Annotated in this window: 44 protein-coding genes; 21 read left to right on the forward strand and 23 right to left on the reverse strand. The window is 69.3% G+C overall.

Annotated elements, in window-relative coordinates; all coding sequences use genetic code 11:
- Nucleotides 1-1,041: 1,041 nt before the first annotated feature.
- Together EIZ45_RS43115 and EIZ45_RS43125 are read right to left on the reverse strand one after the other, a co-directional pair.
- Nucleotides 1,042-2,121, reverse strand: a complete 1,080-nt coding sequence (locus EIZ45_RS43115; RefSeq protein WP_134669824.1) for a glycoside hydrolase family 3 N-terminal domain-containing protein — start codon at nucleotides 2,119-2,121, stop codon at nucleotides 1,042-1,044.
- 657 nt (nucleotides 2,122-2,778) lie between these two features.
- Nucleotides 2,779-3,687: an ABC transporter permease gene (locus tag EIZ45_RS43125; protein WP_037817049.1), complete on the reverse strand. Its 909-nt coding sequence runs from the start codon at nucleotides 3,685-3,687 to the stop codon at nucleotides 2,779-2,781.
- Between the two features lie 58 nt (nucleotides 3,688-3,745).
- Here EIZ45_RS43125 and EIZ45_RS43130 point away from each other — a divergent pair, with 58 nt between their 5' ends.
- Nucleotides 3,746-5,074 carry a class I adenylate-forming enzyme family protein gene (locus EIZ45_RS43130; protein WP_134669836.1) on the forward strand — a complete coding sequence of 443 codons (1,329 nt, stop codon included), beginning with the start codon at nucleotides 3,746-3,748 and terminating at the stop codon, nucleotides 5,072-5,074.
- Here EIZ45_RS43130 and EIZ45_RS43135 read toward each other — a convergent pair.
- Complete coding sequence (locus tag EIZ45_RS43135) at nucleotides 5,064-6,608, reverse strand: chloride channel protein (protein ID WP_134669820.1); 1,545 nt, start codon at nucleotides 6,606-6,608, stop codon at nucleotides 5,064-5,066. The two genes, EIZ45_RS43130 and EIZ45_RS43135, sit on opposite strands and share 11 nt — an antisense overlap.
- A gap of 50 nt (nucleotides 6,609-6,658) precedes the next feature.
- Nucleotides 6,659-7,102 carry a MarR family winged helix-turn-helix transcriptional regulator gene (locus EIZ45_RS43140; RefSeq protein WP_235146747.1) on the reverse strand — a complete coding sequence of 148 codons (444 nt, stop codon included), beginning with the start codon at nucleotides 7,100-7,102 and terminating at the stop codon, nucleotides 6,659-6,661.
- A gap of 250 nt (nucleotides 7,103-7,352) precedes the next feature.
- Between EIZ45_RS43140 and EIZ45_RS43145 the strand changes: the two genes are divergently transcribed.
- On the forward strand, nucleotides 7,353-8,405 hold the full coding sequence (locus EIZ45_RS43145) for a reverse transcriptase family protein (protein ID WP_134669818.1): 1,053 nt from the start codon (nucleotides 7,353-7,355) through the stop codon (nucleotides 8,403-8,405).
- A gap of 10 nt (nucleotides 8,406-8,415) precedes the next feature.
- Here the strand turns inward: EIZ45_RS43145 and EIZ45_RS43150 are convergent, their stop codons facing one another.
- Entirely contained in the window at nucleotides 8,416-8,871 is a 456-nt protein-coding gene (locus EIZ45_RS43150) for a hypothetical protein (RefSeq protein ID WP_205670308.1), read from the reverse strand.
- A 1,101-nt stretch (nucleotides 8,872-9,972) separates the two neighbouring features.
- Nucleotides 9,973-10,167, reverse strand: a complete 195-nt coding sequence (locus EIZ45_RS43155; RefSeq protein WP_134669812.1) for a hypothetical protein — start codon at nucleotides 10,165-10,167, stop codon at nucleotides 9,973-9,975.
- A gap of 270 nt (nucleotides 10,168-10,437) precedes the next feature.
- On the opposite strand from EIZ45_RS43155, the gene EIZ45_RS43160 reads away from it, so the two are divergent.
- The gene (locus tag EIZ45_RS43160) at nucleotides 10,438-11,418 is read left to right on the forward strand and encodes an MCE family protein (RefSeq protein WP_167756715.1); all 981 of its coding nucleotides are present in this window, start codon (nucleotides 10,438-10,440) and stop codon (nucleotides 11,416-11,418) included.
- Here EIZ45_RS43160 and EIZ45_RS43165 read toward each other — a convergent pair.
- Together EIZ45_RS43165 and EIZ45_RS43170 are read right to left on the reverse strand one after the other, a co-directional pair.
- Entirely contained in the window at nucleotides 11,408-12,289 is an 882-nt protein-coding gene (locus tag EIZ45_RS43165) for a class I SAM-dependent methyltransferase (protein WP_240690942.1), read from the reverse strand. The two genes, EIZ45_RS43160 and EIZ45_RS43165, sit on opposite strands and share 11 nt — an antisense overlap.
- 46 nt (nucleotides 12,290-12,335) lie before the next feature.
- Nucleotides 12,336-12,755 carry a PaaI family thioesterase gene (locus EIZ45_RS43170; RefSeq protein ID WP_134669808.1) on the reverse strand — a complete coding sequence of 140 codons (420 nt, stop codon included), beginning with the start codon at nucleotides 12,753-12,755 and terminating at the stop codon, nucleotides 12,336-12,338.
- 83 nt (nucleotides 12,756-12,838) lie between these two features.
- On the opposite strand from EIZ45_RS43170, the gene EIZ45_RS43175 reads away from it, so the two are divergent.
- Nucleotides 12,839-13,258, forward strand: a complete 420-nt coding sequence (locus tag EIZ45_RS43175) for a MarR family winged helix-turn-helix transcriptional regulator (RefSeq protein WP_037817063.1) — start codon at nucleotides 12,839-12,841, stop codon at nucleotides 13,256-13,258.
- Nucleotides 13,259-13,603: 345 nt separating this feature from the next.
- Here EIZ45_RS43175 and EIZ45_RS43180 read toward each other — a convergent pair whose 3' ends face one another.
- Nucleotides 13,604-14,518, reverse strand: coding sequence for a proteasome assembly chaperone family protein (locus tag EIZ45_RS43180; protein ID WP_037817066.1), 915 nt, complete (start codon nucleotides 14,516-14,518; stop codon nucleotides 13,604-13,606).
- Between the two features lie 276 nt (nucleotides 14,519-14,794).
- Here EIZ45_RS43180 and EIZ45_RS43185 point away from each other — a divergent pair, with 276 nt between their 5' ends.
- The 6 genes from EIZ45_RS43185 (at nucleotide 14,795) to EIZ45_RS43210 (ending at nucleotide 19,801) form a co-directional block, all read left to right on the forward strand.
- Nucleotides 14,795-15,307: a PH domain-containing protein gene (locus EIZ45_RS43185; protein ID WP_205670307.1), complete on the forward strand. Its 513-nt coding sequence runs from the start codon at nucleotides 14,795-14,797 to the stop codon at nucleotides 15,305-15,307.
- Between the two features lie 74 nt (nucleotides 15,308-15,381).
- Entirely contained in the window at nucleotides 15,382-16,833 is a 1,452-nt protein-coding gene (locus tag EIZ45_RS43190) for a PH domain-containing protein (protein WP_205670310.1), read from the forward strand.
- Nucleotides 16,834-16,895: 62 nt separating this feature from the next.
- Nucleotides 16,896-17,651, forward strand: coding sequence for an IclR family transcriptional regulator (locus EIZ45_RS43195; protein ID WP_051172265.1), 756 nt, complete (start codon nucleotides 16,896-16,898; stop codon nucleotides 17,649-17,651).
- Nucleotides 17,652-17,667: 16 nt separating this feature from the next.
- Nucleotides 17,668-18,186: a GNAT family N-acetyltransferase gene (locus EIZ45_RS43200; protein ID WP_134669803.1), complete on the forward strand. Its 519-nt coding sequence runs from the start codon at nucleotides 17,668-17,670 to the stop codon at nucleotides 18,184-18,186.
- Between the two features lie 147 nt (nucleotides 18,187-18,333).
- The gene (locus EIZ45_RS43205) at nucleotides 18,334-18,531 is read left to right on the forward strand and encodes a hypothetical protein (RefSeq protein WP_037715481.1); all 198 of its coding nucleotides are present in this window, start codon (nucleotides 18,334-18,336) and stop codon (nucleotides 18,529-18,531) included.
- Between the two features lie 277 nt (nucleotides 18,532-18,808).
- On the forward strand, nucleotides 18,809-19,801 hold the full coding sequence (locus EIZ45_RS43210; RefSeq protein ID WP_370318246.1) for an esterase-like activity of phytase family protein: 993 nt from the start codon (nucleotides 18,809-18,811) through the stop codon (nucleotides 19,799-19,801).
- Between the two features lie 65 nt (nucleotides 19,802-19,866).
- On the opposite strand, the gene EIZ45_RS43215 is transcribed toward EIZ45_RS43210, so the two are convergent.
- The 3 genes from EIZ45_RS43215 to EIZ45_RS43225 all read right to left on the reverse strand — a co-directional run bounded on the left by EIZ45_RS43215 (nucleotide 19,867) and on the right by EIZ45_RS43225 (nucleotide 22,834).
- A complete protein-coding gene (locus EIZ45_RS43215; RefSeq protein ID WP_043832765.1) occupies nucleotides 19,867-21,138 on the reverse strand; it encodes an aspartate aminotransferase family protein in 1,272 nt (423 codons plus the stop codon).
- Nucleotides 21,139-21,207: 69 nt separating this feature from the next.
- On the reverse strand, nucleotides 21,208-21,492 hold the full coding sequence (locus EIZ45_RS43220; protein ID WP_134669798.1) for a hypothetical protein: 285 nt from the start codon (nucleotides 21,490-21,492) through the stop codon (nucleotides 21,208-21,210).
- Between the two features lie 13 nt (nucleotides 21,493-21,505).
- Complete coding sequence (locus EIZ45_RS43225) at nucleotides 21,506-22,834, reverse strand: MFS transporter (protein ID WP_043832769.1); 1,329 nt, start codon at nucleotides 22,832-22,834, stop codon at nucleotides 21,506-21,508.
- Nucleotides 22,835-23,081: 247 nt separating this feature from the next.
- On the opposite strand from EIZ45_RS43225, the gene EIZ45_RS43230 reads away from it, so the two are divergent.
- Nucleotides 23,082-23,759: a GntR family transcriptional regulator gene (locus EIZ45_RS43230; protein ID WP_037817079.1), complete on the forward strand. Its 678-nt coding sequence runs from the start codon at nucleotides 23,082-23,084 to the stop codon at nucleotides 23,757-23,759.
- 2 nt (nucleotides 23,760-23,761) lie between these two features.
- On the opposite strand, the gene EIZ45_RS43235 is transcribed toward EIZ45_RS43230, so the two are convergent.
- From EIZ45_RS43235 to EIZ45_RS43245, 3 genes are read right to left on the reverse strand one after another with little or no spacing between them, the layout of a single operon-like run.
- Entirely contained in the window at nucleotides 23,762-24,190 is a 429-nt protein-coding gene (locus EIZ45_RS43235; protein ID WP_134669795.1) for an EVE domain-containing protein, read from the reverse strand.
- The gene (locus tag EIZ45_RS43240; protein WP_134669793.1) at nucleotides 24,187-25,038 is read right to left on the reverse strand and encodes an NAD(P)H-binding protein; all 852 of its coding nucleotides are present in this window, start codon (nucleotides 25,036-25,038) and stop codon (nucleotides 24,187-24,189) included. The genes EIZ45_RS43235 and EIZ45_RS43240 overlap by 4 nt, the downstream gene beginning before the upstream one ends.
- Entirely contained in the window at nucleotides 25,031-25,399 is a 369-nt protein-coding gene (locus EIZ45_RS43245) for a VOC family protein (RefSeq protein ID WP_134669791.1), read from the reverse strand. The genes EIZ45_RS43240 and EIZ45_RS43245 overlap by 8 nt, the downstream gene beginning before the upstream one ends.
- A gap of 63 nt (nucleotides 25,400-25,462) precedes the next feature.
- Between EIZ45_RS43245 and EIZ45_RS43250 the strand changes: the two genes are divergently transcribed.
- Entirely contained in the window at nucleotides 25,463-25,912 is a 450-nt protein-coding gene (locus EIZ45_RS43250; RefSeq protein ID WP_043832776.1) for a MarR family winged helix-turn-helix transcriptional regulator, read from the forward strand.
- 147 nt (nucleotides 25,913-26,059) lie between these two features.
- On the opposite strand, the gene EIZ45_RS43255 is transcribed toward EIZ45_RS43250, so the two are convergent.
- Complete coding sequence (locus EIZ45_RS43255) at nucleotides 26,060-27,703, reverse strand: thiamine pyrophosphate-binding protein (RefSeq protein WP_167756717.1); 1,644 nt, start codon at nucleotides 27,701-27,703, stop codon at nucleotides 26,060-26,062.
- Between the two features lie 184 nt (nucleotides 27,704-27,887).
- On the opposite strand from EIZ45_RS43255, the gene EIZ45_RS43260 reads away from it, so the two are divergent.
- Together EIZ45_RS43260 and EIZ45_RS43265 are read left to right on the forward strand one after the other, a co-directional pair.
- Nucleotides 27,888-29,255 (forward strand): wax ester/triacylglycerol synthase family O-acyltransferase, encoded by a 1,368-nt coding sequence (locus EIZ45_RS43260; RefSeq protein WP_134669789.1) that lies wholly within the window; start codon nucleotides 27,888-27,890, stop codon nucleotides 29,253-29,255.
- A gap of 120 nt (nucleotides 29,256-29,375) precedes the next feature.
- Nucleotides 29,376-30,605 (forward strand): MFS transporter, encoded by a 1,230-nt coding sequence (locus EIZ45_RS43265; protein WP_134669787.1) that lies wholly within the window; start codon nucleotides 29,376-29,378, stop codon nucleotides 30,603-30,605.
- On the opposite strand, the gene EIZ45_RS43270 is transcribed toward EIZ45_RS43265, so the two are convergent.
- The 3 genes from EIZ45_RS43270 to EIZ45_RS43280 form a co-directional block, all read right to left on the reverse strand.
- On the reverse strand, nucleotides 30,562-31,047 hold the full coding sequence (locus tag EIZ45_RS43270; RefSeq protein ID WP_043832780.1) for a MaoC family dehydratase: 486 nt from the start codon (nucleotides 31,045-31,047) through the stop codon (nucleotides 30,562-30,564). The genes EIZ45_RS43265 and EIZ45_RS43270 overlap by 44 nt on opposite strands.
- Before the next feature lie 61 nt (nucleotides 31,048-31,108).
- Nucleotides 31,109-32,491, reverse strand: a complete 1,383-nt coding sequence (locus EIZ45_RS43275) for an amidase (RefSeq protein WP_043832781.1) — start codon at nucleotides 32,489-32,491, stop codon at nucleotides 31,109-31,111.
- A complete protein-coding gene (locus EIZ45_RS43280) occupies nucleotides 32,473-33,420 on the reverse strand; it encodes a D-2-hydroxyacid dehydrogenase (RefSeq protein WP_370318247.1) in 948 nt (315 codons plus the stop codon). Before EIZ45_RS43280 ends, EIZ45_RS43275 begins: the two co-directional genes overlap by 19 nt.
- Before the next feature lie 162 nt (nucleotides 33,421-33,582).
- Here EIZ45_RS43280 and EIZ45_RS43285 point away from each other — a divergent pair, with 162 nt between their 5' ends.
- The 3 genes from EIZ45_RS43285 to EIZ45_RS43295 are packed head-to-tail and all read left to right on the forward strand — an operon-like array spanning nucleotide 33,583 to nucleotide 35,785.
- The gene (locus EIZ45_RS43285) at nucleotides 33,583-34,323 is read left to right on the forward strand and encodes an Asp/Glu/hydantoin racemase (RefSeq protein ID WP_037817095.1); all 741 of its coding nucleotides are present in this window, start codon (nucleotides 33,583-33,585) and stop codon (nucleotides 34,321-34,323) included.
- A 46-nt stretch (nucleotides 34,324-34,369) separates the two neighbouring features.
- Nucleotides 34,370-35,095 carry an aspartate/glutamate racemase family protein gene (locus EIZ45_RS43290; protein WP_134669783.1) on the forward strand — a complete coding sequence of 242 codons (726 nt, stop codon included), beginning with the start codon at nucleotides 34,370-34,372 and terminating at the stop codon, nucleotides 35,093-35,095.
- Between the two features lie 3 nt (nucleotides 35,096-35,098).
- Complete coding sequence (locus EIZ45_RS43295; RefSeq protein ID WP_043832787.1) at nucleotides 35,099-35,785, forward strand: GntR family transcriptional regulator; 687 nt, start codon at nucleotides 35,099-35,101, stop codon at nucleotides 35,783-35,785.
- A gap of 302 nt (nucleotides 35,786-36,087) precedes the next feature.
- On the opposite strand, the gene EIZ45_RS43300 is transcribed toward EIZ45_RS43295, so the two are convergent.
- From EIZ45_RS43300 to EIZ45_RS43315, 4 genes are all read right to left on the reverse strand, one after another.
- Entirely contained in the window at nucleotides 36,088-36,264 is a 177-nt protein-coding gene (locus tag EIZ45_RS43300) for a GNAT family N-acetyltransferase (RefSeq protein WP_205670306.1), read from the reverse strand.
- A gap of 56 nt (nucleotides 36,265-36,320) precedes the next feature.
- The gene (locus EIZ45_RS43305; protein ID WP_134669781.1) at nucleotides 36,321-36,788 is read right to left on the reverse strand and encodes a DUF4262 domain-containing protein; all 468 of its coding nucleotides are present in this window, start codon (nucleotides 36,786-36,788) and stop codon (nucleotides 36,321-36,323) included.
- 70 nt (nucleotides 36,789-36,858) lie between these two features.
- The gene (locus EIZ45_RS43310) at nucleotides 36,859-37,914 is read right to left on the reverse strand and encodes a tartrate dehydrogenase (RefSeq protein ID WP_134669779.1); all 1,056 of its coding nucleotides are present in this window, start codon (nucleotides 37,912-37,914) and stop codon (nucleotides 36,859-36,861) included.
- Nucleotides 37,911-39,374 carry an NAD-dependent succinate-semialdehyde dehydrogenase gene (locus EIZ45_RS43315; RefSeq protein ID WP_134669777.1) on the reverse strand — a complete coding sequence of 488 codons (1,464 nt, stop codon included), beginning with the start codon at nucleotides 39,372-39,374 and terminating at the stop codon, nucleotides 37,911-37,913. The genes EIZ45_RS43310 and EIZ45_RS43315 overlap by 4 nt, the downstream gene beginning before the upstream one ends.
- A 93-nt stretch (nucleotides 39,375-39,467) precedes the next feature.
- Between EIZ45_RS43315 and EIZ45_RS43320 the strand changes: the two genes are divergently transcribed.
- The 4 genes from EIZ45_RS43320 (at nucleotide 39,468) to EIZ45_RS43335 (ending at nucleotide 44,961) form a co-directional block, all read left to right on the forward strand.
- Nucleotides 39,468-40,724, forward strand: a complete 1,257-nt coding sequence (locus EIZ45_RS43320; protein WP_037817109.1) for an aspartate aminotransferase family protein — start codon at nucleotides 39,468-39,470, stop codon at nucleotides 40,722-40,724.
- A 3-nt stretch (nucleotides 40,725-40,727) separates the two neighbouring features.
- Nucleotides 40,728-41,228 carry a DUF3830 family protein gene (locus EIZ45_RS43325; protein ID WP_037817111.1) on the forward strand — a complete coding sequence of 167 codons (501 nt, stop codon included), beginning with the start codon at nucleotides 40,728-40,730 and terminating at the stop codon, nucleotides 41,226-41,228.
- Between the two features lie 779 nt (nucleotides 41,229-42,007).
- Nucleotides 42,008-43,393: an FAD-binding oxidoreductase gene (locus EIZ45_RS43330; protein ID WP_134669775.1), complete on the forward strand. Its 1,386-nt coding sequence runs from the start codon at nucleotides 42,008-42,010 to the stop codon at nucleotides 43,391-43,393.
- 5 nt (nucleotides 43,394-43,398) lie between these two features.
- Nucleotides 43,399-44,961: an acetolactate synthase large subunit gene (locus tag EIZ45_RS43335; protein WP_134669773.1), complete on the forward strand. Its 1,563-nt coding sequence runs from the start codon at nucleotides 43,399-43,401 to the stop codon at nucleotides 44,959-44,961.
- The last annotated feature ends 55 nt before the right edge of the window (nucleotides 44,962-45,016 follow it).

Consider the following 45,016-nt stretch of genomic DNA (forward strand, 5'->3'; position numbering starts at 1 on the left):
CCCCTGATCTCGGATGTCCGTCAAAACGGGTCAGGCCCATCTCAGCGGGCACCGACAAAAACGGAGCCTCGGCGTTCGCCCACAAGGATGAACACAGGACGAGGCTTTCGCAGTGGTCTGACGGCACAGGTATCTGGAGGGCGGCTCTTCGGCATCGTCAAGCTGGCCCCGGATTCGTGCGCGCTACGAGTCTCGCCGTTCCCGGGCGGATTCCTGCTGGGGCGACGGTCGTGGATGCCGCATCGGGCGTTGCCGGGCGACTGGGTAGCGCGCCAGGGGGTGCGCCTCGTCCAATCGGTGGCGGGCGCGGCGGGGGACGTCATCCGACGGGGAGACCCAGCGGCGCGTCGAGTCGTCCGGCGGGGAGGTTCGCGGAGCATTCGGCGGCGGAACGGCGGAGCGACGCCGGGCGGCGCGGCGCAGGAAAACTACGGCCAGCACCACGAACACCGCGGCGACGGCCACCAGGAGCCACCAAGCTTGCATTCGTCCTCCCGTCGTGGGTGGGTCGCACGCAAGGGTGCCCGTTCAGCCTGAGGACAGCGCGATGTCCACACCGCCGGGTGTCACCGGAACGGGGGGTTGTTTGCTGGATAATCGCGGAGTGCCGGACGGGTCCTGCGTTATCGACGCTAACAGCGCCGCATAACAACGAGGCTTCCGCTAACAGCGGCCGCATAACGGCGGGCTTCGCAGCGAAGCACACGGACGGGCCGTGACGAGGCAACGCTCCGGGTGCGAGAACCTCGTCGGGCAGCAATTCTCGCGGATTTTGGTATCGAGAGTGACCCGTCACGCAACAAGGATGTCGGCTGGAATGGCTGGGGCGGAAAACACGCGACTCGTGACGCTGAGCGCCTGAACTCGCAGCGACGCCGAGGCCTCCACCCAAAATCTCATCGGAGGGTGTGTTCAGCAACGGCGCGCCCGGGTTCTACGTCCTCGGCACGGTCGTGCAGACCACAGCGATCGGCTACTGGGTAGTGCCGAAGATCTGGCGCACGGTTTCACCACGCCCCGCGACATCCACCCGCGGGCGACTCACTTCACTCCATCCCGAAGCGCCGAAACCCGATCCACCGCCGCGGTGAAATCCGCGCTCGGCAGGGATCCGTCCGACAACCCGGCGGCCAGCGCGGAAGCGGCATCGTCCCCCTGGCTCACGTCTCGGGCCGAGGCCAGGATCAGGTCCATCCCCGCCTTCGCGGCCAGCACGGCGCGGTTTCCCGGTCCGCCGTAGGACTTCAGCGCGCCAGCTTCCAAGGCATCCGTCACGGTCACCCCGGCGAAGTTTGTCTTGGTTCGGAGTTCCTGCACGGCCGTGGGCGAGAGTCCGGCGGGGCGGGAGGCGTCCAGGGCTGGGTACACAGCCCACGAGAGCATCACGAGCTTCACGCCAGCGTCGACGACTGGGCGGTAGGGAGCCTCGTCCTTGGCACGCAGTTCGGACAGGGGCACGTTCAGCGTCACCGGGCCGACGTCCGTGTTGCTTCCGGCGGGGACTGCGCCCAGGCCGGGGAAGTGCTTGGCTGTCGCGGCGACGCCCGCTGACTGCTGAGCCGTGACGAAATCCTGGCCCAGTGCGCCGGCCACCTGGGGGTCCTGACTGTAAGAGCGGCCGTATTTGTCGATGAAATTCCCCGGTTGGCGGTAGACATCCAGAACCGGCGCGAGGTTGACGTTCATGCCTACCCCGGCGAGGTTCTGGCCCGCACCAGTACCCGCGGCTTTGGCTGCGGCAGACGGATCCGCGGACTGGGCTACCTGCTTCTCCGACAGCACGGGTTCGCCGGGCAGCCGACGGACCTTGCCGCCTTCCTGATCGGTCATCAGCAGCAACGGACGGTGCACCGGGCTTTGCGCGTTCGCGTCCCGGAATTGTCGTACCACGTTGGTAATCTGCTGGGAGCTTGAGATGTTTTCGCCGAAGAAGATCACGCCCGCTGCCTCGCCGGCGCGGATTCGTTGCAGCAACGAGGCTGGCGGCGTCAGACCAGGATAGGAGTAGATCACCCGCTGTCCGGCCAGTTGCCGCGGCGTGAGTCCAGCAGGAGTGGCGGCGACCGTGCTCATCGCGAGCACTGTCACGGCCATAGCCAGCAATGCCTTCCGACGCTTCATGCGACCTCCGTTCGCGAGCCCTAGGACAACGCTAACCCCCGGCGGGCGGGCGTGCTCAGCTGCCGAGGGGGGTTAGCGCGGCGTGCGAGATCGCGGTGAGGCGGAAGGATGGCGGGCAATACGATAGGAGGCGGGCTCGGGCAACGCGATGGCTGGCGAGCTTGGACAGAGCGACAGCTGGCGGGCTCCGGCAGAGCGACAGTCGGCGAACTCAGACAAAGCGATAGCTGGTGAGCTCGGGCAGAGCGATAGTTGGCGGGCTCCGGCAAAGCGATAGATGACGGGCTCGGGCAAAGCGGCAGTCGGCGGGCTCCGACAAAGCGACAGATGACGGGCTCGCGCAAACGACAGTCGGCGAGCTCCGACAAAGCGGCAGATGGCGAGCCTGGACAAAGCGACAGTCGGCGGGCTTGGGTGCGCGGCGGGTCGTTCGCATGCCCGCGCCTGGCCAGGACCGAGCAGAGCTGGGCGTCCCGGCTCCCGGCTCCCGGCTCCCGGCTCCCGGCTCCCGGCTCCCGGCTCCCGGCTCCCGGCTCCCGGCTCCCGGCTCCCGGCGACAGTGCAACCGCTCGCTGCTGCACGCACCCGCGGACGCCAGCAGTACCGGCATCTGGCCGTTCCTCGCAACGAACCACACCGACAGTCCTCAATGGACAATCAAACCCAGTAAGCCACCCGAGCCCGGTAATTGCGCAGCACCAGCATCGCCAGCGACCAACCGACCACGGTCACCACACCGGCGACCAGCCAGTGCGTCCAGCTTTGCTGCTGCCCGACCAGCGGCGCGCGCACGATCTCGACGAAGTGATAAACCGGATTAAGCTGCAGCAAATTCACCGCGAGCGACCCAAATCCCTCGTGCGAGGTCTGGTTCATCGCCCGGACCTGGTCCATCGACCACATGATCGGCGTCGCGTAGAAGAGCATCGTGATGAAGCTCTGGATCACCGGCGGGATGTCGCGGAACCTCGTGGACACCACGCCGAACAGCAGCACCACCCACGCACCGTTCAGCACGACCAGGGCCAGTGCGGGCACGGCGAGCAGCATTCCCCAGCCGAGTCCGGGGTGCAGCAGCGCGTATCCCTTGTCCACCAAACGATACGGGTGCGAAAGCTTGCCGAAGAAGATCGCCAGCACCATTACGTACACGACGAGGTTGTGCGCCAGATACAACGCCTGCCGCCACACCGTGCGCAGCGCGTACACCGACACCGGAGCCGGCAGCTGCTTGATCATCCCTTCGTTCGCGATGAACGTTTCCGAGCCTTCAACGATGCAGCCGTTCATGAAGTTCCACAGGATGAGCCCGGTGGTGATGCTCGGCAGCAGGGTCGAGATGGAAGTGCCGAACAACGCGGAGTTCACCACGCCCAGCGCGAGCGCGGTGACTGCCATCCCGACAGTGATCCACAACGGCCCCAGCGACGAACGCCGGTAGCGCTGCTTGATGTCCTGCCACGCGAGCAACGCCCACAGTTCCCGGGCACGCAACCCGGCCTGCAGATCAGCGAAGGCTCGACGCCAGCTTCTCGGGTCCGCGTCGATCGCGGGCGGAGCGGTCATGACGACGAACCTAGCCGCGATCGCCGTTCTCGGCCAACACGCGACTACGGTGTGCCGGGTGAGCTTTTTCCTGTCCCGCGTCCTTTCCGCACTTCGTGACGGCGGCGACACTGTGCTGTTCCACCACGACGACACCACCATGACGTACCAGGCGGCGGCAGACCTGCTGTCGCGGCTGTACAGCGGACTTGCCGAGGTACGCGGCATGGTGGCGATCGACGCCGCCAATCGGCCGGAAGTGGTGCTCACTCAGCTTGCCGCGCAGCTGCGGGGGCTGGAAGTCGTGCTGATCGCGGCGTCCGCGAGCCGTCCGGCGCGAGCGGCGGCGCTCGCGGCGACCGGGGCGACCTTGCTCACCGATGTCGAACTCGACACACTCGCCGCGGCACAACCGTCTATTCCGGACACTTTGCCCAATAGCGTCACGGCGATTTTCCCCAGCGGCGGCACCACCGGCACACCGAAACTGATCCGGCACAGCGGGATCTACGATGGCGTGGCCCACATCTTCCAACCGGACGGCACCAAAACCGCGCTCGTCACCGCGCCGCTCACACACATGACCGGCAACGTGGCCGTTCTGGGCGCGCTCTGCTGCGGCAACACCGTGGTACTGCACCGGGAGTTCAACGCCGAGAAGCTTCTCTCCGATGTGGAGTGTCGTCGCATCACGACGCTTTCCCTTACCCCTCCCCGACTCGCCGCCGTACTCGACCATCCACAGCTGTCCACTACGGACGTATCCAGCGTGCAGCAGCTTTCCCTCGGCGCTGCACCGCTGCCGCCGAGCCGGTTGGCCGAGGCGCTCAAGGTGTTCGGTCCGGTCGTCGGACAGGGCTACGGGCTCACCGAAGCGCCGATGATCGCCAGCATCTCCGCGGACGAAGTCCTTGCCCGGCCGGAACTCCTCGGTTCCGTCGGCCGCATCGTGCCCGGGATGGAGGCCCGGATCGAGGACGGCGAAGTGCTCGTCCGCGGACTGTCCATGATGGACGGCTACCACGGACAGCCGCCGATCGGCGACGGCTGGCTGCGCACCGGCGACCTCGGCCGCTTCGACGAGGACGGCTACCTCTACCTCGAGGACCGGATCGACGACGTCATCGTCACCGGCGAGCACGGCACGAAGGTCTCCTCGACCACAGTGGAGCACGCACTTCTCAGCCACCCCAAGGTGAAAGCCGCCGCGGTCGTCCCCGCACCGGGCCCGGACGGAACCCTGCTGCACGCCGTGGTGGTCGCCGAAGACACCACCGCTGACGAACTGCGCGACCAGGTCCGCGCCGAACTCGGCGGCGAGCACTTCGTACCGTCCACTGTGGAGTTCAGCGACGAGCTGCCGCTGACCCCAGTGGGCAAAGTGGACAAACAGCGGCTCAAGCGCTGACCGACCGGCCCAGCAACCGTTCCCGGTGATGTTCCTCGTGCAGGTCCCGCCGCCGGGCATGCAGCAGCTGCGCCAATGTCACCTTGCCGAGCACCCGCGACGGATCATGCCGGTCGACCACCAGCGCCTGCGTCGTGTGCCCGAGCGCCAGTTCGTTCGCAACGTCGCGCAGAGTGTCGTCCCCGAACACGACGACATCAGCCGACATCTGCACGTCCGGTTGGTGCGTCATCACTTCATGCACGAAGAACGTCTCAAGTGGATCAGTTGTGTACTCCCGAGTGAGGTGCAGCCGACGCCGCGCGATCTTCTCCGTGAGCACAGAACGCTTGAGCAGCAACACCGAAAGCGCGTACGCCGAGAACGAGGCGACGACGAGCGGCAGCAGATAACTCCACGCGTGGGTCAGCTCCAAAGTGAACACAATGCCGGTGAACGGCGACCGCATCACGCCGCCGACGACCGCGGCCAGCCCGCACGTCGCCCAGAACCCGGGCGCGACGTGCGGCAGCAAACCGCCTTCCGCGGCGCCCAGCGCGGCGCCGATCATGAACACCGGCGCCAGCACGCCGCCGGAAGTCCCTGATCCCAGAGAAAGCGCCCAGATCAGCGTTTTCACAACCAGGATCCCGACGATCAGCGACGCGGTCGCGTGCCCGGTGAGCAGCGTGTCGATCACGTCGTAGCCGACGCCGAGCGCGTGCGGTTCGATCAGGCCGCCAATGCCGATCACCAGGCCGCCGATCGCGGGCCACCACATCCAGTGCACGGGCAGCCGCCCGAAAAGATCCTCGGCGAAGTAGACGAGCGCGGTCGCGCCGATCGCCAGCAACCCGCCGGTCAGGCCGGGGACGAGCGCAAGACCGTCGGCGGCCGGGCCGGGGTTGGCCCCGGTGAACGGGACCCCGAAGACCGGTCCGGTGCCGAGCAGAAACCCGCGGCACACCGTCGCGACGCACACCGCGGCAGCCACCGGAACCAGACTGCGCGGCCGCCACTCGAACAGCAGCAACTCCACCGCCAGCAGGACGGACGCGAGCGGCGCGTTGAACGTCGCCGCCATCCCGCCCGCGGCACCGGCGACCAGCAGCGTCTTGCGTTCGTCCGCGGACAGCTTCAGCAGCTGCGCGAGGATCGAACCGACCGCGCCGCCGGTCATGATGATCGGCCCCTCGGCCCCGAACGGACCACCGGTGCCGATGCTGACCGCCGCCGACACCGGCTTCAGCACCGCGACGCGCGGGGCCACCCGGCTGCCTCCGGTGAGGATCGCCTCGATCGCCTCCGGCATGCCGTGCCCGCGGATCTTCTCCGAGCCGTAGCGCGCCATCAAGCCGATCACGAGCCCGCCGACGACCGGGGCTAGCAGCACGAGCCACCACGGGTGGTGCTGCGCGCCCGGCGCGACGAGATCCGTGGCGACGCGTTGGTAGAAGACCAGGTTGGTGATCAAGCCGATGAGCTTGAGCAGGGCGAACGCCGCCACCGCCGCCGCGCCGCCCACCGGCAGCGCGATCGCGGTGATCAACAGCATTCGAGGATTGACTGCGAAGTCGCCGAGGTGCGCGGCCCGCGCTGGAACCTTCACAGCCGGCCCGGTCCCGCTGTGGGCACGCCCGGTGCCGATTCCGCCGCCAGGACCAGGTCGCGGACCGCGGTCGAGACCGCTTCGTTCCGCGCGGCCGGGATTTCCGTCAGCAGCTCGGACAGCGCGCGCTGGCGTCGGCCGACAACTCCGGCGACGACCTCACGCCCGGCAGCGGTGACCTCCATGGTCACCACCGTGCGACGGTGCTCGTCCTCGCCGCGCACGACGTACCCGTGCGCCTCGAGCTTGTCGGCCAGCCGGGTGACCGACGACGCGTTCACGCCCATCGCCTCGGCGAGCCGGGAACACGGCACGCGTCCCAGGCTGTCGAGCACCACCAGCAATCGCACCTGCGGGAAGGTCACGCCACGCGGGGCGGCGTGCGCGCTGTCCCAGGCCACGGCCACGAGCACGCGAGTCAGCCGCTCGAGATCGGCCACGTCATCCGACAAACCTTGCATAGTGCAAAAGTTGCTATAGACAAGGCTTCAGGTCAAGGGTGTGTTCGGTCACCAGGGGTTCCTCCCCGGGCGCCGGTTTTGTCGGTGATCTTGGCTAGGGTGGGGTTCGGCGACGCGGAGGTGAGCCGGTGGAGCACCACCCACTCCGGGGCAACCCCGGGGAGCAGCACGACACGTACCCACAGCGCCCCGCGCAGCGGCGGCACGCTCCGCGTGCGAGACAGCGCGGATGAACGGAGAACGAGTCGCCTCCGCGTCGCTGCTCGAACCGATGCCGGTGTGGCGATGGCCGGTCGCCCGGTGGACCACGTTCGACGAATGCGCCGCCGCCCTCGACCTCACGCCGGGCGAACTGTCCTGGTTCGCCGACGAACGCGGCTGGCACCGGCGGTCCAGGCCGGTGCTGCGGCACTACCGCTACCGCTGGATCCCCACGTCCACCGGCGGCGCGCGGCTCATCGAGCAGCCGAAACCCCGGCTGGCCGAGGTGCAGCGCCGGGTCCGCAGGCACGTCCTCGACGCGCTGCCGGTCCACGAGGCCGCGCACGGTTTCCGCCGCGGCCGCTCGATCCACACCTGCGCCCGTCCGCACGCCGGACAGGACATGGTGGTGCGGCTGGATCTGGCCGGCTTCTTCCCGACCGTGACCGCCACGCGGGTGCGGTCGCTGCTCGACCTGGCCGGTTACCCGCCTGCCGTCGCGGCCGCCATCGCCGGGATCCTTACGACGCGCACGCCGGTCGACGTCCTGCGCTCCGCGCCCGCCCGATCGGCCATGCTGGGCCATCTCGCCGGCACACATCTCCCGCAAGGCGCACCGTCGTCGCCCTCGGTCGCCAACGCGGTCACCCATCACCTGGATCGCCGGCTTTCCGGCCTCGCCGCCGTGCTGGGCGCGAACTACACCCGCTACGCCGACGATCTGGCCTTCTCCGGCGACGCGAGCCTGCCGCTGCACCGGCTGCTGCCGGGCGTCCGGCGGATCGTGACCGACGAAGGCTTCCGCCTGCGTGACGATAAGACGTCGGTGAAACCGGCTTACCGGCAGCAGCGCGTCGCCGGGTTGGTGGTGAACGCCGCGCCGGCTGTCGCCCGCGCCGAGTACGACGAGTTGCGGGCCGTGCTGCACAACTGCGCCCGCACCGGCCCGGCGCCGCAGAACCGCGCGGAGCACCCGGACTTCCGCGCGCACCTGCTGGGCCGGATCGCGTGGATCAGCGCCACGAACGCGACCCGCGGCACGAAATTGCGCGGCCTGTTCGACCGGATCGACTGGTCGTGAACACGCCGGTTCAGACCGATAACAGGCTGAGATTCCGCTCCATCTCGGCCCACCATCCGGCCGCCGGAACATCCCGCGGCTGAATCATCGAGGCTTTGACCAGAATGTCGGGCCGGTTTTCTCGCCAAGCGTAGGAAAAAAGCTCGTCATAATGCACCCGGGGAAGCCATCCCTGTTCCCGGCCCGCTTCCAAACGCATGAGCTGCCGAGCAAGATCCATGCTGCTTCGCTCACAACTGCGAAACGCGCTCGAAAACCTTTGCACGGCCGCCGCATCACCCCGCCGAACCGCCTGGCAGGCAAGGAAAAGCGCCGTCACTGCCAGGACATCCGACCGATGCACCCCGCCCTCCGCCGCCAGATGTTCCGCCAGCTGAAAACTGCGCTTCCGCCGCCCCAGGCGCACCATTTCCGCCAGAGCTCGCTGCTGCCGAATGAGATATTCGTCTTCCCACAGGTTCTGCACAGCGTTTCCTCCCCTGCGCCCGGTCCCGACCCAGGCCGCTTCCCGGTACAGGATGCTCCACCAGGGTGACAGATACGTCGGCGACACTCAGCCGTTCGGAGCAAAATATCACCCAGGGGCATCGACAGTACCCGACCGCGCAAGTCCGGGAATCCTTGTTGTGCCTCAGGAATCGGCCAGCTTCGGGTGGTTGGCGGGAGTTCAGGGCGTGGGCCGGTTTCCGCAACGGACTTGCCGCTTGGGTTGGGTTGCCGGTGCGGATGGGGTGGGTTGCTGCGGAATCCGCATTCTTTGGGTGACTGGCCTTAGTGGACACCCGTGCGTGGGCGGGGCGGTGATTGCGAAACGCTTTCATGGCAAGGGCTTGTTGCCTGCAAGCGGAGCAGGCCTCCGGGCGGTTCGTGTCTTGGCTGCCTTGGGCGGCGTGGTTTTTCGGGTTTGATTTACGGGCTCGATTTCACCCGTTTGGCGCAGTCGGGGGCGCGGGATTGGGGCGGTGGGCTGCTCTCAGGCGAGCAATGAAGCGTTGAGAGGGAAGGCTTGCGCGCGGAAGGGGTCCGGCACGCGGCAACCGGGCGACACGGGGAGCGGGCGAAGCTAGTGGCGGCCAATTGGCGGCCCGGCAACGTGAAGAAGTTTGCGGTGCCAGGGCTGAGTTTGCTCAGGCACGATCCAACCCCGCCAGATCCCGTCGGGAACTGAGTTGCTCAGGCAAAGACGCAACCCCCACCGGGCACCGGGCACCGGGCACCGGGCACCGGGCACCGGGCACCGGGCACCGGGCACCGGGCACCGGGCACCGGGCACCGGGCACCGGGCACCGATGTTCGTTCAGCCAAGCTGCAGCCCGCAAGGTCGTCAGGCGCGCTCGACCGCCCGGTCAGCCCGTCGCTGACCGAACTCCCGGCGGGGTTACCCCACCCGCCAGTGTCGAAACCCCCGCATCGAACGCCGGGCCGTTCAGCCCGTCACAACCCGGCCGCGGCCAGCCCGGCCCTCCCCAGGGCCAGGCTGGCGCATCAAACCATCCCGCAACCGGCCCGCACCGGCAGCGGCGTCTTCCCCCGGAACCTCGGGGCAACCCGGCGGAACCGGAGCGCCTCAGGCGACCTCGGTGCGGCTGCCGCCGGGGGCGTGCAGCCCCAGCATGTCCAGCAGCAGGGCGCATTCCTGCGCGTCTTTGGCCCGCGACGCGACGGCCAGCGCTGCCTTGCGGCGGCGTTCCTCCTGCCGGACCGCGTCCGTGTCGTCCACGAGGTCTGGCGCCGGGTGCAATCCGGTGGTCAGGTCTCGCATGGTGGCTCCTCCCCGATCGGCGTGGGCGCGGGTTGTCCGCGCTCCCTGCACACCCCTTCAACGGCCGACCCGCACCGGATGTTCCGATGACTCCGGTCACGTCAGCCAGTCAGGCCAGAATGGCACACGACGGGAGCCGCCGGGTGCGATGCCGGAAACGGGCCGTGCCCAGGGCGGGAACCCCAAGAGTCCTAAGTGGACAGAGTGGGAAAGCGCCCATTCGGGTGGCATGAGTGGCCTCACCCGGCCGGGCGAGCCACTATCCACGCTGTGCATCCCGACCGGCGCCCCGTGCGCACCGCTCTCGTCGGGCTGACTGTGCTCGTCCTCGGCGTCCTCACCGCGCTCCAGGCGCCGAATCTGCCGATCATCGGCGACGGCACCGCGTATGCCGCCGAGTTCAGCGAGGCCGCCGGGCTCCAGACCGGCAACGACGTGCGGGTCGCGGGGGTGAAAGTCGGCCGGGTATCGGAGGTTTCGCTCGACAGCGCGTCCGTCCGGGTGTCCTTCCGGGTGTCGGGGGCGTGGCTCGGGGACCGGACATCCGCGTCGATCCGGATCAAAACGTTGCTCGGGCAGAAGTATCTCGCGCTCGATCCGGTCGGGGTCGGGTCGCTGGATCCGGACACTCCGATTCCGCGCGACCGGACCACGGTTCCGTATGACGTCCTGCCCGCGTTCCGGCAGCTGGCCACGACCGTCGACGCCATCGACACCACTCAGCTCTCACAGAGCTTCCGCGCCATTTCCGACACGTTCGCGCACACCCCGGCCGACGTCCGCGCCACGCTGACCGGACTGTCGCGGCTGTCCGATTCCCTCTCCGCCCGCGATACGAAACTGGCTCACCTTTTGGCTCAGGCACGCACAGTTTCCGCCACTCTCGCCGACCGCGACACCCAGCTGACCCGGCTTCTCACCGACGGCAACCAACTGCTGGACGAGGTACAGAAACGCGAATCGGCCATTCAGTCGCTGCTCGACGGAGCCCGCCGGTTGAGCAGCGAAGTGTCCGGACTCGTCGCCGACAACGACCGCGAACTCGGCCCAGTGCTCGCCCAGCTCGACCAGCTCACCGCGTTGCTCGAACGAAACCGCGCCTCGCTCGCGGACGGAATCCGCGAACTGGCCCCGCTCGTCCGCTTCGCCGCGAACCTCACCGGCAACGGCCGCTGGATCGATGGTTACCTGTGCGGCCTGATCCTTCCCGCGATCGGACCGGTCAACGAGCACGGCTGCTTCAGTCCATGAGCCCCGGTCCGCCGGTGATCCGCACGGTGACCTGGTTGTCGTTGTACGTGTAGGCCTCGTAGGAGAACTCGACGCCGGTCTTCTCGACGTGCTCGGTCCACGCCCGGTACTCGTGCCGTTTCCAGCCGGGGAAGTTGAAGAACTCGTCGAAGTGCACGATGCTGCCGACGCGCAGCCGCGGGCCGACGTTGTCCAGCACCGTCTTCGCCGAGCTGTAGAGATCGCCGTCGACGTGCACGAAATCGACCGGACCGGAGTGCTTCTCGAGGAAGCCGGGCAGGCTGTCGGAGAACAGTCCGACGACGAGTTCGGCTCCCGGCACGTCGGGCAGATCGTCGCGGGCGAAGGCGCCGGCGGGCATGCCGTTGAGCCACGCTTCGGGCAGGCCGTCGAACGAATCGAAGCCGTACACCTCGGTCGCCTCGCGCGCGGCGGCGATGGTGCGCAACGTGTTTCCGGACGCGACGCCGAACTCGAGCGCCATCCCGCCGGTGGGCGCGAGGGAAAGCGCATATTCCAGTGTTTCCTTCGGGCTGCCGAAATGCTGTGCCCCGATCAGGCTTTCGCGCGCGAAGATGTTGCTCTCCAACGCCGCGTCCTGATCGCCGGCGTACACGATGTCGCGACGGCTGCGGATCTCGAACTCGACCACGCGGTCCAGCAGGCGGTCGCCCTGCCTAACGACCTCCGACCGCAGGTCCTCGCGCGTCCGTTCCAGTTCCGCGCGCAATTCCGCGCGCAGTTCGGTGATCTGCTCGGCGTGGGGATCGTGCAGGCGGGCCGCGGCCCGGCGCAGCACCAGGCCGGCCTTCCGGCGCAGCGCAGGGCCCAAAGTCCTTGTCGTCAGCCGATCTTGGCTTTCCTGGTTCATCCCGGGACGATAGCGGACAACCGGAAACCCGTCCGAACTGCCCGGTCTACCCGGAAGCCGCCGACCGCCTGACCACCGCGGATCCTTGTGCCGCCGCGCATAACGTCGCGTTTCCTTCTCCGTCCACTGTGTACAGATCACAGCGGCACGTTGCCCGCGAACGGCTTGCTTGGACGACCGTCGCTTCCGCCCGCAGCAGCACGCCGTCCGCGGGCACGAGGTAGTCGATGGAAAAGCCGCTCGTCAGCAATTGCGGACCGAGCACGGTTCCGGCGGCGAAGGTGAGCGCGTTGTCGGCGGCGTAGGCGAGGACGCCGCCGTGCAGATAGCCGTTCTGCTGCCGCAGGTCGTCGCGGACGTCCAGTTCCAGCACCGCCCGTCCGTCGCCGAATTCCTCGATCCGCGCGCCGAGCAGAACGCTGAACGGTTGCGCGGCCAGCCCGGCGCGCGCGAAGTCTATGTCCATTTTCAGTCCTCACTTCAGTAGTGAAGTACTTCAGTAGTGAAGTGAGGATGGCGGCGCGGAGAGAACACTGTCAAGATCCCCGCATGGCCGCCGACGAACGTCTTTTCTTCCTGCTGCAGAGCGCGGCGCACCGGCTGCGCGTCGAGGGCGACCGCCGCTGCCTCGCCGCGGGCGGCGTGACGACCGCGCAGCTCGGCGCTCTGCTCGCGGTGCACGACCAGCCCGGGCTCACCCAGCGGGAATTGGCCACTGAGCTGGGCCAGCGCGAATCGGCGATCACCGCGATGACCGGACGGCTGGTCGACGCGGGGCTGATCGTCCGGCAGCAGCATCCGGAACAGCACCGGGCGCTGGTCCTGGACCTGACGGCGGAGGGGAACGCGACGATCGCCCGGTTGCGGCCGGTGATCGAGTCGTTCAACCGCGAGTTGCACGCGCTGCTCGGGGACGCGTTCGGGCCGACCAGCGAGGCGTTGCGGTATCTCGCTGGCTGGCCGGGCTGACTCGGCCCCAAGCCACGCTCATACGGCGCACGCTGGGTGAACCCGCTGGCCGGTGCGCCTCCTCGCGACGCGACTGTGCGTGAGGGGAACCCTGACGGAATCAGATTCCCTGAGGGGCCCCCTCACGCACAGTCGCGGAAGCGCGCCGGGCAGCGTTAGGGGCCGGTCCGGGTGCCAGGCCGCCCAACGCACCGGCTAGCTTCACCAGATGTCACCCGCCACACGCGCCCCCGCAGCCTCGCGGCAACGTGCGGGCCGCACCATGTCCGGTGTGGCGATCATGGCGGCCCGGCTCTGGTGGGCCTGGCAGACGGTCCGGTCCGCAGGCGTTGCTTACCTCGCGGCTCAGCGTTCGGAGCCGTCCCCGCCCTGTTCGGCGAGGAATCGCTCGAACTGCGAGCCCAGTTCGTCCGCGGTCGGCATGTGTTCCTGCGATTCGGCGAGCAGGCTGTGCCCGGACGCTTCGGTGAACGTGTCGTACTGACGTTCCAGCGCGCGCACCACGTCGGCGGATTCCTCGGATTCGGCGACCTGACGGTCGATTTCCGCCTTGGCCACCTCGGCCGCGGTGCGGAGTTCGCCATCAGGCAGGCGCAGGCCGGTGGCCTTGCCGATCGAGTCCAGGATCGTCAGCGCGGCGGCCGGGTAGGTCGACTGCGCCAGGTAGTGCGGCACGTGCGCGGCGAAGCCCATCGCGTCGTGGCCCCATTCGCCGAAGCGGTACTCGAGCATCGCGGCGGCGCTGCCCGGGACCTGCATGCGGTTCGGCAGCGGCTGGTGCTCGCCGACCAGGTGCTCGCGGGTCGCGTGCGCGGTGACGCCGAGCGGGCGCGTGTGCGGGGCGCCCATCGGGATCCCGTGGTACCCGACGGTGAGCCGCACGCCCCAGCGTTCCACCAGCTGCCGCACGGCGGCGGCGAACAGCTCCCATTCGCGGTCCGGCTCGGGGCCGGACAGCAGCAGGAACGGGATGCCGTCGTCGTCGTGCAGCAGGCGCACCACCAGCTCGGGGGCCTCGTATTCCTCCCAGTGGTCGACCGCGTAGATCATCGACGGGCGGCGCGACCGGTAGTCGATGAGCCGGTCGACGTCGAACCGCGCGATGACGCGGTTCTCGACCTCGCCGGCGAGGTGGTCGGTGACCAGCCGCCCGGCCGACCCCGCGTCCATGAAGCCCTCGAAGAAGTGCAGAAGCACCGCTCCGTCCAGGTCGGGGACGTCCGAGTCCACCTCGTACAGTTCCTCGGGATCGAGTCCCACCGGATCCTCCTGCTGCTTGCTTGCACGGACGTACGCGATACAACGCGGCCCGGCTGCGAATCCATCCCGCGCGCGGCCGAAATAGTACTGTGCCGATGGTTACTAACCCGACCACAGCCACGGCCTCATGACTTCGTAGCAACGGTTGCGTGCCGGGTGGGGGGTCGGCCTACCTTGGTCGGATTAGTAACGCCCCGCACTCACCAGCCACCCCGGATCGGGGCATCGTGACACTTGTCGTGGGCATCGACCCCCGCGCTCAGGCACTCTGAGCACGTGAACATCGAGGAATCCACCACGCTTGAACTGCGGCTGCGCCCGCCCGAACACCGGGTGAGCCGCCGGGCGATCGGCCACTGGGCGGCGTCCGCGGGGGCGGGCTGGCTGGTCGTGCTCGCGGTGCAGGCGGTGGTGGTCGCGACCGCGGACGACCCGCCGTCGTGGCTCACGGTGACACTGCTGCTCTCCTGCGTGCTGGCCCCGCTGCATCTGCTCGTCATGCCGCAGTGGCGCTACCGCGTGCACCGCTGGGAAGTCACCGGCGAGGCCGTCTACACCCAGTCCGGCTGGCTGAAGCAGGAGTGGCGGATCGCGCCGATCTCGCGGATTCAGACGGTCGACGTCGAACGCGGTCCGCTGGAGCAGCTGTTCGGGCTGGCCCGCCTCACCGTGACGACCGCGTCCGCCGCCGGGCCGCTGCGCATCTCCGGACTCGACCGCGACGTCGCGGTCGCGCTCGCCGACGAGCTGACCCGCACCACCCAGGCCGTGCGCGGGGACGCGACGTGAACGCGACCGCACCCTCCGCGCCCGTCTCGGCCGAAGGCGCCGGCGACGTGCCCTGGCATCGTCTCGATCGCCGGATGTTGTTGATCCGCCCGGTTCTCGACCTGGTGAAGTCGCTGCCGGTGCTCGTCGGCGCGCTGGTGCTCGGCCACGGGAACTACTGGCAGTGGATCGGTCTCGTCGCCACCGCGGTGACGATCGGGGTCGGCATTTCGCACTGCCTCACCTCGCGCTATCGCGTCACCGCGACCCAGATCGAATGGCACACCGGATTGCTGCTGCGCAAGCAACGCGCGATTCCCCTCGATCGAATCCGTACCGTAGACGTGCTTTCGGAACCGAAACATCGGCTTTTCTCGCTGTCTGCGGTACGAATCGGTACCGGACGCCATGATCACGGAAAAGGTCCGGGCAAGGACCAGCTGGTGCTCGACGCGGTCACGCGCGCCGAAGCGCAGCGGCTGCGGACCCTGTTGCTGCACCGGAAACCGGCGGAAACCGAAGCGGCGCAACCGCCCGAGTCGCTCGTCGCCGAGGTCGACAAGCGCTGGGTGCGCTACGCGCCGTTCACCTTGTCCGGACTCGCGGTAGTCGCCGCGATTCTCGGCACGGTCTATCACTTCGCGCACGAACTGCACTTCGATCCGACGAGTTTCGGGCCGCTCCGCGACCTCACCGCCCGCGCGCTCGAACAACCGGTGTGGCTCACCGTGGTGCTGGCCGCGGCCGGGCTGCTCGTGCTGGTGTCGGTGCTGTCGGTCGGCGGATACGTGTTGTCGTTCTGGAGCTTCCGGCTCACCCGCGAACCGGGCGGGACGCTGCACATCCGGCGCGGGCTGATCACGACGCGGTCGGTGTCGATCGAGGAGGACCGGCTGCGCGGCGTCGAGATCAAGGAACCGTTGCCGCTGCGGATGGTCGGCGGCGCGAAGTGCGTCGCGGTCGCGGCCGGACTGCGCGAGGGCAAGGGCGCGGACCGCGGCGGCGGCCTGCTGCTGCCGCCGGCTCCGGCGGGGAAAGCCCGGGAGATCGCGAGCGAGGTGCTCGGCGAGGACTTCGCGAATGTCCCCCTCGTGCGGCATTCGCGGCGCGCGCTGACCCGCCGCATCACCCGCGCCGTGCTCGCTGTGCTGGCGCTTTCGGCCGCGCTGTTCGCGCTGGCCCGGCTCGATGTCCTGCCGGAATGGCCGTGGCAGGCCGCGCTGGTGCTGCTGCCGTTCGCGGTGCTGGCCGGCTTCGACCGGTACCGCTCGCTCGGCCACGCGATCACCGGCCGGTATCTGGTGACCCGTTCCGGGTCGCTGGCCAGGGCTACGGTCGCGGTCCGGCGTGACCGGCTCACCGGGATCGTCGTGCAGCAGTCGCTGTTCCAGCGGCGGGCCGGGCTGGTCACCGTCATCGCCCCGGTCGCCGCCGGCCGCGGGCACTACCGCGTGCTCGACGTGGAACAGGGCGCCGGGCTCGCGCTCGCCGACGCCGCCGTTCCCGGATTGCTCACGCCGTTTCTTGCTGGGTCAGAAAAACCGTGACCTGTGGTAATTTACCGACGCGTTCGTGACTGAATTCGGTGCTCCTACGAAGAGGTTTCAGGATGTCTGAACCCGGACTCCGTCGCACGGCCGGCGCCAACAGTTCCCGGAAAGTGCTCCAGTTGCTGTTGTCGTTCACCGAACAGCGCTGGGAGGCCAGCGTGGCGGAACTCGCCGAGGTGGTCGGCAGCCCGGTCGCCACCACCTACCGCTACGTGCAGTTGCTGAAAGAGCTGCAACTGCTCGAGGAGTCGCGGTCCGGGCGGTACCACCTCACCAGCCGCGTCATGCCGCTCGCGCGCGCTGCCCGGCTCGCGAACGACCTGGCCAGGGTGGCGCGGCCGCTGATGGAGGAGGCGGTGCGCGAACTCGGCGAGACCGTGCTGCTTTTCCAGCACTTCGGCGACGTCGCGGTGTGCAGCGACCGGGTGGAATGCGACCGCCCGATGCGGTTCACGTTCCAGCCGGGGCATTCGATCCCGCTCGGCGTCGGCGCGACCGGGAGGATGCTGCTCGCCCTCCTTCCCGACGGCGAACGCGAACGCCAGGTCGCCCGGATCTCCGCGGAACGCGGTGCCGAGGTGCGTGATGACCTCAAGGACGCGCTGGCCAACCGCTACGTGCAGAGCTGGGGCGAGATCGAGGACGGCGTGTGGTGCTGCTCGGTGCCGGTCGACGTCGACCGGCACCGGCCGAGCGTGCTGACGTTCGTCGGACCGGCCACCCGCATCGGCGACGCCGAGCGCGAACGGGCGATCATAGCGTTGCGCGGTTACGCCGGGCAGATCGCAAAAGCGATTTCCGAGTACTCCGTGTAGCCGTAAAGTCGGGCCGGTGATCCGTCTCGCTGTCCCCGCCGATCTTCCTGCGCTGCCTGACCTCGAACGTGCTGCCGGAGAACCGTTCCGGACCGTCGGCATGGCCGAGATCGCCGACGACGCACCGCCTTCGGTCGACGAGCTCTCGGTGTTCCAGTCCGCGGGCCGCTGCTGGGTTTGGGACGACGGCGGGACGATCGCGGCGTACGTGCTCGCCGAGGAGGTCGACGGTTTCGGTCATGTGGAACAGGTTTCGCTGCTGCCGAGCCACGCGCGCCGCGGCTTGGGGCGGGCGCTGATCGAGACGGTCGGGGCGTGGGCCGCGGAGCGCGGGCTGCCCGGGCTGACGCTGACGACGTTCGCCGAGGTGCCGTGGAACGCGCCCTACTACGAGCGGCTCGGGTTCCGCGTGCTGGCCGACGAGGAGCAAGGACCGGCGCTGCGGAAGATCCGGCGAGCGGAGATCGCACGGGGGCTGGACCGGTGGCCTCGGGTGGCGATGATGCGGTCTGCCCGCGTTGCTGGTGTGGAATAGGCGGTTTCAGCGTCGCTCGGGAGGGGGACCTGGATTGCCGCGGGAATCGAACACGTGTTCTACTGGGTGGGCCGGCCCCGGAGGGGGAAGCTCCGCGGGCCGGCACCCAGGCAGAACGTGTCCGTCGATCGATCCCCAGGAGGCAGTGTGGCGGTCAAGATCACCCACCTCGCCAGTGGTCAGCAGGTCCGCTTCGCGAACGCGGACGGTGCCCGCCGCTATGCCGAAATCATGGGCGGAGGAGTGGACAAGTGGCGCTTCACGATCGTCCCCGGGGACAGCGGGGCTCCCGGCATGCCCGCGGCGGTCGTCAACGTGCCGGTGTGGCGGACCGTCGCGCGATGACCGGTTCTCGTTGACAGCACGGTGATCGGCCCGGCGTGCGACCGTCGTGCCGATCATCGGGACAACGTCACCTGCTGTTTGTTGCCTACTGGCCACGCCTTGTGCTCCACTGTCGATCACCCACTGCTGTAAGTCCCGCGCGACGCGGGACCGCCGCTTGTCAGCAGCGACCACCTCGGCACGGCCCTGCACCCGTGCCAAGACGGACAGAAGGAGCGGCTCCTTGCTTGCGCACCAGCGTGGAACACATCTGCGTGGAAACAGTCGGCGTGGAAAAATCCGGGGCACCGTCGCGTTGGCGGTCCTCGCGCTCGCGGTCGGGGCCGGTGCGGCTCACGCGGCGCCGGCGGCTACCCCGAAGGCTACGGCGTGGCCTGGCGGGTCGAAGGTGGCCATCGCCGACGACTCCGGGGTTTTCGGCACCAATCTCAGCGGCGTGTCGTACGAATCGCCCACCGTGTTGTGGGCGGTGAAGAACGGCCCGAGCACCCTGTACCGGCTCGTGCAGGACGGCGCCAAGTGGCGGCCCGACACCGCCAACGGCTGGTCCGAGGGCAAGTCCATGCACTACTCCGACGGCAGCGGCGACCCGGACGCCGAAGGGATCGTCTTCACCCCGGACGGCGTCTTCACCGCCACCGAGCGCGACAACGACGACGGCGACACGAGCAAGCCCGCCGTGCTTCGGTACGCGACCTCGGGATCGGGCAAGTCGCTCAACGCGACCGGGGAATGGGACCTCACCTCGGACCTGCCGTCGGTCGAGCCCAACAAGGGGCTCGAGGCCATCTCCTGGGTCCCGGACTCGGCGCTCACCGCGCACAAATTCCGGGACGAGCACACGAAAGCCGCTTACAACCCGGCGAGCTATCCGAACCACGGGACCGGCCTGTACTTCCTCGGGCTCGAGGACAACGGGAAGGTCTACGCGTACGCGCTCGACCAGTCCGGGGGCAAGTACACGCGCGTCGCCACCATCGACAGCGGGTTCCCGGCGATCATGGACCTCGAGTACGAACCGTCGACCGGCCACCTGTGGGCCGAATGCGACAACACCTGCAAGGGCCGCACCAGCACGCTCGACGTCAACGCCAAGGGCGCGTTCGCGGCCACCGCGCAGTACGACCGCCCGTCCGGGATGGCGAACTACAACAACGAGGGCTTCGCCATCTCGCCGACCTGCACGAACGGAAGCAAGCAGGTCGTGTGGTCCGACGACGGCAACGACGACAACCACGCCCTGCGCACCGGGACACTCTCCTGTAAATAGTCCTTTGTAGACAGACAACTGCGGCGGCACCGGAAACCCGGCGCCGCCGCAGTGTCGTAAGAGCGTCAGTTCTTCAGCAACCGGTCCAAGGCCCGCGGGACAGCCGTCGCCAGCAGGTCGAGCTCCGCCTCTTCGGCGACCAGCGGCGGCGACACCGCCATCCCCTTGCCGAGCGAGCGCACGATCACGCCCTCCTCGAGCAGGAACTTGTGCAGCCTCCCGGGCGCGCCCGGGTCCGCGGCCAGCAGGTCCGGCGCGAGTTCCACCGCGGCCAGGAATCCCAGCCCGGCCCGGACCTCCGCCACCGCCGGGTGCCCGACCGCACCGGACAGCGCGTCCGCGAGCGGCTTCTCCAGCGCCTTGCCGCGCGGGATGATGTCGTCGCGCTCGTAGATGTCCAGCGTCGCGTTCGCCGCGGCGCAGGCGACCGGGTGCCCGGCGTACGTCGCGCCGTGGCGCAGGATCGGCGCGCCCGGACGGCCGGTGAAGAACGGCTCCGCCACGTGCGGCGCGACCAGCAGCACGCCGAGCGGGATCGTCCCGCTCGTCACGCCCTTCGCCGTGGTCACCAGATCCGGCTGCACCGACCAGCGGTCGATGCCGTACCAGGTGCCCAGCCTGCCCCACGCGCAGATCACGCAGTCCGCGACGAACAGCACCTCGTGCTTGCGGCAGATCGCCGCCACTTCCTCGATGTAGCCCTCCGGCGGAAGCAGCACGCCGCCCGCGCCGATGACCGGTTCGCAGAAGAACGCGGCCACCCGTTCCGGCCCCACGCGGAGGATCTCCTCCTCCAGCGCCGCCGCGTTGTCATACGGCACCTGCGAGAAATCCGCGGCGGGCGGACCCCAGCCCTCCGCGTTCGCCGGAATGCCGGCCGCGGCGGTGCCGAATCCGTGCGTGCCGTGGTAGCCCTGGGTGCGGCTGATGACGTGGGTCTTCTCCGGGCGTCCGGTGTGGACGAAGTAGGACCGCGCGATCTTCACCGCGGTGTCCACCATGTCGCCGCCGCCCGAGCCGAGGAACACCTTCGACCCCGGCACCGGAGCCAGCTCGGACAGCCGCGAAGCCAGCTTCAGCGCGGGTTCGTTCGCGACGCCGCCGAACAGGTTGTACGCGTCGAGCTTCTCCAGCTGCTCGGTCACCGCGCGGGTGATCTCGGGACGGCCGTGCCCGAGGTTCGAGTACCACAGCGACGCGGAGGCGTCGAAGTAGCGGCGGCCCGCGTCGTCCCAGACATAGGACCCCTCGCCGCGGGTCACCACGAACCGGTTTCCGTCGACCGCGCCCATGTCCGCGAACGGGTGCCACAGCGGGTTCGGCTGCTGGTCCGGCATTGCTCCTCCTCGGGGTCGGCTCAACCGGCCGGCGCCGCGGGGAGCGGCGACCGGCCGCCGCCGCCCTTTCTACCCGCCCGGCCGGGGATCGGCGAACCGCGACCCCTCGACGCGCGCCATCGCGGAACCCCGCAGCCCGTGGGCCCGATGGCTCCGATGGCGCTGTCCCCGGCCGGGCAGACTAGGCGCCGGCCGCCGCGCCGGACGGCGGCAGGCCAGCTCTCCCTTGTACAGCTCGGCGGCGCGGACCAGATCGGCGTATGCCTCGACGTGGATCCGGTTGATCGCGTCGTGCGCGTCCCGGGCGGCCGCGTCGAGCCACGCGCAGTAGTCGCTTCGGGTCTGGGTCCGCATCGCGCGCCCCCGCTCAGACGTTTTCGACGGTGGTTGCTTGTGCGTTGGCGGGCGCGGAGCTCAGCGACGCGCCCTTCCGGTCCTTGACGAAGAAGCTGGTGACCAGGCCGATCAGGGTCATCACGGCGAGGTAGCCGCCGACCGCGTAGACCGTGCCGGTGCTGGTCTGCAGGCTTTCGGCGATGGTCGGCGCGAACGCCCCGCCGAGCACCGCGCCGATCGCGTACGAGATCGCCGCGCCGCTGTAGCGGACTGTCGTCGGGTACATCTCCGCGTACAGCGCCGACTGCGGGCCGTAGGTGAACCCGAGCCCGACCGAGAACAGGAACAGCGCCACCAGGAGCAGTCCGACGTTGGCCGTGTTGATCAGCGCGAAGAACGGGAACATCCACGCCAGCTGGATGACGAATCCGATCCGGTAAGTGCGGACGCGGCCGATCCGGTCCGCGAGCCAGCCGCCGACGAGTGTGCTCACCAGCCAGGCGACCGCGGACAGCATCACCGCGATCAGCACGGTCGACCGGCCGAGGTGCAGGGTCTTCGTCGCGTACGACTGCACGTATCCGCCGGTGGTCATGTACCCGACGGCGTTGTTGGCCGCGAACAGCAGCGCACCCGCGACGACCAGCTTCCAGTGGTGCCGGAACAACTGCACCAGCGGCATGCTCGAGCGCGCCTTCTTCTCGCGGACCTCCTCGAACACCGGACTCTCCGCGACCCGGGACCGGATCATCAGTCCGGCGACGATCAGCACCACGCTCAGCAGGAACGGGATCCGCCAGCCCCACGCCAGGAACTGCTCCGGCGAGGTCAGCGCGGTGACCAGCGCGAGGACGCCGTTGGCCAGCAGCAGCCCGATCGGCACGCCGATCTGCGGGAACGCGCCGTACAGCCCGCGCCGCTCGGCAGGCGCGTGCTCGACCGCGAGCAGCGCCGCCCCGCCCCATTCGCCGCCTGCCGAAAGCCCCTGCACGATGCGCAGCAGCACCAGGATGACCGGCGCCCACACCCCGATCGACGCGGTGTTCGGCACCAGGCCGATCAGCACCGTCGAAATCCCCATCAGCAGCAGGGTGAGGATCAGCATGGCGCGCCTGCCGAGCCGGTCGCCCAGATGTCCGGCGATCACCGCCCCGATCGGGCGGAAGAAGAAGCTGATGCCGACCGTCGCGAACGACACGATCAGCGCGTCCTTGCCGAGGACCGCGAAATACTGCGTCGCGAACACCAATCCGGCGCAGATCGCGTAGATGAAGAAGTCGAACCATTCGATAGTCGTGCCGACCATCGCCGCCAGGACGACGCGGCGGTGCTCTCTGCTGATCCCGGACGTGCGCGGCATCGCGCCTCCCCTGCTGACAGTCCTTCAGGCCGTGGCAGATCGTATATAATCAGCCGTCATCCCGACAAGCCTCAATCAGGTAACTGAGCAGGACTTTTGTCTACATTGGTTGAAACTGGCAGCGTGCCTGCGCATTCCAACCGGTGGCCGGAGCGGGCAGATGGTATATTATTTAGCAGAGCGAACGGACCGGTTACGGTTGCCTGGACACCCCGCCGAGGCGGGTGGCGAAGGGGAGGCGACAGGGATGTCCACCACGCACGAGCAGGCGGGGCTGAGCAAGAGCCAGCACACGTATCAGGTGCTGAAGTCCCGGATCACCGCGGGCGAATACCCAGCCGGGCACCGGCTCGTCCTGGGTTCGCTGGCCAAGGAATTCGACGTGAGCACGGTCCCGGTGCGGGAAGCGGTGCGGCTGCTGCAGGCCGAGGGCCTCGTGCACTTCGAGCGCAACGTCGGCGCGACCGTCGCGGCGATCGATCCGGTCGGCTATGAGCACACGATGCAGATGCTCGCGATCGTGGAAAGCGCGGCGACCGCGCTCGCCGCGCCCCATCTGACGGCCGACGACCTCGCCGAGGCGGGCGAGCTCAACGACCGGATGCGCGCCGGTCTCGGCCAGCTCGAACCGGTCGAATTCACCCGGCTCAACCACGAGTTCCACGAGGTGCTCTACACCCGCTGCCCCAATCCGAGCCTGGTCGACCTGGTCAAGAAGGGCTGGGCCCAGCTCGCCACGATCCGCGATTCGACCTTCTCGTTCGTGCCCGCCCGCGCGCTCGCCTCCGTCGCCGAACACGACCAGCTGCTGGACCTGATCCGTTCTGGTTCCGGAGCCGAATGGATCGAGCACTGCGCGCGGGCGCACCGGTCAGCGACGCTGGACGCGTTCCTCAGCTGGGACGCGGACGCGCACCACAGCTGACTTCACGCGGTCATCCGCGCGAGGATCGTCGCGAAATCCTGCTGTGGCACGGGAAACAGACCGCGGCGAAACGGCAGACCCCAATGCGCGGGGTCGGTGACAAACGACAACTGGCCGACCAGCGGCTTCGCGTCCACCCGCGTGCAAGCGTGGAAGGAAGCCGCGAGCCGCCACGGCCGGAAGTCGTCGCTGACATAGGCCTGGTAAGGCTTTTCGCCGGTGATGGTGGCCCACGCGGTGAACTGCCGGACGGGCGCGCCGCCCTGCAAGCTCGTGCGCGGCGAGTAGAAAATCATCTCGTCGCCGGGACGCGGCTGGCGAAGACGTTTGCCCGCACCGTGATCCGCCTGGGTGAAGCCGCCCTCGACGGCGGCTTCCACGTGGTCAAGGCTGACGGTGTTGATCCAGAAGCGCTGGGCAAAGGCGTTCACTTCGCGGTCAGCCCTTCGACGAGACCGGTCGTCGGCCTGCCGAGAAGCCGGGAAAGATCGTCGCCGACCCGCGCGAAAACCCCGGCAGCGATGGTTTCGTCGAGACTGACCAGGAAATCGGCCAGCTCGTCGGCCATCCCCGTTTTGCGGAGCAGCGCCCGCAATTCCCCGGGAGCGACCGGCTGATAGGCGACTTCCCGCTCCAGCACCACCGACATCGCTTCGGCAATGTCGGCGTAGGTGAAATCCGTGTCGCCGGAAAGGTTGTACGTGACGTTGTCGTGCCCTTCGGTGGTGACCACGACGGCCAGCGCCTCGGCCAGATCCTTCCGGCTGGCCGCCGCGACAACAGCGTCACCGGTCGCCGCGGCGAAAACGCCGGTGAAGCGGGGGCCGGCCAGCGACTGGACGTAGTTCTCGATGTACCAAGTGTTCCGCAGGATCGTGTACGGCACGCCAGACTCGACAAGGGCCTTCTCGGTCGCCCGGTGGTCCGCGTTGATCTCGAACCGGTCGTCGTCGGCTCGGACTCCGCTGGTGTAGTAGACGTGCCGGACGTTCTTCGCGGCTTCGATGACCGACTTGTGCTGCGCGAGGCGATTCTCGTCGCGGCCCGAGATCAGCACGATGTCCGAATGCCGCGCGACCAGGTCCGCGACGCCCGCCTCATCCGACAGATCGACGGACGCGGCGCGGAACCCAGCGGACGCGAGTTCCGCGAGACGCGCCGGGTTGCGTCCGGCCGCGGTGATCGTCTCGGGACTCCTGCCCCGCTCGGCCAGCGCGTCCAGGACATGCTGGCCGAGTGCTCCGGTAGCCCCGAAAACGAGGGTGCTCGCCTCAGCCACGGTCGTGGAGGGTGACGTGGTAGCCGTCGGGGTCGGCGAAGGTGAACGTGCGGCCGAAGGGACCGTCGATCGGCGCGGAGACGATGGGGCGCCCGTCGGCGACGAGCGCGTCGTGAATGGCCTGGACGTCGGTGGCGAGCAGCCAGATCGCGGCGCCGATGCCGGGCTGCGCGACGGAGGCGAGGTCAGTGCCGGGAACGACCTCGCGGAGGGCGAACGCGATCGGCTTCGTCTCGAAGACGACGGCGTGCGGCGGCCCGGCCGGCGAGCGGACGAGGCCGAGGTAGCGCTCGTAGAACGCCTGGGAAGCGTCCAGGTCACGCGCCTGGAGGGAGAGGAAATCGGGGCCGATGGCGGGCACGGTGCTGCTCCTTTTCTTCGTGTCAGGTTCCTGACACGAGCCACTGTATGTCAGAATCCTGACATGAGTCAAGACGGCACCGGGGTCGACCTGGACAGGTCGCTGGGCTACCTGCTGAAAGAGACGTCGAGCGCGTTGCGGGCGGCCATGGAGGAGGTGCTGCGTCCGCTCGGGATGACGGTGACGCACTACTCCTGCCTCGAACTGCTGGCGCAGCGGCCGGGCCTGTCGAATTCCGAACTCGCGCGCGGGACGTTCGTGACCCGGCAGTCGATGAACGTGCTGCTCCAGGCCCTGGAGCGGGACGGTTACGTGACCAGGCCCGCGGAAGCGCCCGTCGGGAAGGCCCTTCCCGCCCGGCTCACACCGCGCGGACGGCGGAGCCTGGAGAAGGCGAGCGCCGCGGTCCGGGCCGTCGAGGTCAGGATGCTGTCCGGGCTGACCGAGGCCGAGCAGGCGGACGCGTTCCGGATCCTGCGCAGCATGGCCAGTTCCCTGCGGGACGGCGGATAGTTCGCTCCGCAGCACCGGCCGGGCCGCGTGGTCCCGGCGAATGTACGTGAGGGGAACCCTGAGGTACTCAGATTCCCTGAGGGTTCCCCTCACGTACGTTCGCCTCGTCCGGCGCATCTCGTCGGCCGGTAGTGCGAATCCCTCAGCTCAGCGCGGTTTGCGGTACCAGCGTGGTGAAGTGTTCAGCGGCGGCTTCAGTTTCGCGCGCACCACCAGCACGTTCGGCTCGTCCGACTCGACGAATTCGCTCAGCAGACGGCGAAACGCGCGGCCGAAGCCGGACACCCGGTCCGCGTGCACGCCGAACGAACGGGCCAGTCCGACGAAATCCGGGCTGTCCCAGTCGACCCCGCGGTGCGGCAGTCCTTCCTGGTCCTGGTCGAAGCGCAGCATGCCGTAGCCGCCGTCGTCGACGACCACGACCGTCACCGGCAGCTGTTCCTCGGCGAGCGTCGCCAAATCCCCTACCGCGTAAAGGAAACCGCCGTCGCCGGTGACGCACAGAACGCGCCCGCCGCCCGCCGCCTCGGCCGCCGCGCCCGCGCCGAGCGACGCCGGGAAGCCGTAGCCGAGCGTGCCCCAGCCCATCGGGTACGCCAGCCGCCGCGGCGCGCGGACCCGGTGGAAGCCGCCGATCCAGTATCCGGCGACGCACATGTCCGTGACGATCGTCCCGTCCGCGGGGAGCACTTCCTCCAAAGTGGACAGAAAGTCGGCGGCCTGCGGTTCCTCGTCGCGGATGCGCCTGCGCACCCGGCGGCCGATGCCGGCCAGCCGCGCGGTCAGTTCGTCCAGGCCGGGCCGCGGATCCGGATGCAGGGATTCGACGACGCGGCGGGCGTCGCCGACCAGGGCGACGTCCGGCCGGTAGTTCTTCGCCGCGTCGCCCGCGTCGACGTTGACCGCGATCAGCTTCGGCGGCGCGGGCATCTGCCAGTTCTGCGTCATCAGGCCGTCGAAATCGGTGCCGATCGCGAGCACCACGTCGGCCTCGTCCCACAGCTGCCCGACCTCCGGCGCGTGCACCGGATTCGGGGCCAGGCAAGGATGTTCGGGCGGAAGCAGACCGCGCGCGCCGAAGGTGGTGACCACCGGCGCGGCCAGCCGTTCAGCGAGATGCCCGATCGCTTCGCCCGCTTCGGAGCGCAACGCGCCGCCGCCCGCCCAGATCAGCGGACGGCGTGCGGACGCCAGCAGCTCCGCCGCGCGCGGCAGATCCGGCAGGTCGAGCACGCGTTCGGCGGGCGGCGCGGGCGGTTCGCGCGGCGGCGTGGTCTCGCGGAGGAAATCGGTCGGAATGCCCAAATACACCGGACCGCTTTGCGGCATCAGCGCGAGCCGGGCGGCGCGGTGCAACGTCGCGGCGATCTGGTCCGCGCGGTGCACCGTGAAACCGGCTTTCGTCACCGGGGCGAACATCGCCTGCTGATCGGAGGTTTCGTGCAGCACTCCGCGCACGACACCCGGACGGCGCAGCGTCGACGGAATGTCCGTCGCGATCACCAGCACCGGAGCCGCGGACGCCATCGCTTCGCCGACCGCACCGAGCGTGTTCGCCGCGCCGGGTCCGGTGGTCACGAGCGCGACGCCGAGTTTTCCCGTCCTGCGCGCATAACCGTCGGCGGCGTACCCCGCGGTCTGTTCGTGCCGGACGTTGACGAGCCGGATCCCGGTGTCCGCCAACGCCTCCCACAGCGGCAGGTTGTGGACTCCCGGCAGGCCGAACACCACCTCGGTCCCGAGAGCCGTGAGCGCGTCCCCCAGCTGCTGAGCTCCAGTCCGTCCTGCCACGCCAGCGATGGTATCCGCCTCGCGTAAGCAGCTGCAGACAACGTCACCGGACAGGGATTGTCATCGCCGCGCGGCCCCGCTGTCCCCCGTCCGGCCGCGAGATCTGAGGCGCCGCCTTTTTCGTGCGTACACTCCGGGTGCCGGGGACGCCGAGGTCCCCGCGGCAGCGGAAAGGGGTGGCCGAATGCCGTTGATGCCGGTGACCGACTCGATGTTCCTGATGGTCGAGACCCGCGAGCACCCGATGCACGTAGGCGGGCTCCAACTGTTCCGCAAACCCGACGGCGCGGGCGACGACTATCTGCGCGACCTCCGCCGCTCCCTCCTCGAATCGGACAACATGCGCGGCGTGTTCCGGATGCGGCCGAGCCGTCCGGTGAACACCGTCGGGCACGTGCGCTGGTCGCGCGACACCGATCTGGAACTCGACTACCACTTCCGGCACTCCGCGCTGCCGCAGCCGGGCCGGATCCGCGAACTGCTCGAACTCACCTCGCGCTGGCACAGCACGCTGCTCGACCGGCACCGGCCGCTGTGGGAAACGCACCTCATCGAAGGACTGCGCGACGGCCGGTTCGCGGTGTACTCGAAGATCCACCACGCGCTGATGGACGGCGTTTCGGCCCTGCGGCATCTGCAGGGCACGCTGTCGGACGACCCCGCTGACCTGGGCTGCCCGCCGCCGTGGGGTTCGCGCGACAAGCCGGCCGCGAACCGCAACGGCCGTGCCTCCGCGTCGCCGTTCGCCCTCGTGGGCAAAACGTTCGAGCAGGTCGCGGGCATCGCGCCGGCCGCGGCGAAGGTGGCGCGCGAGGCGTTCCGCGAGCACCGGCTCACGCTGCCGATGCAGGCGCCGAAGACGATGCTGAACGTGCCGATCGGCGGCGCACGCCGGTTCGCCGCGCAGTCCTGGCCGCTCGACCGGGTGCGCGAGGTCGCGACGGCCGCGGGCGTGTCCCGCAACGACGTGGTGCTCGCGATGTGCTCCGGCGCGCTGCGCGACTACCTGATCGAGCAGAGCGCGCTGCCGGACGCGCCGCTGGTCGCGATGGTCCCGGTGTCGCTGCGCGGCCGCGACTCCGGCGACGCGACCGGCAACAACATCGGCGCGCTGCTGTGCAACCTCGCCACCGACCTGACCGATCCGGCGCAGCGGCTGGCCGCGATTTCGGAGTCGATGTCGAACGGCAAGAAGCTGTTTTCGCAGCTGTCGCCGCTGCAGACGCTGCTGCTGTCCGGGATCAACGTGGCCCAGCTGGGCGCGTCGCCGATCCCCGGAGTCGTCGGCAACACGCGGCCGCCGTTCAACCTGGTCATCTCGAACGTGCCCGGCCCGCGCAAGCAGATGTACTGGAACGGCGCGGCGCTCGACGGCATCTACCCGGCGTCGGTGCTGCTCGACGGGCAAGCCCTGAACATCACGCTGACCAGCAACGGGGACAATCTCGACTTCGGCGTCACCGGGTGCCGGCGCAGTGTCCCGCACCTGCAGCGGATCCTGACGCATCTGGACACCGCGCTCGCCGAACTGGAGTTCGCGACCCGGGGGTAGCCCGGTCACTGAACAACGGCGGGTACGTGAGGGGAACCCTCACGTACCGTCGTCCGGATGCGCCGGAGACAGCGTCGCTGCCGCTGGTTATTCGATTGACAGCCGCGGGAGGCTCGGCCGGTGAGCCTCCTGGAGCCGTTGCGGCACCGCAGTTTCCGTGCCCTCGCCGCCGGGCGGACGCTCGGCACCTTCGGCAATTCGGTCGCTCCGGTCGCGCTCGCGTTCGCGGTGCTCGACCGCACCGGGTCGGCGGTCGATCTCGGGCTGGTCGTCGGGGCGCGGTCGCTCGCGAACGTGCTGCTGCTCCTTTTTGGCGGCGTGCTCGCGGACCGGCTGCCGCGCGCGGTGATCCTCCAGGGCACCGAGATCGCGGCCGGGCTCAGCCAGGCGCTGATCGCCGCGAGTGTCCTTTGTGGATTCTCTTCGGTCCCGTTCCTGATCTCGCTGAGCGTGGTCAACGGCGCGGTCTCGGCGATGTCGCTGCCCGCGTCGGCGGCGATCACGCCGCAGACCGTGCCGCGCGACCTGCTGGCCCCGTCGAACGCGTTGCTGCGGCTGCTGGTCAACGGCGGTCGCATCGCCGGGGCGGGAGTCGCCGGGGTCGCGGTGGCGGCGGTCGGATCCGGCTGGGCGCTGGCGGTCAACGCGCTGCTGTTCTTCGCCGCCGCGCTCGCCTACCACGCGGTCCGGCTGCCGCGCGCCGAACGAGCGCCGGGCAGCAGGCCGATCGCCGATCTGATCGCCGGATGGCACGAATTCCGGTCCCGCACCTGGGTGTGGGCGGTGGTGGCGCAGTTCGCCGTCGTCAACGCCGCCGGGTTCGGCGCGCTCACGGTCATCGGGCCGGTGGTGGCGGACGAGACGTTCGGGCGGTCCGGCTGGGGACTGGCGCTGGCGATGCAGACCGCGGGCGCGCTGCTCGGCGGGCTCGTCGCCGCGCATTGGCAACCGCGGCACGCCTTGTTCCTCGGGGTGGCTCTGGTGACGATGGACGCGCTGCCGGCACTGACGCTCGGCTGGTGGCCGTCGCTCGTCCCGGCGCTGATCGCGATGCTGGTGGCCGGGCTGGCGATGGAGCAGTTCAGCGTCGCCTGGGACGTTTCACTGCAGCAACACGTCCCGCCGGACCGGCTGGCGCGCGTCTACTCCTACGACATGCTGGGGTCGATCGCCGCGATGCCGCTCGGGCAGATCGCGGCGGGTCCCCTTGTGCAGCACTTCGGCCGCGAAACGGTGCTCGTCACGTGCGGGGTGCTGGTTGTCGTCGCGACCGGGCTCGCGTTGTGCAGCCGGGAGATCCGGCAGCTCACGAACCGGCAGGCGGCACCGGTCGCACCGACAGGAAGTTGACCGCGCTCGCGCTGAACACCAGCTCGTCGTCGCCGTTGAACAGTTCCATCTTGGTGCGCACGAGGCCGCGGTCGGGCTTCGACTTCGACAGCCGCGCCTCGGTGACGGTCGCCCTCATCCGCAGCCGGTCCCCCGGCCGCACCGGCCGCGGCCAGCGCAGTTCGTCGACACCCGGGCTGCCGAGGCTCGCGACCGACGACAGGTAGTGGTCGGCGAACATCCGCATCATCAGGCTCGACGTGTGCCAGCCGCTCGCGACCAGCCCGCCGAACGGGCCCTCCTTCGCCGCCACCGGATCGACGTGGAAGCTCTGCGGGTCGTACTTTTCGGCGAACTCGACGATCTCCGCCTCGGTAACGGTCGTGTCGCCGAACTCGTACACCGATCCCTCGGGGTAGTCCTCGAACCAGCGGTCGTCGATGGGCGCGGTGAACTCGGTCATGCGGGACAGCCTGCCACAGCTTGTCACCGGCGAAACGTGCCGAGAGTCTCCCGCGCGGACATCACGGCGCGGCCCAGGGCCGGACCTCCTCGAGCAGCTTCGCCACCGCCAGCACCAGGTCGTCCGAATGCCGGGGACCGACGATCTGCAGCCCCACCGGAAGGCCCGATTCGGTGCGCCCGGCCGGGACGCTGATCGCGGGCTGCTGCGTCATGTTGAACGGGTAGGTGAACGGCGTCCACTCCGGCCATTCGGTCATCCCGCTGCCCGGCGGCACGTCGTGGCCGGCCTCGAACGGCGGGATCGGGACGGTCGGCGTGAGCAGCACGTCGTAGCGGGTGTGGAACTCGCCCATCAGGATGCCGAGCGCGGCGCGTTCCGCGGTCGCGTCGAGGTAGTCGCCCGCCGAGTAGGTGCGGCCCTGTTCCCACACGCGGAGCAGGCCCGGGTCGATCCGCGACTCGCTGCCCGGCGGGAACGCTTCGAGGGACTTCGCCGCGCCCGCGGACCACAGCACGTCGAAGGCGTCCTTCGGGTCGGCAAATCCGGGGTCGGCCTGCTCCACCTGCAGTCCGGCGTCGGCGAGGGACTGCACCGCAGACTGGACGATCGCCGCGACTTCCGGGTCCACGTCGGCGAAACCGAGCGTCGGCGAGTACGCGGCGATGAGCCCGCGCACGTCGCGCCGCACTGCCTCGCGGTACGCGCTGATCGGCGGCGCGAGCCCGGTCGGGTCGCGGTGGTCCGGCAACGCGAGAACGTCCAGCAGCAACGCCGTGTCGTCCACGCTGCGCGCCATCGGACCGGCGTGCGCGAGCGGGCCGAACGGGCTCGCCGGGAACAGCGGGACCCGGCCGTGCGTCGGCTTCATGCCGACGATTCCGCAGAACGACGCGGGAATCCGGATCGAGCCGCCGCCGTCGGTGCCGACGGACAGCTCGCCCATCGCCGCCGCGACCGCGGCCGCGCTGCCGCCGCTGGACCCGCCCGCCGTCATCCGCGGGTTCACCGGATTGCGCGTGATGCCCGCGAGCGCGCTGTCGGTGACGCCCTTCCAGGCGATCTCCGGCGTGGTGGTCTTGCCCAGCACGACCAGGCCCGCCTCGCGCATCCGCGCCATCACCGGGCTGTCGACCTCCCACGGCTGGTCGGCCGGGATGCTCGTGGAACCGCGCAGCGTCGGCCAGCCCTGGGTGAGGAAGATGTCCTTGATCGACGCCGGGACGCCGTCGAGCGCACCGATCGGATTCCCGTCGCGCCAGCGCGCCTCGGCCGCTTTCGCCTGTTCGAGCGCGCGGTCGGCGTCGACGAGGCAGTAGGCGTTGACCTCGCCGTCGCGGTCCTCGATGTTCTGCAGGGCGCTCTTGGTCGCCTCGACCGGCGACAGTTCGCCGGTGGCGTAGGCGGCGACGAGTTCGCTGGCGGTCAATTCCCGGTCGCCCATCCGGCGCCTCCCTGCGATTCGGACGGCACGTAGCCGAGCCGTTTGTCCACGACGTTCCAGAGCGGTTCCCCGGCGAGCCAGCGCCGGAAATTCCCCGCGAACACCTCTACCAGCGTCCGCCGCCAGCCGAGGAAGTCCCCCGACATGTGCGGGGACAGCAGAACGTCCGGCATGGTCCACAGTGGACTCTCGGCGGGCAGCGGCTCGGTTTCGAAGACGTCGAGCGCGGCGCCGGCGATCTCCCCCGCCCGCAGCGCCGCGACCAGATCGGACGTGACCACCAGTTCGCCGCGCCCCACGTTGACGAAGCGCGCGGACGGTTTCATCGCGGCGAACGCGGCGGCGTCGAACATGCCCTTGGTCTGGTCGGTGAGCGGCGCGACCGCGACGACGTAGTCGAACTCGGACAGATACCCCGTCAGCCCGGCGGATTCGTGCACGATGCCGAAGTCCGGGTCCCCGACCCGGGCCCGCCGCCCCGCTCCGGACACGCGCATCCCGGCCGCGCGCAGCATCCGCGCGATGGCCCTGCCGATCGGTCCGGTGCCGACCACCAGCACCTCCCGCCCGGCGATCCGCTCGGTCTCGCGGTGCTGCCACGTGCCGGCGCGCTGCAGGTCGAGCGAACGCGCGAAGTCCTTGGCGAACGACAGCACGACGCCGAGCACGTACTCGGCGATGGCGTCGTCGAACACCCCGCGCGAGTTCGTGAGCACGACGTCGCTCTCGCGCAGCCCCGGGAACAGCACCGGGTCGACCCCGGCGCTCGCGATGTGCAGCCACTGCAACCGGTCCGCGGCGGGCCAGGCGCCGGGGACGGCCCCGGACAGGAAGTCGTAGACGAAAAGCGCATCGGCGCCGGCCAGCGCACCGGCGAGGCCGCGCTCGTCGGTGTAACGAACTACCGCCGCGTCTTCGATAGCGGCCATGTCCGGTGGATGGTCTGCCCCGCAGAGCACTGCCAGTACGGGATTTTCCGGGGCGGTCACGATTGACACGGTAAAAGTGGCTCGTATGATTGTCAACAATCCGAGGACCACCCCCGGAGCACCGGACGGGCATCGGCACAGGCGTATTCCGGAGGCTGAACCTTGGATCTGGACTTCCTCGCGTTCGAGGGCCCGCTCGCCCAGCGCGGCATCGGCGTGATCGCGCCGTTCGACCTCGCGCTCGAGCGCGAGCTGTGGCGCTGGGTGCCGATGGAGGTGTCGCTGCATCTCGCCCGCACCCCTTACGAACCGGTTCCGGTGAGCATGGAGATGGCGCAACTGGTGAGCGACAGCAGGCACCTCGCCGCGGCCACGCGCGACGTGCTGCACGTGGAGCCGGAGGTGGTCGCGTACCTGTGCACCTCGGGCAGCTTCGTGAACGGCATCGACTACGAACGCTCCCTCACCAAGGCGATCTGCGACGCGGGCGCGCCGGACGCGGTCACCACGTCCGGGGCGCTGGTCGAGGTGCTGCACCAGCTCGACCTGCACCGGGTCTCGGTGCTCACGCCCTACGACGCCGATCTCACCGGCAAACTCCACGATTTCCTCGGCGAGGTCGGCGTGACCACGGTGTCCAGCGACCACCTCGGACTGGGCGGCGGCATTTGGAAGGTCAGCTACCGCACCATCGCCGAGCGGATCCTGGCCGCGGACCACCGCGACGCCGAGGCGATCTTCGTCAGCTGCACCAACCTCCCGACGTTCGACCTGATCGAACCGCTGGAAAAGGCGCTCGGCAAACCCGTGCTGACCGCCAACCAGCTGACGATGTGGGCGTGCCTGCGCCGGATGCAGCTGCCCATCGTGGGACCCGGCCAGTGGCTGCGGGAGGTGTCTTGACCAGTCCCGCTAATATTGTCGACAATTTGCGCATCCCGGAGGTTTCGTGACCACGATCGGCTTCATCTACCCCGACCACGCGGCCGAGGACGACTACCCGCTCGCGGAACAGCTTCTCGGCGGCTCCGACGGCGACATCAGCCTGCCGGTCGCGCACATCTACGGCACCGACCTGCACGCCGTGCCGGAACTGCTCGACCTCGGCAGCGAAGCCCGGCTCGCCGAAGGCGCGCGGCTGCTCGCGAAGCACCAGCCGGAAGCGGTGGTGTGGGCGTGCACGTCCGGCAGCTTCGTGTACGGCTGGGACGGCGCGCGCAACCAGGCCGACCAGCTCGCCAAGGCCGCCGGAGTGCCGGCCTCGAGCACGTCGTTCGCCTTCGTGCACGCGGCGAAAGCCCTTGGCGTGCAACGAGTCGCGGTGGCCGCGAGCTACCCCGACGACGTCGCGCGGCTGTTCGTGGACTTCCTCGCCGCGGGAGGCGTCGAGGTGCTGTCGATGTCGAGCGCCGACATCGACACCGCCGCCGAGGTGGGCCAGCTCGCCCCCGAGGCCGTGGTGGACCTCGCGGTGAGCCACGACCACCCGGACGCCGACGCGGTCCTGGTGCCCGACACCGCGATGCGCACACTCGGCGAGATCACCGACATCGAGGCCAAGCTCGGCAAACCGGTGCTGACCGCCAACCAGGTGACCGTGTGGGAAGGCCTGCTCCTGACCGGCACGACCCGGCTGGTGCGTTCGCTGGGCGCGTTGTTCCGGACGAGGGGCTGACCCGTGGTCGCACTGCCGGACATAGAGCCGGTCAGCCGGGAATCGACCGCCGCCGTGATCGCGCGCCAGCTGCGCGACGCGATCATGACCGGCGCGCTGCCGCCGGGCACCCAGCTCGGCGAAACCGACCTGGCCGCCCGCTTCCAGGTCTCGCGCGGCCCGCTGCGCGAGGCGATGCAGCACCTCGTGTCCGAGGGTTTGCTGCGCAGCGAACGCCACCGGGGCCTGTTCGTGATCGACCTCGAACCGGAGGATGTCTTCGACATCTACCTCGCCCGCTCGGCGGTCGAACGGGCCGCCCTGCTGTGCGCGTTCCGCGGCGACCGCGAGGCAGTGGCGGCGATGCTGGAACAGAACGTGGCCGACATGGCGGCGGCCGCGGACGATCCGGCCGCGCTGTCGGAGGCTGACCTGCGCTTCCACGAGGCGCTGATCAACGCCTCCGGCAGCAAACGGCTGGTGCGCATGGCCCGGACGCTGCTGATCGAGACGCGGATGTGCCTGACCCTGCTGCAGAGCACGTATCAGGGCGTGGAGGACCGGCTGGAGGAGCACACGAGGATCATCGAAGCCCTTCGGTCGGACGACGAGGAGACGGCGCTGCACCTGCTGGACGCGCACATGGAGGACGCGATCAGCCGGTTGCTTCCGGGACGGAGCCTGAAGGGCGGGGTCGCGGTTTCGGAGTGAGGCGGGCGGGTTTTCCGGACGGCCGCTTCTCCTCCCTCGCACCGCAGGGAGCACGCCTGCACTCGCCCCGCGCTGCCCGATTACCGCATAAGCACACGCAATCCGCGCTCGGCGGATGGCGACGCGGTCGTCTCCGCACCTGACCGGACCGCTTGCCCCCGTGGTGGCGAACCGCACGGCGGTCCGTTCCTCGCGAGCGAACCGGTGCAGCACGAAGCTGGAAGCGCGACCGGGCAATGCGAGCAGCAGCAACGGAATGGCTAAGTCCGCACCGCTCCGCCGTGGCGACCAGGAGATGCGGCTCAGCTCGCCGACGACTCCAGCGTGATCCAGTACCGCCGCACCGGCCCGTGGTCGGTCTGACGGGTTTCCTCCAGCACACCGCCCGCGCGTTCGATCGTCTTGGCGGACGCCAGGTTCTCCCCCTCGCACACCAAGAGCACGCGAGACAAACCCAGCCGCCGAGCCTCGGGCAGCATCTGGCGCAGTGCCCAAGAACCGAGACCACGGAAAACCCTGCAACAGCAACAAAAACTCACGCATAACGCACCCCCAGCACGGGCTGTCCGCCGCGGCCGGAGTTGTACTGCGGAGACCACGGGAACCAGCCCGCCGAGTCGGCGTACACCAGCTGTCTGGCTTCGATTCCCGTGCCATAGCAGCACACCGCGATGTCCAGGTGCGCCGCCGGAGCGCTGAGCTGGACGATTTCCACTCGCGGCAACCGAGGCAGCAGCCACTGCTGCCCGGGCACCGGCGGGCCGGTGTGCAGCGAGTGTTCGGCCGCGGCGTTCAGCAGCCGCACTGCCTGGTGTGGCAGCAATCCCGTGACGACCAGCTCGGGCAGGCCCTGCACGGTCAGGCCCGCGGTGTACGCCCAGGGCGGCCGGGAACCTGTTCCCAGCACGCCCTGGACGCACCAGCCGTGCTCCCTGATCTCGTCGAGCACCTCGATCAGGTACTGCTCCTCCGGTCTTTCCGGTTCCTCGCACCTCTGGCACATCGGCTCCTCCTCCCCTCGGGGACCCGTCGGCGGGTCAGGGAAGAGTCAACCGCGCGGCACCGACGAAAAATCAGCGGAGCGAAGCGGCCACCGCGGTGCCGAGCGCGGTTGTGGTAGCGGTTCCGCCGAGGTCGGGGGTGAGCGTTTCGCCCGCGGTCAGCACCTCGTCGACCGAGGCGCGGATCGCTTGTGCGGCAACGGTTTCCCCGAGGTGCTCCAGCAGCATCGCCGCGGCGAGGATCTGTGCGACCGGGTTCGCGATGCCCTGTCCGGCGATGTCCGGAGCACTGCCGTGGACCGCCTCGAACATCGACGGAAACTCACCTGATGGGTTGATGTTTCCGGACGGGGCCATGCCCAGTCCGCCGGTGATCGCGGCCGCGAGGTCGCTCAGGATGTCGCCGAACAGGTTCGACGCCACCACCACGTCGAGCCGGTCCGGAGCCTGCACCATCCGCGCGGCGAGAGCGTCCACATGGCACTGTTCCGCGCGGACGTCCGGGTACTGGCCCGCGACTTCCGCGAAAATCTCGTCCCAGTACGGCATCGAGTGGATCAGCCCGTTGGACTTCGTCGCCGACGTGACGTGCTGAGAACGCGTGCGCGCGAGTTCGAAGGCGTACCGGATGATCCGTTCCACCCCGACCCGCGTGAACACCGACTCCTGCAGCACGAACTCGTCCGGCCGCCCGGCGTTGTGCCGCCCGCCGATTTCCGAGTACTCGCCCTCGGAATTCTCGCGGACGATCACCATTTCCAGCTCGTCGGCCTTCCTCCCGGCCAGCACCGAGGACGTCCCCGGCAGCAGCCGCACCGGGCGCAGGTTGACGTACTGCTGGAACGCCCGCCGCAACGGGATCAGCAGGCCCCACAACGAAACGTGGTCCGCGACGCCGGGGAAGCCGACCGCGCCGAGCAGGATGCCGTCGAACCCCGACAGCTGCTCGACCCCGTCCTCGGGCATCATCGCGCCGGTCTTCGCGTACCGCTCGCAGCTCCAGTCGAATTCGGTCCATTCCAAGGAGAATCCGTACTTGTCCGCGGCGGCGTCGAGGACCCGGCGCGCCTCGATCGTGACGTCGACCCCGATCCCGTCGCCGGGGATGCTCGCGATCCGATGGGTCACAGGTTCACCGCGATGTACTTGGTCTCCAGGAATTCCTCGATGCCGACCGTGCCGCCCTCGCGGCCGAGACCGGACTGCTTGACGCCGCCGAACGGGGCCGCCGGGTTGGACACGATGCCCTGGTTGAGGCCGATCATCCCGGCTTCAAGGCGTTCCGACACCCGCAGCGCGCGCTTCAGGTCGCTGGTGAACAGGTAGGACACCAGGCCGAATTCGGTGTCGTTGGCCTTTTCGACCGCCTCGTCCTCGGTGTCGAACGGGGTGATCGGCGCGACCGGGCCGAAGATTTCCTCGCTGGCCAGCCGAGCGTCCACCGGAACGTCCGTGAGCACGGTGGCCGGGTAGAAGTGCCCGGGACCGTCGACCCGCGAGCCACCGGTGAGCACCCGCGCGCCCTTGTCCGTGGCGTCCTTGACCAGTTCGGTCACCTTCTTCACCGCGGCCTCGTCGATGAGCGGGCCGACCACGACGCCTTCGTCGGTGCCGCGGCCCATCGGCAGCGCCTGCATCCGCTCGGTGAGCCGGCGGGAGAATTCCTCGGCCACGCCGCGCTGCACGTAGAACCGGTTGGCCGCGGTGCACGCCTCGCCGATGTTGCGCATCTTCGCCTGCATCGCGCCCTCGACCGCGGCGTCCAGGTCCGCGTCGTCGAACACGACGAACGGCGCGTTGCCGCCCAGTTCCATCGACGTGCGCAGCACCTTCTCCGCGCACTGTTCCAGCAGCTTGCGCCCGACCCCGGTCGAGCCGGTGAACGACAGCTTGCGCGCGCGTCCGTCGCGGATCAGCGGCTCCATCACGCCGCCCGCGTCCTTGGTGGTGACGACGTTCAGCACGCCTTCGGGCAGTCCGGCGTCGGCGAGGATCTGGGTAAGCGCGAGCATCGACAGCGGCGTCTGCGCGGCGGGCTTGATGACCATCGTGCAACCCGCGGCGACGGCCGGGCCGATCTTGCGCGTGCCCATCGCCATCGGGAAGTTCCACGGCGTGATGAGCAGCGTCGGTCCGACCGGCTGGCGCGCGATCAGGAATCGTCCGTTGCCGTTCGGGGCCACCGCGTAGCCGCCGTCGATCCGCACCGCCTCCTCGGCGAACCAGCGGAAGAACTCGGCGGCGTAAGTGATCTCCCCGGCGGCCTCGGCCAGCGGCTTGCCCATTTCCAGCGTCATCAGCAGCGCCAGCTCGTCGCGGCGCTCGATGAGCTTGTCGTACGCGCGGCGCAGGATCTCGCCGCGCTCCCGAGGGGCGACCGCGGCCCAGTCGGCCTGTGCCGCGACGGCCGCGTCGAGCGCCGCGAGGCCGTCCTCCGGCCCGGCGTCCGCGACCTGGCACAGCACCTCGCCGGTGGAGGGGTCCTGCACGTCGAAGGTCTTGCCGCTGCGCGCGGAGACCCACTTGCCGCCGATGAAGAGTTCCTTGCCGACCGCGCTCACGACGCCGTTCTCGGTGATCCCGCTCATCCAGCTCGCTCCTGTTCCTGTTGTCCCGAACTCATGCTATGGATATTGTCAACAATCGACAACCGTCTCCACCCGCACCCAGGAGGGCGCCGCATGGCCCAGCTTTCCCCGCTGCTCAAGCAGGCAACGCCCGTCGTCGTCGACCACGGTGAAGGGGTTTACCTCTACGACGTGGACGGGAAACGTCATCTCGACTTCACCGCGGGCATCGGGGTGACCAGCACCGGCCACTGCCACCCGCGCGTGGTCGAAGCCGCGCGCGAGCAGATCGGCAAGCTCGTGCACGGCCAGTACACGACAGTCATGCACAAACCGCTGCTCGAACTGACCCGCAAGCTCGGCGACGTGCTGCCGTCCGGGCTCGATTCGCTCTTCTACGCGAACTCCGGCAGCGAGGCCGTGGAGGCCGCGCTGCGGCTGGCCCGGCAGGCGACGAAGCGGCCGAACGTCATCGTGTTCCAGGGCGGTTTCCACGGCCGCACGGTCGCCGCCGCGACCATGACCACCTCCGGCACGCGGTTCAGCGCGGGCATCTCGCCGCTGATGTCCGGCGTGCACGTCGCGCCGTTCCCGTACGCCTACCACTACGGCTGGGACGAGGAGACCGCGACGAAGTTCGCCTTGCGCGAGCTGGACTACCTCTTCCAGACCGTCTCCGCGCCGAACGAGACGGCAGCGTTCTTCATCGAGCCGGTGCTCGGCGAGGGCGGCTACGTCCCGGCCAACACCGAGTTCATGGCCGGGCTGCGCGAACGCGCCGACCGGCACGGGATCCTGCTGGTGCTCGACGAGGTGCAGGCCGGATTCGGCCGCACCGGCAAGTTCTGGGGCCACGACCACTTCGACGTCCACCCGGACGTCGTGCTGATCGCGAAGGGCCTCGCGAGCGGCTTCCCGCTTTCGGGCATTGCCGCTTCGGAAGAGTTGATGGCGAAGGCGTACCCGGGGTCGCAAGGCGGCACGTACGGCGGCAACGCGGTGTCGTGCGCGGCGGCGATCGCGACGCTCGACGTCATTCAGGACGAAGGCTTGGTCGAGAACGCCGCGGAGCGTGGCCGTCAGCTTCTCGAGGGCGCGCGCGTCATCGCGGACAAGACGCCGGCTATCGGCGACGTACGCGGTCTCGGGCTCCTCGTGGGCACTGAGTTCACGACAGCGGACGGCGAACCGGACACGGCCACCGCGCAGGCCGCGCAGCAGGCAGCTGCCAAGAGCGGACTGCTGTTGCTCACCTGTGGCGCGTACTCGAACGTCGTGCGCATGGTGCCGCCGCTCGTCGTCAACGCGGAACAAGTCGACGACGCGCTGCGCATCTGGGGCGAGGTCGTCACGTCGGTCACGGGGAGCTGAAGCATGGCGCGCTACATCACCATCAGCCTCGACAAGCGCGGCGTCACCTGCCGCGCCCGGCTGCTCGACGACGAAGCACCGCGCACCTGCAAGGCGGTGTGGGACGCGCTGCCGCAGAGCGGTTCGGCCTACCACGCGAAGTACGCGCGCAACGAGGTCTACACGCTCGTGCCGCCCTTCGCCGAGCCCAAGCCGGGCCGCGAGAACCCGACCATCACCCCGATTCCGGGCGACGTCGTCTACTTCGGATTCGAGGCGTGGGAAATCGGCAATCCGGCGTACGGCTACGACGAGGGCAGCGAGGCGCACAGCGACCAGGGTGCCACCGATCTCGCGATTTTCTACGGCCGCAACAACCTGCTGATCAACGGCGACGCGGGCTGGGTGCCCGGCAACGTGTTCGCGACGATCGAGGAGGGCCTGTCCGAGATGGCCGAAGCCGCGCAGGATCTGTGGCTGCGCGGCGTGGAAGGCGAGACGCTGTCGTTCGCTCGCGCTGACTGACAGTCGCTCCAGGGCCGGTTCCTCCGCTGCGGAGGGACCGGCCTTTCGCTTGCCCGGATCGGGCCGGATTGTCCCTCCGGAGTGAAGCCGGGTTAACCCTCCGCGATCATGAGCGCGGCCCAAGATTCGCGGCCGGACAAGGGATTCAGCCCTGATGATCACCCGGCGGTGTGAACCTCGGCAACTCACCAATCGTGGCTTCGCATTCACCGGTTCGAGGGGCCGCGCCGCCCGGTTGCCGCAGTGCGCGTCTGCTACCCAGGGTGATCGACGCCGGCGTTCGCTACGAACCGTGGCGAAGAGTCCACAGTGCACCCCCGGCGGCAAACCCGAAAGCCTTACATGTTTAACATGGGAAGATTCCCCGGCCGCCGATCCCTTGCCAGCACAGGGAAATCCGCGTTTTGACACCGCGAGCGGGCCGGTGGAAATCTGCGATGGCTCCTCGCGAGAGCACCAAGGAAGAACAATCCGAACAAGGAGCCCCTCAATGCAGATGTTCACCCAGCACGTGCACCACGGCCACGACCTGATCTCGGGTCTGCTCGCGCACCTGGCGCACGTGCTCGGCTGGCTCGTCTGACCGGCACCGAGGATTAACCCAGGGGCCGGCCTGTTGGCGCGGGCCGGTCCCTGCTTGGGTTCTCTCCCTTCCTGGCCACGCGCGCGGCGTGGCCTTTTTCGTGCCCGCGTCGGCTAACGTGAAAACTATTCATGGCCAGCCTCGGACCAGAACGGCTAGGCTGCGGCCACGAAGCACGCGCGCACGAGGGAGTGGCATGAGCGAGATCGCTGCACAGCTGGCGGGGGCCGTCGGAGCGGGGAACCTGCTGACCGGTGACGCGATTTCCGACGACTACGCGCACGACGAGGCGCTCAGCACGCCGGGGCAGAAACCGGCGTACGTCGCGAAACCCGCCACTGCCGAAGAGGTCTCCGCGCTGGTGAAGATCGCCGCCGCCGAGGGCGTCCCGGTGACCGCGCGCGGGTCCGGCAGCGGGCTGTCCGCCGCGGCGCGACCGGTCGAAGGCGGGCTGCTCGTCTCGTTCGAGCGGATGAACTCGGTGCTCGAGATCGACACCGGCAACCACGTCGCCGTCGTCCAGCCGGGCGTCACGCTGGCCGAACTCGACGCGAAGACCGCCGAACACGGCCTCACCTACCCCGTCTATCCCGGCGAGCTGAGCGCGAGCGTCGGCGGCACCGTCGGCACCAACGCCGGCGGGATGCGCGCGATCCGCTACGGCATCACCCGCGGCAACGTCTCCGGTTTGCAGGCGGTGCTCGCGACCGGCGAGATCATCCGCGTCGGCGGCCGGATGTCGAAGATCTCCAGCGGCTACGACCTCACCCAGCTGATCATCGGCTCGGAGGGCACGCTCGCGCTGGTGACCGAGGTGATCGTAAAACTGCAGCCCAGGCTGCCGCACGGCGCGACGGTGCTGGCCCCGTTCGACGATTTCGAGCAGGTGATGGCGGCCGTGCCGAAGATCGCCGCGAGCGGTCTCGCCCCGCAGATCCTCGAGTACATCGACAACATGACGATGGCCGCGATGGTCTACAACGACAAGCTCGAACTTGGCGTCCCGGCGGAAATCCGCGACCGGACCCAGGCGTATCTGGCCGTGGCGCTGGAAAACCGGGTGGCCGACCGGCTCGGCGAGGACGTCGAAGCGCTCGGCGAACTGCTCACCGAACTCGGCGCGATCGACGCCTACGTGCTCGAAGGCGGAGCCGCCCGCAAGCTCATCGAAGCCCGCGAAAAAGCCTTCTGGAACGCCAAAGCCGCGGGCGCGGACGACGTGATCGACGTGGTGGTGCCGCGGACCGCGATGCCGCAGTTCCTGGCCAAAGCCCGCGAGCTGGCGATGGCCGCCGGCGGCGGCGCGATCGGCTGCGGCCACGCCGGCGACGGCAACGTCCACCTGGCGATCTTCTGCAAGGACCCGGACACCCGCTCGCAGCTGCTGACCGACATCTTCGGTTACGCGTACGAACTCGGCGGCGCGATCTCCGGCGAGCACGGCCTCGGCCGCACCAAGACCAAGTACTACGCCAAACTCGAAGACCCGGCGAAGCTCGATCTGCTGCGCCGGGTCAAGGAAAGCTTCGACCCGGCCGGGATCCTGAACCCCGGCGTTCTGTTCGCGCAAACCGGAAAGTGAGCACAGTGAGCACGCTCAACGGCGCCCAGTCCCTCATCCGCACGCTCGTCGACAGCGGGGTCGACGTGTGCTTTTCCAACCCCGGCACGTCGGAAATGCATTTCGTCGCCGCGCTCGATTCGGTACCGGAGATGCGCGGGGTGCTCGCGTTGTTCGAGGGCGTCGTGACCGGTGCCGCGGACGGGTACGCACGGGTCGCCGGCAAGCCCGCCGCGACACTGCTGCACCTCGGTCCCGGTCTCGGGAACGGCCTGGCGAACCTGCACAACGCGCGGCGCGCGCACACGCCGGTGGTCAACGTGATCGGCGACCACGCCACCTATCACAAGCAGTACGACGCCCCGCTGGAGTCGGACATCGACGCCATCGCGGGCTCGCTCGAGGGCTGGGTTCGCCGGTCCGGGCACACGAAGGACGTCGGCGCGGACGCCGCGGCGGCGGTCGCGGCGGCACAGGACGCCCCGGGCCGGGTCGCGACGCTGATCCTTCCCGCCGACGCGTCGTGGGGCGAGGGCGGCGAAACGTGCGAGCCGATCCCGCCGCGCGTGCCGCAGACGGTCGACTCGACAACCGTGCAGAAGATCGCGGACGTGCTCGGCAGCGGTGAGCCGGTGGCGTTGCTGATCGGCGGGTCCGCCTGCCGTGAAGCCGGTTTGCGCGCGGCCAGCCGGATCGCGGCCGCGACCGGGGTGAAGGTGCTCGCCGAGACGTTCCCGGCGCGGCTGGAACGCGGTGCCGGCTTGCCGAACATCGAACGGCTGGGATATCTCGCCGAGCAGGCGAAGTACCAGCTGGACGGGATCAAGCACCTGATCATCGCGGGCACGAAGGCGCCGGTGTCGTTCTTCGCCTACCCCGGCATGCCGAGCGAACTGACCCCGGAAGGCGCGGACGTCCACGTCCTCGCGAACGTCGGGCAGGACGTCCCGGCCGCGCTCGAAGCGGTCGCCGCCTTGGTCGCCGCGGACACCGAGCCGGTTTTGCAGGAGGCCGGACGGCCGGAGCTGCCGAGCGGTCCGCTCACCGTGCAGAACTGGGTCGACGTGATCGGCGCGCTGCTGCCGGAGAACGCGATCATCGTGGACGAGGCGAACACGTCCGGTCTCATGCTCCCCGCCGCGACCGCGGGCGCGCCGCGGCACGACGTGCTGACCCTGACCGGCGGCGCGATCGGCTACGGGATGCCGGTGGCCGTCGGCGCGGCGATCGCGGCTCCGCGACGACCGGTGATCAACCTCGAATCCGACGGCAGCGCGATGTACACGATCTCCGCGCTGTGGTCGCAGGCGCGCGAGAACCTTGACGTCACCACGGTGGTGCTCAACAACAACGCGTACGCGATCCTGCGGATGGAACTGCAGCGCGTCGGCGCGTCCGGCGATGGGCCGCGCGCGAAGGACCTGCTGGACATCGGCCGTCCGGACCTGGATTTCGTGAAGATCGCCGAAGGCATGGGCGTTCCGGCGACCCGGGCCACGACCGCGGAGGAGCTGGCCGAACAGTTCCGGCGCGCAGTCGCCGAACCGGGCCCGCACCTGATCGACGCGGCCGTCCCGCCGCTGCTCTGACGCTCGTGAGTGTTTATGCCGGTTCTAATACTCCAGCTGTAGTTCGTGATCGGGT

This window comes from Amycolatopsis sp. CFH S0740, assembly GCF_004522315.1.
Lineage (GTDB): Bacteria > Actinomycetota > Actinomycetes > Mycobacteriales > Pseudonocardiaceae > Amycolatopsis > Amycolatopsis nivea.

What these genes read in the sequence shown, in the direction of transcription:
- EIZ45_RS43115 (WP_134669824.1), bottom strand. Translation starts at nt 2,121, where the DNA reads ATGAAGCGTCGGAAGGCATTGCTGGCTATGGCCGTGACAGTGCTCGCG.
- EIZ45_RS43125 (WP_037817049.1), bottom strand. Translation starts at nt 3,687, where the DNA reads ATGACCGCTCCGCCCGCGATCGACGCGGACCCGAGAAGCTGGCGTCGA.
- EIZ45_RS43135 (WP_134669820.1), bottom strand. Translation starts at nt 6,608, where the DNA reads ATGCTGTTGATCACCGCGATCGCGCTGCCGGTGGGCGGCGCGGCGGCG.
- EIZ45_RS43145 (WP_134669818.1), top strand. Translation starts at nt 7,353, where the DNA reads ATGAACGGAGAACGAGTCGCCTCCGCGTCGCTGCTCGAACCGATGCCG.
- EIZ45_RS43155 (WP_134669812.1), bottom strand. Translation starts at nt 10,167, where the DNA reads ATGCGAGACCTGACCACCGGATTGCACCCGGCGCCAGACCTCGTGGAC.
- EIZ45_RS43165 (WP_240690942.1), bottom strand. Translation starts at nt 12,289, where the DNA reads ATGAACCAGGAAAGCCAAGATCGGCTGACGACAAGGACTTTGGGCCCT.
- EIZ45_RS43170 (WP_134669808.1), bottom strand. Translation starts at nt 12,755, where the DNA reads ATGGACATAGACTTCGCGCGCGCCGGGCTGGCCGCGCAACCGTTCAGC.
- EIZ45_RS43175 (WP_037817063.1), top strand. Translation starts at nt 12,839, where the DNA reads ATGGCCGCCGACGAACGTCTTTTCTTCCTGCTGCAGAGCGCGGCGCAC.
- EIZ45_RS43190 (WP_205670310.1), top strand. Translation starts at nt 15,382, where the DNA reads ATGTTGTTGATCCGCCCGGTTCTCGACCTGGTGAAGTCGCTGCCGGTG.
- EIZ45_RS43195 (WP_051172265.1), top strand. Translation starts at nt 16,896, where the DNA reads ATGTCTGAACCCGGACTCCGTCGCACGGCCGGCGCCAACAGTTCCCGG.
- EIZ45_RS43215 (WP_043832765.1), bottom strand. Translation starts at nt 21,138, where the DNA reads ATGCCGGACCAGCAGCCGAACCCGCTGTGGCACCCGTTCGCGGACATG.
- EIZ45_RS43220 (WP_134669798.1), bottom strand. Translation starts at nt 21,492, where the DNA reads ATGCGGACCCAGACCCGAAGCGACTACTGCGCGTGGCTCGACGCGGCC.
- EIZ45_RS43225 (WP_043832769.1), bottom strand. Translation starts at nt 22,834, where the DNA reads ATGCCGCGCACGTCCGGGATCAGCAGAGAGCACCGCCGCGTCGTCCTG.
- EIZ45_RS43230 (WP_037817079.1), top strand. Translation starts at nt 23,082, where the DNA reads ATGTCCACCACGCACGAGCAGGCGGGGCTGAGCAAGAGCCAGCACACG.
- EIZ45_RS43250 (WP_043832776.1), top strand. Translation starts at nt 25,463, where the DNA reads ATGAGTCAAGACGGCACCGGGGTCGACCTGGACAGGTCGCTGGGCTAC.
- EIZ45_RS43260 (WP_134669789.1), top strand. Translation starts at nt 27,888, where the DNA reads ATGCCGTTGATGCCGGTGACCGACTCGATGTTCCTGATGGTCGAGACC.
- EIZ45_RS43270 (WP_043832780.1), bottom strand. Translation starts at nt 31,047, where the DNA reads ATGACCGAGTTCACCGCGCCCATCGACGACCGCTGGTTCGAGGACTAC.
- EIZ45_RS43275 (WP_043832781.1), bottom strand. Translation starts at nt 32,491, where the DNA reads ATGGGCGACCGGGAATTGACCGCCAGCGAACTCGTCGCCGCCTACGCC.
- EIZ45_RS43280 (WP_370318247.1), bottom strand. Translation starts at nt 33,420, where the DNA reads ATGGCCGCTATCGAAGACGCGGCGGTAGTTCGTTACACCGACGAGCGC.
- EIZ45_RS43300 (WP_205670306.1), bottom strand. Translation starts at nt 36,264, where the DNA reads ATGCTGCCCGAGGCTCGGCGGCTGGGTTTGTCTCGCGTGCTCTTGGTG.
- EIZ45_RS43305 (WP_134669781.1), bottom strand. Translation starts at nt 36,788, where the DNA reads ATGTGCCAGAGGTGCGAGGAACCGGAAAGACCGGAGGAGCAGTACCTG.
- EIZ45_RS43315 (WP_134669777.1), bottom strand. Translation starts at nt 39,374, where the DNA reads ATGAGCGGGATCACCGAGAACGGCGTCGTGAGCGCGGTCGGCAAGGAA.
- EIZ45_RS43320 (WP_037817109.1), top strand. Translation starts at nt 39,468, where the DNA reads ATGGCCCAGCTTTCCCCGCTGCTCAAGCAGGCAACGCCCGTCGTCGTC.
- EIZ45_RS43325 (WP_037817111.1), top strand. Translation starts at nt 40,728, where the DNA reads ATGGCGCGCTACATCACCATCAGCCTCGACAAGCGCGGCGTCACCTGC.
- EIZ45_RS43330 (WP_134669775.1), top strand. Translation starts at nt 42,008, where the DNA reads ATGAGCGAGATCGCTGCACAGCTGGCGGGGGCCGTCGGAGCGGGGAAC.